Below are 55,597 nucleotides of genomic sequence, written 5' to 3' on the forward strand. Positions count from 1 at the left end.
CGGCCTACGTCAACCGGCTGGGGCTCGATGTGCGCGCGGACCGGCTGGCGACGCTGACCGGCGCGCTCGCCGGGATCGGGGCGCCGCTGCAGGCCTGGTACGGCGTGCGGGTCTTCACGGACACGGCGGCGGACGACACGGAGATCCCGGCGGACGTCGAGACCCTGCTGTCCGCCGAGGAGCGGGCGGGGCGGACCGACCCCTACCGGCAGGTGGCGGCGCTGCTGCATCTGTGCGGAGTGCGCGGCTGAGCCTGCGTTGTTCCCGTCGCTCCCGTTGTTCACTCGTTCGAGTGAGAGGCGGACGGGGTGGACCCGGCCGGCGGTCGGGGTGACCGGGCCGCGGCCACCCCGACGCGACGGTAGGGCCGGTTACGACTCGTTCGCGTGCAGGCTCATCGGGCCGTAGATCTCGGTGGAGTCCTCGAAGAGCCGCACCTGGTCCGCGCCGCCTTCGACGAGGTCCTTCCAGATCTCCCCGATCCACGACTCGGCGTCCCCCTGGGTGGTGAACTCCTCGGGCTGCACCGCGGGTTCGACCTCCGTCCCGTCCGCCTTCTCGAACCGCCACGTCCATGCCGCCATGTACGCCTCCCAGCTGTGACCACGTGCAGAGCAGAAGCCGGATCAAGGTCCGGCTTCTGCGGTCAGCCTAGTCGGGTGCGCAAGACCAGGTCAGACACGCGAAAATCAGCTTCGTGGAAGTCACTCTGCTCGGTACCGGCGCCCCCGCGGGGCTGCCCCGCCCCGACTGTTCGTGCGCCGTGTGCGCGGTCTCGCTCGGGGTGCATGCGCGGGCGGCGACCGCGTTGCTCGTCGACGGGGCCCTGTTGCTCGATCTGACGCCGGGTGCGGCGTTCGCGGCCGCGCGGGCCGGGCACTCGCTGGGCGGGGTCGGGCAGGTGCTGCTGACGCATCCGCACGACGGGCCGCCGGTGGAGGTGCCGGCCGGGCTGCCGCAGCCCGGCCGGGTGCCGGACGGGCGGGAGTTGGCGCTGCTGACGGGACATCGGGTGCGGGCGGTGGCGATGGACGCGCCGGGCACCGGGTACGCGGTGACCGGGCCGGACGGGCAGCGGCTGCTGTATCTGCCGCCCGGGGGCGCGCCGGCCGGCCTGGAGGAGGGGCCGGGGCCCGTCGAGCGGTACGACATGGTCCTCGCGGATCTCGTGGGGCGGCCGGATGCGCTGGCCAAGCTGCGGGCGGTCGGAGCGGTCGGACCGACGACCGACGTGGTCGCCGTCCATCTGGGCCACGACGTGCCGCCGGGCGCGGAGCTGCGGCGACGGCTCGCGGCGGCGGGCGCGCGGGCGGTGCCGGACGGGTCGACGCTGACGGTGGGGGTGTACGAGGACGTCCCGGACGTGCCGCGCCGGACGCTGGTGCTGGGCGGCGCCCGGTCGGGGAAGTCGGTGGAGGCCGAGCGGCGGCTGGAGTCCTTCCCGGACGTGCTGTACGTGGCCACCGGGGGGACGCGGGGCGGCGACACCGAGTGGGCGTCCCGGGTGGCCGCGCACCGGGAGCGTCGGCCGGGGTCGTGGCGCACGACGGAGACCTGTGACCTGGCGCCGCTGCTGGCGCAGGACGGGGCGCCGCTGCTGATCGACTGTCTGTCGCTGTGGCTGACGGACGTCATGGACTCGGTCGGGGCGTGGGACGACGCGGTGTGGGCGGACGGCGGGGAGCGGGCGCTGCGCTCACGGGTGGCGGAGTTGGCGGCGGCGGTGCGTTCGGCGCGGCGGACCGTCGTACTGGTGTCCAACGAGGTGGGGTCGGGGATCGTGCCGGCCACCGCGTCGGGGCGGCGGTACCGGGACGAGCTGGGGCGGCTGAACGCGGCGGTCGCGGCCGAGTGCGAGCAGGTCGTGCTGGTGGTGGCGGGGCAGGCGCTGGTGCTCCGCGGCTGAGCGGCCGCCCGCCCGGCGACTTCAGCGGGCGCTTTCCGTCGCGGGCGGGCACTTTCCGTCGCGGGGGGGCCGTCAGCCGCGGCGCGCGATGATCCGGTACGCGTTCGAGAAGCGGGTGCGGCGCAGGACGGGGGCCAGCAGGTGGTCGAGTGCCGCGGCCAGGGCGGTGAGCGGCCCGGCCGCCGGGCGCAGACGGCTCCGCTCGGCGTAGAGCGAGACGGCCGCGGCCAGGTCGTGGGGGGTGTGGGCGGCCCTGCGATCCGTCACGACGATCTCGCAGCCCTGGGCCTGGAGTTCGGCCCGGAGGTTGGCCGGCGGGATCAGGTGCAGGTGGCGGGGCTGGTCGTAGGAGTGCCACCACTTGCCGAGGACGGCCGCGGAGGCGCTGGCGGGGTCGGGGAGCTCCAGCAGGAGGTGGCCGCCCGGCCGCAGGGCGGTCAGCGCCGCCGCGAGTTCCGCTCTCGGGTCCCGGGTGTGCTCCAGGTGGTGGAGCATGCTGACGACGTCGTAGCGGCCGCGCAGCCGGGAGAGGACCTCCGGGGCCGTCAACCGGCCGACATGGGCCTCGTCGAGCCGGCCGGCCGCGTGCGCCCGCTCCACCCTGGAGGTCGGGTCGAGCCCGTCGAACGCCGTGTAGGCGAACAGTTCCTTCGCCGCCTCGGGGAAGGGCGCGTCGCCCGTTCCGACGTCCAGCCAGCTCTCCGGTTCGGGGAAGGGCAGCATCGCCCGGGCCGTCGCCCTGAGCTGCCTGCGGGCGACGGCCCGTCGTTCCCCGTCCGCCGGGTAGAGCTCCAGCCCTTCGACGGTCAGGCGCGGGTTCTGGAAGGCGTGTGCGCAGTCCAGGCACTCGTCGACCACGAACGTGCCCGGCCTGCGGTGGCGCAGATCGGGTGCGCGCAGCCGGGTGCGCAGCCGCTTCGAGCCGCACCAGGGGCAGTCGTCGCGGCGCGGCTCGTGGACGGGCCTGGGGGGCATGAGCGGCTCCGGGGAGGACGGGGAGGGGCACGAAGGGCGAAGAGGGAGAGTGGTCGACAATTTGCGGCAAACTGGAACGTATGGGATCCCGATCTTGGGTGCAATGACGTCACGCGTGTGTGGTGGCGACGGGGCGCGGAACTGTTCGATCGGTGCCGGTACTGTTCGGCGAATGAGCTCGCTTAATCTCGACGACTTCACCGATCTGATCGAGCGCCCGGACGGCGGTGTCCGCCGTGACGCGGAGGCCCGCCGGGAACGTCAGATCGTGCCGCCCGGATCGCTGGGGCGCCTGGACGACCTGGGTGAGTGGCTGGCGGCGGCGCAGGGCTCGTCGCCCGTGCGACCGGTCGAGCGACCGCGGGTGGTGCTGTTCGCCGGCGACCACGGCATCGCCGAGCTCGGCGTCTCAACCCGACCCGCGGGCAGTGCCGCGGAGTTGGTGCGCGAGGTCCTGGAGGGCGGCCGTCCGGTCTCCGTGCTCGCCCGCCGTCTCGACGTGCCCGTGCGGGTCGTGGACATGGCCCTGGACTGCGATCCGGAGGCCTTCCCCGAGGACGTCGTGCGGCATCGGGTGCGGCGCGGCAGCGGCCGGATCGACATCGAGGACGCGCTGACCGTGGAGGAGGCGGAGGCCGCCTTCAGGGCGGGCATGGCCGTCGCCGACGAGGAGGCCGACTCCGGTACGGATCTGGTGGTGCTCGGCGATGTGAGCGTCGGCGGGACGACGGCCGCGGGGGTGCTGGTGGCCGCGCTGTGCGGGACCGACGCGTCCGTGGTGACCGGACGGGGCGGCGAGGCGATCGACGACCTGGCGTGGATGCGCAAGTGCGCCGCGATCCGGGACGCGCTGCGGCGGGCCCGGCCGGTGCTCGGCGAGCAGTTGCAACTGCTGGCGACCGTGGGCGGGGCGGACCTCGCGGCCATGACGGGCTTTCTGCTCCAGTGCGCGGTACGGAAGTTGCCGGTCGTGCTGGACGGGGTCGTGGTGGCCGCCTGTGCGCTCGTCGCGCAGCGGATCGCGTTCCGGGCGCCGGACTGGTGGCTGGCCGCGCACAAGAGTGGTGAACCGGGACAGGCCAAGGCACTCGATCGGATGGCTCTGGAGCCGCTCCTCGACCAGGGCGTGAAGGTCGGCGAGGGCGCCGGCGCGCTGCTCGCCCTGCCGCTGGTCCAGGCCGCGGCCGCACTCGCCGCGGAACTTCCCGAGAGGGAGGCTGCCGCCGAGGAGCCGGAGAAGGAGGAGGAGAAGGAGGAGGAGAAGGACGACGAGGAGTAGTCCGCGCGAGAGCGGGGGGTACTGGGCGGCGTTACGGGGAGGGAAAGGTATGGGCCCATATGATCAAACCTTATGGGATATGCCCGATTCGCCGTCTGGTATCTGCGAGCCGTCGCCTTCGTCAACCTCCTCAGCGCGGTGTGGGTGTCCCTGGGACAAGACGTGCGGCGGCACAACCAGGAGGATCTGTTCACGCCGTATCTGCTGACCGCCGGCTTCGCCTCCGGCGTGTTCACCGTGTTCCTGGCGATCACCATGCGGCGTCGCAAGCGCGCCGCCTGGATCCTGAACCTCGGGCTCGGCGGGGCGTTCCTCGCACTGCTCGGCTTCGCCATGGTGTTCCCGGAGATCCGGCGGTACCCGCAGAACTGGGTCTCGCTGGCGCTGACAGCCGCCTTCGTGGGGGCGCTGGTGCTCGGGCGGCGGGAGTTCTACGCCAAGGGTGACCGGGCCAATCCGAGGCTCGCGGCGGCCGTCGGGGTCGGTGGGCTGCTGGGCGCCTCGCTGCTGGCCGCCCTGCTGGTGACGGTCACCAACCGGGCGTCCGGGCCCTCCACGTTCCTCGATCGCTGGCGGTACGGCACGCTGCGGCTGGTCTCCGTCGCCGCCGACGAGGGACGCGTCGCCGGGATCGTCACGCCGACCTGGGTCGACGTCGCCGTCAACGTGCTGAGCACGGCGCTCGTCCTCGCCGTCCTGTACGCCGCGTTCCGCTCCCGGCGGGCCGTCGACCCGCTCACCGACGACGACGAGAAACGGCTGCGGGAGCTCCTCGACCGGCACGGCGAACGGGACTCGCTCGGCTACTTCGCGCTGCGGCGGGAGAAGAGCGTCTGCTGGTCGCCGACCGGGAAGGCCGCCGTCGCCTACCGCGTCGTCGGCGGGGTGTCGCTGGCGTCCGGGGATCCGCTCGGGGATCCGGAGGCCTGGCCGGGGGCGATCGGGCCGTGGCTCGCCGAGGCGCGGGCGCACGGCTGGATCCCGGCGGTGATGGGCGCGAGCGAGGAGGCCGGGACCGTGTACGCCCGGCACGGGCTGGACGCGCTGGAACTCGGGGACGAGGCGATCGTCGAGGTCGCCGAGTTCACCCTGGAAGGACGCGCCATGCGGACCGTCCGGCAGGCCCACAACCGGGTCCGGCGGGCGGGGTACACGGTGTGCGTCCGACGCCACGAGGACGTCTCCGCCGACGAGATGGCGTACCTGCTGCGGCGCGCCGACGACTGGCGCGACGGGGCCGCCGAGCGGGGGTTCAGCATGGCGCTGGGCCGGCTCGGGGACCCGCAGGACGGGCGCTGCGTGCTGCTGGAGTGCCACGACGCGGACGGTGAGCTGCGGGCGCTGCTCTCCTTCGTGCCGTGGGGCCCGCGCGGGCTCTCGCTGGACCTGATGCGGCGCGACCGGGACTGCGACAACGGTCTGATGGAGTTCATGGTCATCGAGCTGCTGCTGCGCGCCCGGGACGAGCGGGAGGCGATCACGCAGGTCTCGCTGAACTTCGCCGTGTTCCGCTCGGTCTTCGAGCGGGGCGCGCGGCTCGGCGCCGGGCCGGTGCTGAGGCTGTGGCGGTCGCTGCTCAGCTTCTTCTCCCGCTGGTGGCAGATCGAGTCGCTGTACCGCGCCAACGCCAAGTACCGGCCCATCTGGGAGCCCCGGTTCCTGCTCTTCGAGAAGAGCGCGGACCTGCCCCGCATCGGCATCGCGTCGGCGCGGGCGGAGGGGTTCCTGCCGTGAGGCGGATCGCCCGCCGGGCCCGCGCCGAGTGGGGGCCGCTGTACGAGGCCGTACGCGACCCCCTGGCGGAGCGGCGGTGGCGGGCGGTCCCCATGACGCTCGGGGCGGTGTGTCTGACGGCGGTGACGCAGATCGTGCAGAACCGGTCGTGGGGCTATCAGCCCGTCCAGGATCTCGGCGCGGTACGGGCCGAGGACCCCTTGTGGCTCGCCCTGCTGCGCACTCCTCTGTCGCTGTTCGTCCCCGCGCTGGACCTGCCGGTCTGGGGCGCTCTCGCGCAGATCCTGCTGGTGTTCGGGATCGCGGAGCTCTGCCTGGGCCGGTGGCGCACGCTCGTCATCGCCTACGCCGCCACCCTCGCGGGCACGCTGTACGCGCGCGTGGGCATCGCCCTGGGCCGGCTGCCCGCCTCCGACGGCCTGGTGGTGGACACCGGCCCGTCGGCGGCGGTGGTCGGCCTCGCGGTCTTCCTGTGCCTGCGGTACCGCGCCTACGCGACGGCGGCGGCGGTGATCGTCGCGATAGTGGTGGAGGTCCTGCTGAAGAACAACCTGGCGGGCAAGGAGCACTTGGCGGCGATCGCGGCGGTGCTGGCCCTGTGCGCGGTGGCGGGGCGGGCGCGGGCGGTCGGGGGGCAGGCGCATCCGCAACCGCTGAGACGGCGGTGAGGCGGCGGTGAGGCGGCCTCGGGGCGCTGTCGGAGCGCCATTGGGGTGCCATTGGGGTGCCGTCGGGGCGCCCTCACTTCCGCTCGGCGGACGCCTCGGACTCGGCGAGCTCCGCGGTCGTCTTCCCGCCCAGCCAGTCCCCGACCACCCGGCGCGGTCCCGCCCATCGTCGATCGTGCCGGTAGGCCCGCAGCAGCGCCCTCGCACGCGCGCGTGGCCGCCTCCGGTAGAAGCGCCGGGCCCAGGGCGAGTCGGGCCGGGCCAGCCGCACCAGGCCCACGAGGCCGAGGAACGGGATGAACACGCTGAAGACGGCCATCTGGGCCTTGCCCTTGCTCAGCACGGCCAGCGAGAACAGGAAGTTGACCACGACCGTCGAGATGACGCTGCCCCGGTCCTGGAGCTCGTCCTGGCTCATGTCGTTGACGCCGAACGGCGAGAAGCCCACCAGCAGCAGTCCGACCAGCGCCGCCGTCAGGACCACGGCCTCCACGCTCTTGCGGCCCGCCTCCGTCCAGTACACGTCGTCGAGGTGCAGGATCAGCGCGAACTCGTCCAGGACAAGGCCGGTGCCGATGCCGAAGACCACCGCGAAGGCGTTCGCCCCGAAGCCGTGCCGGCCGCTCGCCACCGCGCCGAAGCCGCCCGCGACGGTCAGGACGACGCCCGGGACCACATGGTGGATGTGCACCCCGCCGGCGCTGCTGATGTTGCCGAAGGGCCCCTTGCCCGCGCGGATGAGCCGGGTGATGACCCGGGTGATCAGGAAGGTGAGCACGAACGCGGTCAGCGCGACGAGCAGCGGGACCTTGCCCGGTTCGACGATGTTGCGCTGCAGCCAGTCGCCCATGTCGACAGTCTTCCGGGGCCGGGGGTGGGCTGCCTGGCGGACGGGGCGTCCGGGCTACTCTGCCGCGGTGTCAACGACCTCGCCTCTCGACGGCCTCCGCTTCGCCTTCGGCACCCTGACCGTGTTCCCGGTCCGGGTGACCCGCTGGGACCGTCCGGCCGCGCGCGGGGGCATGCTGGCCGCCCCTCTGGTGGGGCTGGTCGTCGGCGGCTGCGCGGCCGGGCTGGGGCTGCTGATGCTCCGCCTGGGCGCGAGCCCGCTGCTCGCCGCCGTCGCCTCGGCCGCCGTGCCCGCCGTCCTCACCCGCGGTCTGCACCTCGACGGGCTGGCGGACACCGCGGACGGTCTGGGCAGCGGCAAGCCCGCCGAGGACGCCCTGCGGATCATGAAGCAGTCGGACATCGGGCCGTTCGGCGTGCTCACGCTCGTTCTCGTGCTGCTGGTGCAGGTGGCGGCGCTGACGCAGCTCTACGCCGAGTCCTGGGCGCTGGGCGCGGTCGCCGTCGTCGTCTCGGCGGCCGCCGCCCGCCTCGCGCTGACCCTGGCGGCCCGCGTCGGGGTGCCGGCCGCGCGGCCGGAGGGGCTGGGGGCGGCGGTGGCCGGCGTGGTCCCGGTGCGGGGCGCGGTGCTCGTCGCGGCCGCGGTCGTCCTGGCGGCGGCGGGCGCGGGAGCGTACTTCGGCCCGTACGACGTCGGCGTCGGCGCCACTGCCGTGATCGGGCCGGTCGAGGCGGGGCCGGTCCTCGAGCCGTACGACGCCGTCCGTCCGGCTCTCGCGGTCCTGGCCGCGCTCGCCGCCGCCGAACTGCTCCTGCGGCACTGCGCCCGCCGCTTCGGCGGCGTCACCGGCGATGTGTTCGGGGGCCTCGCGGAGACGGCGGCGACCACCGCCCTCGTGGCGCTGGCCCTGCTCGGCTGACGCCTGCCCTAACAGGCCTCGCGCCAGACGCCGAGTTCGTACTTCTTCAGCAGCGAACTCAGGCGCAGACGGCGGGAGTCGGCGCAGAACTCGCTCGTGGGCAGTTCGTACTCGACGTGGAAGACGGCCTTGCCCGCCTCGATGAAGGGCGTCAGGTCCGCGCACTCGTCGTACTGGGCGCACTGTTCGTTGACCGCGAAGTCGAAGTCGTCGACGAGTTCGGGGATCTGGTCGAGGTCGTTCTTCAGGCCGACCGACATGCCCCGGTCGTGGGCGAGGTCGGCGATGAGCCGGTTGTAGCGGAGCTGGTCGGCGGCCTTGACGGGGAAGCCGGTGGTGTTCTTGTAGCCGTCCATGTTGTCCGGTTCGACCGCGTCGAAACCCTTGTCGCGGCACATGTCGAGGCGGGCCGCCATGAGGGGTTCGAGGATGTCGACCTGGCGGATGTCGAGCCAGTGCTCGCCCTCCCAGCCGTTGCCCTTGCCGATCACCGACTCGGGGAAGTCGTCGGCGTCGGGCCGCCAGTCCTCCCAGGCTCCGGTGGACAGGTAACAGATGACCTTGCGGCCGTCCTTGTGCAGGCCGGCGACCGTGGCCTCGGTCTGGTCGAAGCCGTCGATGTCGTAGACCGGCACGTCGACGGAGGTGTCCAGGCGTCCGCTGAGCTGCCACTGCCAGCCGATGCCGGGGGCCGGTTGCCACAGACTCGTCCCGCCCGAATCTCCGGTTCGGCCCGCTTCGTCGTCCGGCTTGTCGTCAGGTGCGGCGGTGCAGCCCGCGAGCAGCAGGGCGAGGAGGGGCAGCAGCAGGGTCGGGCGTCTCACCGGAGTGACTCCAGGGGGTGCGGCAACGGACTCCAGCATGATCGCCCATGGCGGAACCCGGCGAGTGTGACCCAGTTCATGGAGTGCGAGGATCCAGAAGTGGCTACGACGCCACCGACAGGTGAACACTCGCGTGCATGGGCGAACGCACACGCACGCGTACGCTCATTCCGGGATTCGCCAAGCCGGTTCGCCGCGCCGGTGAGGCAGACCCCCGGATGCGACCGCACCCACGACCCGGATCTAGGGTCGGCTGTCGGGCCCGGTCGACCCACACCTCCGGCCACAGCAACTCCACATCGGAAGCGAGATTTCACCACCGTGACTGCTCTCACTCTCAGCACCGCCGCGGCGCCCGGCCTCCGGGCCGACGCGATCGTGATCGGTGTCGCCAAGGGCGCGAAGGGCCCGATCGTTGCCCCAGGCGCCGAAGCCGTCGACCAGGCCTACGACGGCCGACTCGCCGCAGTCCTGGAAACCCTGGGCGCCGCCGGCGCCGAGGGCGAGCTGACGAAGCTGCCCGCCCCGGCCGGTTTCAAGGCGCCGCTCGTGCTCGCGGTGGGCCTCGGAGCCGAGCCCGAGAAGGACTCCTCCTTCGACGGCGAGGCGCTGCGCAGGGCGGCCGGTGTGGCCGCGCGCGCCCTCACCGGCGCCAAGAAGGCCGCCTTCGCCCTGCCGGTGACCGACGCCGCCGACATCGGCGCGATCGGCGAGGGCGTGGTGCTCGGCGCGTACGCCTTCGACGCCTACAAGCAGAACGGCAACGATGCCAAGGCCAAGAGCGGCAAGGCGCCGCTCGCCGAGGCCGCCCTGCTCGGCGGCAAGCCGCGCGACGCCGCCCACAAGGCCGCGGTGCTGCGTGCCGCCGCCGTCGGCGAGGAGCTCAACCGCGCCCGCGACCTGATCAACATGCCGCCGAACGACCTCAACCCCGAGGCGTTCGCCGCGCTGGCCCAGACCGCGGCCAAGGAGCACGGCATCAAGGTGCAGGTGCTCGACGAGAAGGCGCTCGCCAAGGGCGGCTACGGCGGCATCCTGGGCGTCGGCTCCGGCTCGGCGTCCGCCCCGCGCCTGGTGAAGCTGTCGTACACGTCCGCCAAGGCGACGAAGCACCTCGCCCTGGTCGGCAAGGGCATCACCTACGACTCGGGCGGCATCTCGCTGAAGCCGGCCGGGCACAACGAGACGATGAAGTGCGACATGAGCGGCGCGGCGGCGGTCTTCGCCGCGGTCGTCGCCGCCGCACGGCTCGGGCTCGAGGTGAACGTCACCGGGTGGCTGGCGCTGGCCGAGAACATGCCGTCGGGCTCCGCCACACGTCCGGGCGACGTGCTGCGCATGTACAGCGGCAAGACGGTCGAGGTCCTCAACACCGACGCCGAGGGCCGGCTGGTCCTGGCGGACGCGCTGTGGGCGGCCTCCCAGGAGAAGCCGGACGCGATCGTGGACGTCGCGACCCTGACCGGCGCGATGATGCTGGCGCTGGGCAGCCGGACCTTCGGGATCATGGCGAACGACGACGCGTTCCGCACCGCGCTGCACGAGGCCGCCGAGGAGGTCGGCGAGCCCGCGTGGCCGATGCCGCTGCCGGAGCACCTGCGCAAGGGCATGGACTCGACCGTCGCGGACATCGCGAACATGGGCGAGCGGATGGGCGGCGGGCTGGTGGCCGGGCTCTTCCTGCGCGAGTTCGTCGGCGAGGGCGTCACCTGGGCGCATCTGGACATCGCCGGGCCCGCGTTCAACGAGGGCGGCCCCTTCGGGTACACGCCCAAGGGCGGCACGGGTACGGCGGTGCGGACGCTGGTGCGCCTTGCTGAGCTGACCGCCGCGGGCGATCTCGGTTAGTCGCGGTGGGTGCGGGGACTGTGCGCCTGGTCACTCGGGTCCATCCGTCCGTGTGGCGGGTGCGGGCCGTGTGTGGCCGGTCGCGCAGTTCCCCGCGCCCCTGGGGCACGTCCCCTCACGTCCGTCACAAGTGAGCGTGGGGTGTCTCACACCCCGGCCCGGCGTCTCGTTCGTCTTCTGCAAGTGCGAAGATGGGGCTCGGCAGGACAGGGCCCCCACCACAGGGCCGAAGAAAGAGCGGCCGGACACCAGCCGCCGCCCGGTCAGCGACGACCGGCGTACGGCGCACATGCATGGAGGACGTGACGTGGCGAACGACGCCAGCACCGTTTTCGACCTAGTGATCCTCGGCGGTGGTAGTGGCGGTTACGCCGCGGCGCTGCGCGGGGCCCAGCTGGGGCTTGACGTCGCCCTGATCGAGAAGGACAAGGTCGGCGGCACCTGCCTGCACCGGGGTTGCATCCCCACCAAGGCCCTGCTGCACGCGGGCGAGATCGCCGACCAGGCCCGCGAGAGCGAGCAGTTCGGCGTCAAGGCCACCTTCGAGGGCATCGACGTCCCCGCCGTCCACAAGTACAAGGACGGCGTCATCTCCGGCCTGTACAAGGGTCTGCAGGGGCTCATCGCGTCCCGCAAGGTGACGTACATCGAGGGTGAGGGCCGACTGTCCTCCCCCACCTCCGTCGACGTGAACGGCCGGCGCGTGCAGGGCCGTCATGTCCTGCTGGCGACCGGCTCCGTGCCGAAGTCGCTGCCGGGGCTGGAGATCGACGGCAACCGGATCATCTCCTCCGACCACGCCCTCGTGCTGGACCGGGTGCCGAAGTCCGCGATCATCCTGGGCGGCGGCGTCATCGGCGTCGAGTTCGCCTCGGCGTGGAAGTCCTTCGGCTCCGACGTCACGGTCATCGAGGGCCTGAAGCACCTCGTGCCGGTCGAGGACGAGAACTCCTCCAAGCTTCTTGAGCGCGCGTTCCGCAAGCGCGGCATCAAGTTCAACCTGGGCACCTTCTTCTCGAAGGCCGAGTACACCGCCGACGGCGTCAAGGTCACCCTGGCCGACGGCAAGGAGTTCGAGGCCGAGGTCCTGCTGGTCGCGGTGGGCCGCGGGCCCGTCTCCGCCGGTCTGGGCTACGAGGAGCAGGGCGTCACGACGGACCGCGGCTATGTCCCGGTCGACGAGTACATGCGGACGAACGTCCCGACCATCTCGGCCGTCGGCGACCTGGTCCCGACGCTCCAGCTCGCGCACGTCGGCTTCGCCGAGGGCATGCTGGTAGCGGAGCGCCTGGCCGGTCTGAAGGTCGTCCCGATCGACTACGACGGCGTCCCCCGGGTGACGTACTGCCACCCCGAGGTCGCCTCCGTGGGCATCACCGAGGCCAAGGCCAAGGAGATCTACGGCGCGGACAAGGTCGTCGCTCTGAAGTACAACCTCGCGGGCAACGGCAAGAGCAAGATCCTGAACACCGCGGGCGAGATCAAGCTCGTCCAGGTGAAGGACGGCGCCGTGGTCGGCGTCCACATGGTCGGCGACCGCATGGGCGAGCAGGTCGGCGAAGCCCAGCTGATCTACAACTGGGAGGCGCTGCCCGCCGAGGTCGCGCAGCTCATCCACGCCCACCCGACGCAGAACGAGGCGCTCGGCGAGGCCCACTTGGCCCTGGCGGGCAAGCCGCTGCACTCGCACGACTGACCCTCGGTCGACGAAGCGACGACTCAGACTTCCGCAATTCGTTAGGAGCAACCGAAACCATGGCGGTTTCCGTAACCCTTCCGGCGCTCGGCGAGAGCGTCACCGAGGGCACTGTCACCCGCTGGCTGAAGGCCGAGGGTGAGCGCGTAGAGGCCGACGAGCCGCTGCTCGAGGTGTCGACCGACAAGGTCGACACCGAGATCCCCTCCCCCGCCGCCGGCATCCTGGCCTCCATCAAGGTCGCCGAGGACGAGACGGTCGAGGTCGGCGCCGAGCTGGCCGTCATCGACGACGGCACCGGGGCCCCCGCTGCCGCCCCCGCCCCGGTCGCCGAGCCCGTCGCGGCTCCGACCCCGGCTCCCGTGGCCGCAGCGCCCGCCGCGCCTGCCCCGGCCCCCGCCGCTCCCGCTCCGGCCGCCGCCCCCGCGGGCGCCGCGTCCGGCACGGACGTGGTCCTGCCCGCGCTCGGCGAGTCCGTCACCGAGGGCACCGTCACCCGCTGGCTGAAGTCGGTCGGCGACAGCGTCGAGGCCGACGAGCCGCTGCTCGAGGTCTCCACGGACAAGGTCGACACCGAGATCCCGGCGCCCACCTCCGGTGTGCTGCTCGAGATCACGGTCGCCGAGGACGAGACCGCCGAGGTCGGCGCCAAGCTCGCCGTCATCGGCGCCCCGGGCGCGGCGCCCGCCGCCGCCCCGGCCCCCGCCGCCCCGGCTCCGGCGCCCGTCGCCGCCGCCCCGGCGCCCGCTCCGGTCGCGCCCGCCGCCCCGGCCCCGGTCGCCCCGGCTCCGGCTCCGGTCGCTCCGGCGCCCGCCCCGGTCGCCCCGGCCCCCGCGCCGGTCGCTCCGGCTCCGGTCGCCCCGGCCGCTCCGGTCGCGCCCGCCGCGCAGGACACCGACGAGGGTGCGTACGTCACCCCGCTGGTGCGCAAGCTCGCCGCGGAGAACGGCGTCGACCTGGGCTCCGTCAAGGGCACCGGCGTCGGCGGTCGGATCCGCAAGCAGGACGTCCTCGCCGCCGCCGAGGCCGCGAAGGCCGCCGCGGCTGCCCCGGCTCCGGTCGCCGCCGCGCCGGCCGCCGCGAAGAAGACCCCGAAGCTCGAGGTCTCCCCGCTGCGTGGCCAGACCGTCAAGATGCCCCGCATCCGCAAGGTCATCGGCGACAACATGGTCAAGGCGCTGCACGAGCAGGCGCAGCTGTCCTCGGTCGTCGAGGTCGACATCACCCGGCTGATGAGGCTCCGCGCGCAGGCGAAGGACTCCTTCGCGGCCCGTGAGGGCGTCAAGCTCTCCCCGATGCCGTTCTTCGTGAAGGCGGCGGCCCAGGCGCTGAAGGCCCACCCGGCCGTCAACGCCCGGATCAACGTGGACGAGGGCACGATCACCTACTTCGACACCGAGAGCATCGGTATCGCGGTGGACTCGGAGAAGGGCCTGATGACCCCGGTCATCAAGCACGCGGGCGACCTGAACATCGCCGGCATCGCCAAGGCCACGGCCGACCTGGCGGGCAAGGTCCGCGCCAACAAGATCACCCCGGACGAGCTGTCCGGCGCGACCTTCACCATCAGCAACACCGGTTCGCGCGGCGCGCTCTTCGACACGATCATCGTGCCGCCGAACCAGGTCGCGATCCTCGGCATCGGCGCCACGGTCAAGCGTCCGGCCGTCATCGAGACGGAGGAGGGCACGGTCATCGGCGTCCGCGACATGACGTACCTGACCCTGTCCTACGACCACCGTCTGGTCGACGGCGCCGACGCGGCCCGTTACCTGACCTCGGTCAAGGCCATCCTGGAAGCCGGCGAGTTCGAGGTCGAACTCGGCCTGTGATCCCAGGGTCCAGCAAGCAGGTGCCCCCGTCCGGAGCGTTCCGGACGGGGGCGCTTGTTTTTCAGGCCTGGGGCGCAGCCTCCGGGGGCGCGGGGAACTGCGCGACCAGCCACACTCGGCGTCGCGCCGCCCCACGGTCGGACACAGCAGGTTCCAAGGCGCCCCGTCCGGTCATGTAAGTCTCGTCTCACCTGCGTAAAAGCGTCCCCGCGCGCCCGTCGGGAAAGCGCTCGCGGCCGTATTGTCTAAACGTCGAACGCCCCGGGGCCCATGGGCGGCCCCTCTTTAAGGAGCCCTCATGACCGCGCCCGTCGTGCACTCGCTGCGCGAGCAGATCCGCGAGCACATCGTGGAGGGGATCGTCAGCGGGCGCTGGAAGCCGGGCGAGCGGATCGTGGAGCGACGGATCGCCACCGAGCTGGAGGTCAGCCAGACGCCGGTGCGCGAGGCGCTGCGCGAGCTGGAGTCGCTGCGGTTGATCGAGTCCGCGCCGAACAAGGGCGTGCGGGTGCGGAACCTGACCGCGGCCGACCTGGAGGAGAGCTACCCCGTCCGGGCCGGTCTGGAGGCGATCGCGGCGGAGCTGGCCGCCCAGGCGCTCGCCGAGGACTGCTCGGCCCTGGAGCCGCATGTCGCGGCGCTGTACGAGGCGGACCGCGCGGCGGACGGCACGGCCCAGGTGCGGCACACGGTGGGCTTCCACCGGGAGCTGGTGCGGGCGGCCGGCAACTCGGTGCTGCTGCACACCTGGGAGGGGCTCGGCATCGAGGTGTTCACGGCGCTGTCGATCCGCTGGCTGGGGACGCAGCAGCAGTCGTACGCCGAGGAGCACGAGGAGCTGGTGGAGGCGTTCAAGCGGCGCGATCCCCAGATCGCCGAGCTGGTGAAGGCCCATGTGCTGGGGTGCGCGCCGAGGGCGTGACGCAGTCGTGTACTCCCCGGGCACTCCACCGGGCACTCCACCGAGCACGCCCCCGCTCACCTGCGAAAACAGCCAAAATATGCGGCACCCGGTGCCCGCCCGAAAGGCACCCCGTGCCTACTTTCTCGTAATCGAGAAGTTTTGCCCTGGAACCCTTTGATCGATCATCGATCAGGGAGTTATTGTCGCCGACGGGCCGCACGGCGGAGCCGCATAACGGCGCCGTCCCGAAGCCCTACGCCCTGTCCTGCCAAAGACCAAGGGCAACCCCGAACCCTTACCCGTGAGGGAACCCCCTTCGACTGAGGAAGGCGGCGACATGACCGACCCCAACGCCATCCAGCCGAGCGCGCTCGACCAGCTCCCCGACCGGGACCCGGAGGAGACCGCCGAATGGCAGGCCTCGCTGGACGCGGTCGCCAAGGCGGCCGGGCCGCACCGCGCGGCATACCTGATGCGCCGCACGCTGGAGCGTGCCGAGGGCAACGGCATCGCGCTGCCCAAGCTGCTCGAGACGGACTACGTCAACACCATCCCGACCGCCGCCGAGCCCGCCGAGCCCGGTGACGCGGAGCTGGAGCGGAAGATCACCGCGTGGAACCGCTGGAACGCGGCCGCGATGGTGACCCGCGGCAGCAAACACGGCGTCGGCGGCCACATCGCCACCTTCGCCTCGGCCGCCTGGCTCTACGAGACCGGCTTCAACCACTTCTTCAAGGGCAAGGAGGCCGACGGCTCGGGCGACCAGCTCTACATCCAGGGCCACGCCTCCCCCGGCATCTACGCCCGCGCCTTCCTCGACGGCCGGCTGACCGAACAGCACCTCGACAACTTCCGTCAGGAGGCGGGCGGCAACGGCCTCCCGTCGTACCCGCACCCCCGCCGCCTGCCCTGGCTGTGGGAGTTCCCGACGGTGTCGATGGGCCTCGGCCCGCTGTCGGCCATCTACCAGGCGCGCTTCAACCGCTATCTCACCAACCGCGCCATCAAGGACGTCTCGGCGTCCCACGTCTGGGCGTTCCTCGGCGACGGCGAGATGGACGAGCCCGAGTCGACGGCGGCACTGGCGCTCGCCTCCCGCGAGGGCCTGGACAACCTGACCTTCGTCATCAACTGCAACCTGCAGCGCCTCGACGGCCCGGTCCGCGCGAACTTCAAGATCGTGCAGGAGCTGGAGGCCCAGTTCCGCGGGGCCGGCTGGAACGTCGTCAAGACGCTGTGGGGCGGTGCGTGGGACGAGCTGTTCGCGCTCGACGTCACCGGCGCGCTGGTACGACGGCTGCGCGAGGTGCCCGACGCACAGGTGCAGACGTACCAGACGCGTGACGCGGCCTACATCCGCCAGGACTTCTTCGGCAAGGACCCGGCGCTCGTCGAGATGGCGAAGCTGCTGAGCGACGACAAGATCCTGGAGTGTTTCCACCTCTCGCGCGGCGGTCACGAGGCGCGCAAGGTGTACGCCGCCTACAAGGCCGCGGTCGAGTTCAAGGGCGCGCCGACGGTCATCCTGGCCCAGACGGTCAAGGGTCACACCCTCGGCCAGGGCTTCGCGTCGAAGAACGCCAACCACCAGATGAAGAAGCTCTCGGTGGACGAGTTCAAGGCGATGCGGGACCTGCTCGAGCTGCCGATCAAGGACAGCGACTTCGTCGACGGCGTGGTGCCTTACGGCCACCCCGGCGCCGACTCCGCCGAGGTCCGCTACCTGCAGGAGCGCCGCGCCGCGCTGGGCGGCCCGGCCCCGGCCCGCCGTACGCACGCGCTCGCCCCGCTGCCCGCCCCGGCCGAGAAGGCGTTCGCCTCCTTCGACAAGGGCTCGGGCGCGCAGAACGTGGCGACGACCATGGCCTTCGTCCGGCTCGTCAAGGACCTGGTCCGCGACAAGGAGACGGGCAAGCGCTGGGTGCCGATCGTCCCGGACGAGGCGCGCACCTTCGGCATGGAGAGCCTGTTCCCGTCCCTCGGGATCTACTCCCCCAAGGGCCAGACGTACGAGCCGGTCGACCGCGACCAGCTGATGTACTACAAGGAGGCCAAGAACGGCCAGATCCTCAACGAGGGGATCACCGAGGCCGGTTCGATGGCCGACTTCATCGCCGCTTCCACCGCGTACTCCACGCACGGCGAGGCGATGATCCCGTTCTACATCTTCTACTCGATGTTCGGCTGGCAGCGCACGGCCGACCAGATGTGGCAGCTCGGCGACCAGCTCGGGCGCGGCTTCCTCGTCGGTGCGACGGCCGGCCGGACGACCCTGACGGGCGAGGGCCTCCAGCACGCCGACGGCCACTCCCCGGTCATCGCCGCGACCAACCCCGCCGCCCTGTCGTACGACCCCGCGTTCGCCTACGAGGTCGCGGCCATCGTCAAGGACGGTCTGCGCCGGATGTACGGCGAGGCGGCCCCGGGTGAGGACCCGAACGTCTTCTACTACCTGACCGTCTACAACGAGCCGATCCCGCAGCCCGCGAAGCCGTCGGTGGCCGGTGTCGACGAGGGCATCGTCAAGGGCCTGTACCGCTTCAACACGGCGGAGTCGGCGGGCGTGAACGTGGCGGCGGCCAATGCCCCGCGCATCCAGCTGCTCGGCTCGGGCACGGCGATCCACTGGGCCCTCGACGCGCAGCGGCTGCTCGCCGAGGAGTGGGGCGTCGCCGCCGACGTGTGGTCGGCGACGTCGTGGACGGAGCTGCGGCGCGACGCGCTGGAGGCCGACGCGGCCCTGCTGCGGGGCGAGGAGCGGGTGCCGTACGTCCGGCAGGCGCTGCAGGGCGCCGAGGGCCCGGTCCTCGCGGTCACCGACTACATGCGCCAGGTCCCGGACCAGATCGCGCAGTGGGTCGAGCAGGACTGGTCCTCGCTGGGCGCGGACGGCTTCGGCCTCTCCGACACCCGCGCGGCGGCCCGCCGCCACTTCGGCGTCGACGCGCAGTCGATCGTCGTCGCGGCCCTCGCCCAGCTGGCCCGCCGCGGCGAGGTCAAGGCGACGGCGGTCAAGGAGGCCCGGGAGAAGTACGGGCTGTAGGCCCGGCCCGGTAATCCGGCGCTGAAGGGGGGACGGTCGCGACCGTCCCCCCTTCACCGTCTTCCGGCCGTATCTTCACCTTCTTCCGGCCGTACCTTCACCGTCTTCCGGCCGTACGAAAGCTGCGGCCAGGCTGTGACCAGTCGCCACGCGGCCGCACCCGGCCACCCGGCAATATGAGCGCATGCGTGCTGCCCGTCTCATCAAAATGGTGTTGCTGCTCCAGAACCGGCCGACCATGACCGGCGCAGAACTGGCTCGGGAGTTGGAGGTGTCGGAGCGTACGGTCACGCGGGACGCCCAGGCGCTGTCGGAGGCGGGCGTGCCGGTGTACGCCGAGCGGGGGCGGGCCGGCGGGTACCGGCTCGTCGGCGGGTACCGGACGCGGCTGACCGGGCTGGCGCGCGGGGAGGCCGAGGCGCTGTTCCTGAGCGGGGTGCCGGGGGCGCTGCGCGAGATGGGCCTGGAGGACATCGCCTCGGCCGCGCGGCTGAAGCTGTCGGCGGCCCTGCTGCCCTCCCTGCGGGACGCCCCGCGCGCGGCCTCGCAGCGGTTCCACCTGGACGCGCCCGCCTGGTTCCGCGAGCCGGAGGCGCCGGCGCTGCTGACGGTGATCGCGGACGCGGTGTGGGACGACCGGTGCGTCCGGGCGCGCTATCGGCGCGGGGAGGACGAGGTCGAGCGGGAGTTGGAGCCGTACGGGCTCGTGCTCAAGGCGGGGGTCTGGTACCTGTGCGCCCGGGTCCGGGAGGCCGGGACGTTCCGTACGTATCGCATCGACCGGTTCGTGGCCGTCGAGGCGGCCGACCATCTGAAGGATCGTTTCAGCCGGGACATGGACTTCGATCTGCCCGGGTTCTGGGCCGAGCAGGCGGAGCGGTTCGCCCGGTCCATCCTGCGGGCCGAGACGGTGGTGCGGCTCTCGGAGGCCGGCGTGCGCGCGCTGCCCCACGCCGTGGACCCGGTGGCCGCGCGGGACGCCCTGGCGGCGGCCGGACAGCCGGACGAGCACGGGCGGACGACCGTCACCCTGCGGGTCGAGTCCGAGGAGGTGGCGTACACGCAGCTCACGGCGCTGGGGCCGGAGGCGGAGGTGCTGTCCCCGGCCACGCTCAGGGAGCGGTTCGCCGCGGACGCGGTACGGCTGACGGCGCTGTACGGTTCCCGGGAGGGATGACGTTCCCGACGGCATCCCGACGGCTTCCCGGCGACATCCCGGCCACATTCCCGTCGAACGCCCTGGAATACCCGCCACTCCGGGTGCGTCGCGCACCCTGAGGCACGATGCTGGACGCGTGATGGACGAGACGGAGTTCTGGGAGCTGGTGGACGCCTCCCGCGAGGCGGCCGAGGGTGACCCCGAGGAGCAGGCCGACCTGCTCGTGGAGCGGCTGGTCCGGCTGGACCCGGAGTCCGTGCTCGACTTCGCCCGGCACTTCGAGTCCCGCTACAACCGCGCGTACCGCTGGGACCTGTGGGGCGCCGCCTGGCTGCTCCTGGACGGGGCGAGCGACGACGCGTTCGACTTCTTCCGGTGCTGGCTGATCGGACAGGGCCGGGAGGTCTTCGAGGGCGCCCTGCACGCCGACCCGGACTCGCTCGCCGACCTGCTGGACGACTTCGACGAGGAGATCGACGGGGACGGCGAGGAACTCGGTTACGCGGCCGACGAGGCCTATGAGCAGCTCACCGGGACCGTCGCCCCGGACCTGGGCATTCCGCCCCCGCCGTCCGAACCCGAGGGCTCGCCCGTCGACTTCGAGAACGAGGGGGCGCTGGCCGAGCGGTATCCCCGGTTGTGGCAGCGCTTCAAGGAATAGATCCGGCCGCGGTCAGACGGCGAGCTTGCGGCGGGTGGTGTCCGTCGGGATGTAGGCCTGCGTCTGGTCGACCCGCACCGCGTGGTGCAGGGGCGCCTTGTTGGCCTGCTCCAGGGCGGACGCGGTGGCCGCGGCCGGGCCCAGGACGACCGCCGCGACGGCGCAGAGCACGGTCCAGGGGCTGCGTGCGGCCTTCGTCCAGCCCGCGCCCTGCTCGGTGGTCCGGGTGGTCTCCGCGGACCGCGTACGACTGCTGTTCATGATCCCCGCCTCTGGTCTGCTGCTTCGCTTCGCTTGTGTTGTGCATGACCGTAGGACGCGGGAATGGGAGAACTCTGAACGCTGCCTAAGGCGTTCCTGTGAGTGCCTGGGCGGCCGTTCTGCCCTGGAGACGGGCGGCGGTCTCCCGGATCTCGGGGAGGCGCGCGGTGAGCGCGGCGCCGGGGCAACTGGTCATGAAGCCGTCCCGGTGGCCGGCCAGGACGGGGAGGGTGGCGGCGGTGCCGGAGGCGTACCGGCTGCGGCCGTTGCTGGAGACGAGCCGGACGGTGGTGCGCGGGTCGATGTCGGACAGGCCGAGTTTCCAGGCGGTCAGGGCGGCGATGGCGTCGACCACCGGCTGCGGCACCGGGACCCCGTGGGTGAACGTGCCGAGTGCGGCGACGCCGGTGGTGCGGTGGTTGAAGCCCTGGGTGTGGGCGCCGGTGACCGGGCGGCCGACACCGCCCGCGCGGCCCTCGTAGATCGTGCCGCAGCGGTCGACGAGGAAGTTGTAGCCGATGTCGTCCCAGTCCCGGGCGCCGGTCTGGCCCGTGTACAGGTCGCGGATGATGCGGGGCGCGTCGGCGCAGGCGTAGCCGTTGGGCGAGTCGGTGTGGTGGACGAAGACGGCGACGACCTTGTCGTCGTAGCGCGGGGGCGGCTGCTCGCGCCGGGCGCGCGCGTCCAGCCAGGCGGTGCGGGGCACGACGGGCGGCCGGGCCGCCTGGTGCGCGACGGCGGGACGGGCGATCGCGCGCGGGGCGGGAGCGGCCGTGACGGCGTCCTCGACACCGTTCGCGCACAGCCCCAGGGAGGCGACGGCGGCCAGCCCCGGCAGACAGCCCAGCAGCACGAGGAGCGGGCCCGGCGTCCGCGCCGGAAGCCGGCCTCGCGTTCCCCGCGGACCGCGGGAGGCCGCTCGGAGGGCGCACATGCACCCACTCTCGGCCGGTTCTGCTCCGCCCGCGATGTGTGGTGTGCCACCTGGTGGAACCATCCTCCCGGTCCATGGCGTTTTTCGAGGTACGCGCGTGCGTGGCCGGTTCTGGCCGCACTCGCGCGCGTGATCGATGGGTAGCTGATCACTGGGCCCTTCCCGCACGTACTAGGGGATCTGAGAGAAAGGGGGCCGTGTGGACCTGCTCGACATCCTGCTGGCGCTGGTGATCCTGGCCTACGCCGGTTCCGGCTACCGGCGTGGGCTGGTGGCCGGCTGTGTCTCGCTGGCCGGGTTCGTGGGCGGCGCGGTGATCGGTGTGTGGGTCCTGCCCTGGCTGATGGATCTGGTGACGCCGGGGACCACGGCGGCCACCGTGACCGCCATCCTCACGGTCCTGGCGCCGGCGGTGATCGGGCACGAGCTGGCGGGGCGGCTGGCGCTGCGGCTGCGCAGGGAGCTGGACCGCGGGCCGCTCAGGGTGGCGGACGGCATCGGCGGGGCGGCGGCGAACGCGGTGGCGGTGCTGATCGTGGCGTGGGTGGCGGCGAGCGTGCTGGGCGCGTCCTCGTCGCCGGTGGTCACCTCGTCGATACGGGACTCCCGGCTGCTGGGGGCCGTGCAGGACGCGATGCCGGACACCACGCCCACCTGGTTCTCACGGGCCACGTCGGCGCTGACCCAGGCGGGCTTCCCGCAGGTCTTCAACCCCTTCGAGAGCGAGTCCACGGCGGAGGTCGCCAAGCCCACCGGCGACAGCGTCACGGCCAGCGCGACCAGCGCGGCCAAGCTGAGCACGGTGAAGATCGAGGGCGTCTCGGGCGACCAGGGCCGTGAGGGCAGCGGATTCGTGTACGCGAGCGAGCATGTGATGACGAACGCGCACGTGGTGGCGGGCATCGACGACCCGACCGTCCGGATCGGCGGGGTGGGCGAGTCGTACGACGCGCGCGTGGTGCTCTTCGACCCCGAAAAGGACGTGGCCGTGCTGTACGTGCCGGAGCTGAAGGCGCCGGTCCTGAGCTTCGACGACGAGGCCTCGCGCGGGGACTCCGCGGTCGTCGCCGGGTATCCGCAGGACGGCGACCTGAACCTCCAGGCGGCCACGGTCGCCAACCGGGTGAAGGCGACCGGCCGCAACATCTACAACGACGAGATCGTCACCCGCGAGATCTACTCGATCCGCTCCACCGTGCGCCCCGGCAACTCCGGCGGCCCGCTGCTCACCACCGACGGCCGGGTCTACGGCGTGGTCTTCGCCCGCTCCACCTCCGACGACGAGACGGGGTACGTGCTGACGGCGGCCGAGGTGGCCGGCGACGCCGAGCGGGCGGCGAAGGCGACGCAGGCCGTGGACACGGGAGACCTGGTCAGCTCGTGAACCGCGTGAGCCCTGCGGAGTACCTCCGGAGAGCTACAGCGGCCGGCCCATGAAGACGTCGTCCACGTACTCGCCGCCCAGCAGGAACTCCTCCGGGAGGATCCCCTCCACGGTGAAGCCCTCCGCCTCGTAGAGCGCCCGGGCGGGGGTGTTGTGGCCGAGGACGCGCAGGGTGAGGCGGCGGGCGCCGCGGCGGCGGGCCTCCGCGACGGCCGCGCGGACCAGCGCGCGCCCCACGCCCCGGCCGCGCGCCTCCTCGGCCACGGCGAGGCCCTGGATCTGCCGGACGTGCGCATTGCAGGCGAGCGGGGTGGGGAAGCCGAGGCGGATGTAGCCCACGACCCGGGCGCCGCTCCCGGCGTCGGTCTCGGTGCCGCTCCCGGCGTCGGTCTCGGCCTCGGCGACCAAGTGGTCCTCGGGGGCGTGGCGTTCGTCGAAGAAGGGGGCGTAGGGCGGCTGTGGCCGCGGCATGACCGCGTGCAGGTACGACCAGGTCAGCCGGTCGACGAGGGCGAGCGCCTCGCCGTCGGCGGGCAGCGCGGTGCGTATGCGTAGCGTGGATGGCTCGGGCATGGCCGTCACCCTATGGCGCGGACGCGACCGTCTGACCGGGGTTTTATCCGGACGACGGGCAGGATGACCGCATGGAACGTACGCGAATCGCGGTGGCCGGCGCGTCCGGCCTGATCGGCAGCGCCCTGGTGCGGTCTCTGACGGCCGACGGACACACGGTGGTCCGCCTGGTGCGGCACCCGCCCCGGAGCGCGGACGAGGTGCGCTGGGACCCCGAGAAGGGGCAGGTGGACACGGCCGGGCTGGCCGGGTGCGGCGCCGTGGTCAATCTGGCGGGGGCAGGGGTCGGCGACCGGCGCTGGAGCGACGCGTACAAGCGGCGGATCCACGACAGTCGGGTGCACGGCACGACCGCGCTGGCGAAGGCCGTCGCCTCGCTCGACGAACGGCCGCGGGTGTTCGTGAACGGCAGCGCGATCGGCCGGTACGGCGAGACGGGCGAGCGGGTCGTGGACGAGAGCGCGCCCGCCGGGAGCGGTTTCCTGCCGGAGCTGTGCGTGGAGTGGGAGCAGGCGGCGGCGCCGGCCCAGGACGCGGGCGTGCGGACGGTCTTCACCCGGACCGGGCTGGTCGTGGCGCGCGGCGGCGGGGCCTGGGGCAAGCTGTTCCCGCTGTTCAAGGCCGGACTCGGGGGGCGGATGGGCGACGGCCGGCAGTACTGGTCGTATGTCTCGCTGCACGACGAGGTGGCGGCGATCCGGTTTCTCCTCGACCGCGACGACCTGTCGGGGGCGTTCAACCTGACCGCGCCCGAGCCGCTGACGAACCGTGAGATCACCGCGGCCATGGGACGGGTGCTGCACCGGCCGACGCTGTTCGCCGTGCCGGCGCCGGTGCTGCGGGCGGTGCTCGGCGAGATGGCCGGGGATGTGCTGGGCAGTGCGCGGGTGGTGCCGAAGCGGCTGCTGGAGTCCGGGTTCACCTTCGCGTTTCCCGGGATCGAGGATGCGATCCGGGCAGCCTGATCCTCCGCGTGACCGTATGCGACCGCCGTGCGACCGTGCCCTGTTCATGCGCGACTGTTCCTGACCGATCACGGCCCTACCCTCGATCCGAACTCGGGCATCCGGGACGGCCGTTGGGGGCATGACGTCTCCACCGGCCGCGCAACCTCGAGGAGGGGCACGTGCTAGAGCCCGCGTACCAGGCAGACGTCGTCGTGGTGGGAGCCGGAGTCGCCGGACTCTCCGCCGCGCACCGGCTGACCAGCGCAGGAGTAACGACCGCCGTCCTGGAGGCCGCCCCTTACGTCGGCGGCCGCATGGCGACGGAGAAGATCGACGGGTTCCGGCTCGACCGCATCGGACAGCTGCTGTCCACGGCGTATCCCGAACTGGCCCTGACACCGGGGCTGGACGCGTTCGTCATGCGTCCGTTCGCGCCGGGGGTCCTGCTGCACAGCGACGGACGACATCACCGCGCGGGCGCGCAGGCGGGCGCGGGGAGCGCAAGGGGCGCACTGCACGCCGTACGCGCTCTGGCGAGCACTCCCCGGCCTGGCGGGCTGCCCAGGCCGCGCGCCGGCGGCTCCCTGCCCGTACCGGGCCGTCCGACGGCCCCGCCCCGGGTCCGGGCGGGCGCGCCGCTGGGCACCGCCGTGGACCAGGCCCGGCTGGGCGCCGCGCTCACCCGGCTCGCGACCACCCCGGCCGAACGGCTGCTGCGGCGCCCGGAGTTGCCGGCCGCCGAGGCCCTCGCGGCCCGCGGTCTGCCGGCCCGCACGGTCGACGGGTTCCTGCGACCGCTGCTCGCCGCGCTGCTCTGCGACCCGGACCTCACCACGTCCAGCCGGTGCGCGGACCTCGCGCTGCGCGCCTTCGCGTCGGGCCGGCTGTCGTTGCCGGAGGGCGGGGCGGAGGTGCTGCCCGAGCTGCTCGCGCGAACGCTGCCGCCGGGCACCGTGCACACCGGGGTGCGGGTCACCTCGGTCTCCACGACCTCGGTGACCACCGCGGGGCACGGCGAGTTCCGCTGCCGTGCCGTCCTGGTGGCCACCGACGCGCGCACCGCGGCGGAGCTGCTGCCCGGGCTGCGGGTGCCCGACTTCCACCCGGTGACGGTCGTCCACCACACGACGGACGAGCCGCCGCAGACCGGCGCCTCGCTGCTGCTGGACGCCGACCGGGGAGGGCCGGTCGCGCACACGGCGGTGGTCAGCGAGGTCGATCCGAGCCGGGCGCCCGCGGGCCGCGCGCTGATCTCGTCCACGGTGCTGGGCACCCCGCCGCCAGGCGTGGACACGGCCGTGCGGATGCATCTGTCCCGGCTGTACGGCACATCGACCGCGCGGTGGGAGACGCTGGCCGTGCATCACACCGCCGAGGCCGTGCCCGCGATGCGGGCGCCGCATGATCTGCGGCGCCCGGTGCGGTTGCTGGCGGGCCTGTACGTGTGCGGCGACCACCGGGACACGAGCACGGTGCAAGGCGCTCTGCACTCGGCGCGTCGCGCTGCCGCGGCGATCGTCTCCGACCTGCGCGCCGCGGGTTCGCTGAACTCGGCCGAGCCGTTGCCGACGGCCCGTCAGCAGCAGGCAGCCGCGTGACCCACCCGCTGGGGGCTCTGCCCCCAGACCCCCGGGCCTATGCCCACCCACCGCCCGTCTCGGTAAGTCAAAAGGCGACGGCCAGGTATTTCAGCCCGTCCGGCGTTTGAGGACGAGGCCCCTTCAGGGCCGACAGCGGGGGTCTGGGGGCGGCAGCCCCCAGGGGGCCACGGTCAGCCCAGGGCTGCGACCTTGTCGCGGTACGTGCGGGCCGGGGCCGCGTCGCGGTACGGCTCCAGCCTGCGTTCGAAGTCCCTGACGTACTCCAGGGCCCGGACCGACCGCATCTCCGCCGCCTGGCCCGCCGCCTCGGCGGCGAGCTGGCAGGCCTGGTCGAGCTCGCCGAGGCCGAGGCGGGCCGAGGCGAGGACGACGCGGCAGAACAGGCGGCTGCGGGCGTGCGCGGCGGGGCGCAGCTGCAGGGAGCGTTCCGCGTGCTGGGCGGCCGCGCGGAACTGCTGGAGGTCGCGGTGGCAGTGCCCGAACTCGTCGGCGAGCTGCGCCTCGTCGAAGAAGCGCGCCCAGTGCGGGACCTCGTCACCGGCCTTGGCGGCCTCCAGCGCGCGTTCGGCCCGGACGAGCGCGGCGGTGGAGGCCCGCACCTCGCCGAGCACCCCGTGCCCGCGCGCCTCCGCCGAGTGCAGCAGCGCCTGCACGACGGGCGGGGCGCCCGTGCCGACGCCCTGCTGGGCCACCCGCGCGAGCTGCACCGCCTCGCGGCCGTGGCCGAGATAGACGGCCTGGCGGCTCATGGTGACGAGGACGAAAGAGCCGTACGCCCGGTCCGCGGCCGCCTGGGAGAGGCGCAGGGCCTGGACGAAGTAGCGCTGGGCCAGGCCGTGCGCGGCGATGTCGAAGGACGTCCAGCCGGCGAGGCGGGTCAGATCGGCGGCCGCGCCGAAGAGGCGGCGGCCGGTCTGTTCGCCGTAGGCGCCGCGCAGCATCGGCTCGCACTCGTGCTCCAGATAGCGCACGAGGGCCTGGCGGGCATGGCCGCCGCCGTACCGGTCGTCGAGGGTGCGGAAGAGCTCGCCGACCGAGCGCAGCGCGGAGATGTCGCCGCCGGTGACCCGCTGGCCGGGGCCGCGCTCGCTGCCCTGGCCGCGCTGCCGGGGCACGGCCGCGAGCCCCGGCGTCACCTGGGCGGGCGCCGTCGCGGGCTGGGGCGACGACGGCTGCTGGGGTACGGCGGGCCTGGCGGCCGGGCGGGCCTGGACGGGCACCCGGGCGGGCGGTTCGCTGCGGGCGACCTTCTCGTCGGCCCGTCCGATCAGCCAGTCGCGGCTCGGCACGACGAGCCCGGCCGGGGTGAAGGCGATCTTGCGGAGCTCGGCGTGGCTGCCGGAGTCCTTGCGCCAGAGCCCGCCGACGATGTCGATGGCCTCCTCGGGGGTGCCGGCGAACTCCAGGCCCGCGTAGACGGGGGCGCAGGCGTCCAGGCCGAGGTCCTGGGCGGTGAGGCGACGGCCCAGGCGTCGGGTGAAGACCTCGGCGATCAGGGCGGGGGTGGTGCCCCGGGGCTGCTGCCCGCGCAGCCACCGGGTGACGGACGTCTTGTCGTATCTGAGATCCAGCCCGTGCTCGAGGCCGAGCTGATCGACGCGACGGGCCAGTCCCGCGTTGGAGAAGCCCGCTTCTGCGATGAGCGCGGCGAGCTGGCGGTTGGGATTGCGCTGCGCGGGTCGTTCCGTCATCTGCGGTGCGGTCTCCTGCCTTCCGGGCGTCTGACGTGCCCGGTTGAAGTGCCCTGGTGGGTGTGAGCAGCCCTTTTGGCCTCGTGAACGGCGCGAATGTAGCGGAGCGTAGCCACTCGGTCGCACATCTCCACGTTCATTCATCCGATCGTGTGAGGATTGGCCGTGCGGCTGACGCGGAACGCGCGGACGTACAGTGGCTTGGGCGTTCGACGCGCCTGACGACTTTCCAGGGAGGCGCTTGCCGTGAGCGAGCTGCGGTTCGTCCGGATGGGGTTCGGCGAGGACGCCGTCGAGTACCAGGAGGCGTGGGACGAGCAACGCCGTGTGCACGCGGCCCGGTTCGCCGAAGAGGCCCCGGACACCGTGCTGCTCCTGGAACACCCGCCGGTCTACACGGCGGGCCGGCGCACGGCCGACGACGAGCGCCCCCTGGACGGCACCCCGGTCGTGGACGTGGACCGCGGTGGCAAGATCACCTGGCACGGCCCCGGCCAGCTGGTGGGCTACCCGATCCTCAAGCTGCCGCGCCCGGTGGACGTCGTCGCCCATGTGCGACGGCTGGAGGACGCCCTGATCCGCACCTGCGCGGAATTCGGCCTGGAGACCTCCCGGGTCGAGGGCCGCAGCGGGGTGTGGGTGCTCGGCGATCCGGTGGAGCGACGCCCGTCGCTCGGCGGCCTGGCGCTGGACTTCGACCCCCGGCTCACCGACGAGGAGTTCGACCCGCGGCTGAACGGTCCGCAGTACGCGCCGTCCAACGCCGGTCAGCGACGTGAGGACCGGAAGATCGCGGCGATCGGCATCCGGGTCGCCAAGGGCGTCACGATGCACGGCTTCGCGCTCAACGTGAACCCGGACAACAAGTGGTTCGACCGGATCATCCCGTGCGGGATCCGGGACGCGGGCGTCGCCTCGCTGGCGGGCGAGCTGGGCCGGGACATGACCATCGCCGAGGTGCTGCCCGTGGTGGAACGGCACCTGACGGACGTCCTCGAGAACGCGGAGCTCCAGCCGCGGGCGATCGAGAAGACACCGGCCTGAGCAGCCTGCCCGGCGCAGGCAGGCACCCGCGCCGGGTTTCAAATCGACGGGCGTACCCTTAAGGACGCCGAAGAATCAATCGCTAGGGAGCCGGTCGTGTCCGCAGTCGCCCCCGACGGACGCAAGATGCTGCGCCTGGAGGTCCGCAACGCCCAGACCCCCATCGAGCGCAAGCCCGAGTGGATCAAGACCCGGGCGAAAATGGGTCCCGAGTACACCGCGATGCAGAAGCTCGTGAAGAGCGAGGGACTGCACACCGTCTGCCAGGAAGCCGGCTGTCCCAACATCTACGAGTGCTGGGAGGACCGTGAGGCGACCTTCCTCATCGGCGGCGACCAGTGCACCCGGCGCTGCGACTTCTGCCAGATCGACACCGGCAAGCCCGAGGCGCTGGACCGCGACGAGCCGCGCCGGGTCGGCGAGTCCGTCGTCACGATGGACCTGAACTACGCCACCATCACCGGCGTGGCGCGGGACGACCTGGCGGACGGCGGGGCGTGGCTGTACGCCGAGACCGTCCGGCAGATCCACCTCCAGACCGCCGAGCGGGAGGCGGGGCGCACGAAGGTGGAGCTGCTGGCTCCCGACTTCAACGCCGTCCCGGAGCAGCTCGCGGAGGTCTTCTCCTCGCGGCCCGAGGTCTTCGCGCACAACGTCGAGACCGTCCCGCGGATCTTCAAGCGGATCCGGCCCGGCTTCCGTTACGAGCGTTCGCTGGACGTCATCACGGCCGCCCGCGACTACGGTCTGGTCACCAAGTCGAACCTGATCCTCGGCATGGGCGAGACGCGTGAGGAGGTCAGCGAGGCGCTTCGGCAGCTGCACGAGGCGGGCTGTGAGCTGGTCACCATCACGCAGTACCTGCGGCCCTCCGTGCGCCACCACCCCGTGGAGCGCTGGGTCAAGCCGCACGAGTTCGTCGAACTCAAGGAGGAGGCCGAGCAGATCGGCTTCTCCGGCGTGATGTCGGGTCCGCTGGTACGGTCCTCCTACCGCGCCGGACGCCTGTATCAGATGGCCGTCGAGAAGCGCGGTTCGTTCATCGCCACCCAGGCCGTCTGACACAACGTCACCCGCCTTGCGCCGTACGGCCGCAAGCCGAGTGTGTGAATTCGCGCACAAGTTACTACTCGCCAGTAGTGACCGAAAAGACGCGGCCCTGACCGTCCTCGCAGATGAGGACGTCCGTCAGGGCCGCGTCAGCGTTTCGGCCCCCCGCGCCAAGGCTTCATTCGCGTTTGACCGGTCGGTCACGCACTGGTAACACCAATCAGTAACGCTCGTATCACACCACGTAGACCCATGCCGAAGCCCTACGAGGGGGACGTTCACCATGCAGGCCGCGCCCGTTCGCGCCACCGCGATCCCGACCTTCACCGACGCACTGCGTGCCGTCGAGTCGCTGCTCATGAGCAGCGGCCAGCGCACCGCCCGTCGCAACGCCTGGACCTCCGTGCTGGAGGACCGCCGTCGCGCCAAGGACCGTGTCGAGGCGCAGCGCGTCCTCGAAGAGGTCACCTCCGCCCGTTCCTGACCCACCCGCCCCTCCGCACCCCGTACGCGTTCCCGCACCTCCCCTCCTGCCGTCGAAGGCGCTTCCGAGGCCACGTAGACTTCGTGGCATGGCGAGAAGTGACAGCGCGGCGGACGCCGCTAACCCCGGGCGACTGAAGCAGATCGCCCTGACGTACAAGATGACCCGCAAGGCCGACAAGACGATCGGCCTCGTGCTCGCGGGTGTCTTTCTCCTCACCTTCGGCGTCTTTCTCGCGATCGGTTTCCTGATCGATCACCCGGTCTACCTGGGCATCCTGGGCTTCCTGCTCGCCTTCCTCGCGACGGCGATCGTGTTCGGACGCCGGGCCGAGCGGGCCGCCTTCGGTCAGATGGAGGGCCAGCCCGGCGCGGCCGCGGCCGTCCTCGACAACATCGGCCGCGGGTGGACGACCACCCCCGCCGTGGCGATGAACCGCAGCCAGGACGTGGTGCACCGGGCCGTCGGCAAGGCCGGCATCGTTCTGGTCGCCGAGGGCAACCCGAACCGGGTGAAGTCCCTGCTGGCCGCCGAGAAGAAGAAGATGAACCGCATCGTCGCGGACGTCCCGGTGCATGACGTGATCGTCGGCACGGGCGAGGGCCAGGTCCCGCTGAAGAAGCTGCGCACCACCATGCTGAAGTTCCCGCGGGTGCTGGCCGGCCCCCAGGTGACGGCCACCAACGACCGGCTGCGCGCCATGGGCGACCTGATGAGCAACATGCCGCTGCCCAAGGGGCCGATGCCGAAGGGCATGCGCCTGCCGAAGGGCGGCAGCCCGAAGTCCCGCTGATCTCATACGGCCTTATGGCCTTACGGCCTTACAGCGATGGGGCGCCCGGATCACTCCGGGCGCCCCATCGTCGTCTTCGTGTGTGCTTCGGCTTCGTGTGTGCTTCGTTCTCAGATCCGTACTTCCACCGTGCGGGCGAGCCGGTCGTGCAGGCCTCGGCCGTCGCGGTCCCAGATCAGGGCCGGGAGGGCCAGGCAGAGCAGGACCGTGCGCAGCACGGAGCGCAGCGGGTTGACGGTGCCGGTCTCGGCGGAGACCACGCGCAGGCCGAAGAGGCGCTTGCCCGGGGTGGAGCCGACCGTGCCGACCGTCAGGACGCCCAGCACGAGGAAGACGAGCAGGGCCCAGTTGCTGGTGGCGGGCCGGTAGCCGTCCGTGATCAAGCTGTATGCGATCAGAACGCTGAGGCCCCAGTCCACGGCCAGGGCGCCGAGCCGGCGGCCCGGGCGGGCGATCGAGCCCGGTCCCTCCTCCGGCAGACCGAGCTGCTCGCCCCGGTATCCGAAGTCGGCACCGGCTTCTTCCATGGCCGAACGGGGTCCGGAGAGCCATGATCCGAGTGCTTGCCTGTTGTCCACCCGTCCACGGTACTGCGCACCCATATGACCGGTGACGGGCGGGGGTGGCGACCTGGTGTGTCCGGGCTACGGTGGACGATGGGCCGGTTAACTTGTGCGAAACAAATGGGTCACGCCCGAGAAATCACCCGTCCCTAGGGTCGACGACAGCGTGTGCCACCGCACTGGCCGCACGAACGAACTACCACCCCGGCTCGACGGTCGGGAGTAGGAGGAGCTGGATGTTCCAGAACGCCGACGAGGCCAAGAAGTTCATCGCGGACAAGGACGTCAAGTTCGTCGACGTCCGATTCTGCGACCTGCCGGGCGTCATGCAGCACTTCACGCTGCCCGTCGAGGCGTTCGACCCGGACGAGGAGCTCGCGTTCGACGGTTCGTCGATCCGCGGTTTCCAGGCCATCCACGAGTCCGACATGGCCCTGCGCGCCGACCTGTCGACGGCCCGTGTCGACCCGTTCCGCCGGGACAAGACGCTCAACATCAACTTCTTCATCCACGACCCGATCACGGGCGAGCAGTACTCCCGTGACCCGCGCAACGTGGCGAAGAAGGCCGAGGCGTACCTGGCGTCGACCGGTATCGCCGACACCGCGTACTTCGGCCCCGAGGCCGAGTTCTACGTGTTCGACAGCGTGCGCTTCCAGACCTCCGCGAACGAGTCCTTCTACCACATCGACTCCGAGGCCGGCGCCTGGAACACCGGTGCCGTCGAGAACAACCGCGGTTACAAGGTCCGCTACAAGGGCGGCTACTTCCCGACCCCGCCGGTCGACCACTTCGCCGACCTGCGTGCGGAGATCTCCCTGGAGCTGGCCGCGTCCGGCCTCCAGGTCGAGCGCCAGCACCACGAGGTGGGCACCGCCGGCCAGGCGGAGATCAACTACAAGTTCAACACGCTGCTCGCCGCGGCCGACGACCTCCAGCTCTTCAAGTACATCGTGAAGAACGTGGCCTGGCGCAACGGCAAGACCGCGACCTTCATGCCGAAGCCGATCTTCGGCGACAACGGCTCGGGCATGCACGTCCACCAGTCTCTGTGGTCCGGCGGCTCCCCGCTGTTCTACGACGAGGCCGGGTACGCGGGCCTGTCGGACATGGCCCGCTACTACATCGGCGGCATCCTCAAGCACGCCCCGTCGCTGCTGGCCTTCACCAACCCGACGGTGAACTCCTACCACCGTCTGGTCCCGGGCTTCGAGGCGCCGGTGAACCTGGTCTACTCGCAGCGCAACCGCTCCGCGGCCATGCGTATCCCGATCACGGGCTCCAACCCGAAGGCCAAGCGCGTCGAGTTCCGCGCGCCCGACTCCTCCGGCAACCCGTACCTGGCGTTCTCCGCCCTGCTGCTCGCGGGCCTGGACGGCATCAAGAACAAGATCGAGCCGGCCGAGCCGATCGACAAGGACCTCTACGAGCTGGCCCCCGAGGAGCACGCGGGCGTCGCCCAGGTCCCGACCTCCCTCCCGGCCGTCCTGGACCGCCTCGAGTCGGACCACGAGTTCCTGCTCGCCGGCGACGTCTTCACGTCCGACCTGATCGAGACGTGGATCGACTACAAGCGCGCGAACGAGATCGCCCCGCTGCAGCTGCGCCCGCACCCGCACGAGTTCGAGCTGTACTTCGACGTGTGATATCGCCCCAGGTCAGAGCGGGTTTCCGTTCTCCTGGGCCGTGTGTGGGCCGTCGGCCGTGCTCTTCCCACTCCGGGAGGGGCACGGCCGACGGCCTTTTGCGCTCGGGTCGCGGAAGTGGTGGCGCAGTCCGCCTCGGCCGGACCTTCCCTACGGCACGCCGGCCGCCCACCGATCTCATTCGCAAAGCACGCCTGGCCTTATCGATATAAACAGTCACACCGCGCAGTCCCCGGAAGTTCCGCTGCAATTCGGCCCACACTGCAAAGGGTGGCGAGTATGCCTACGCTGGATCAGGAGGGTGAAGTTCTCATCGGAAGGACCGAGGCCATGACTCTGAGTTCAGCGCGTTCGCGTGCCGGAGCCCTTGCAGTAGGCACCCTGCTGCTCACTGCCTTAGGTTTGGCAGCCGCTCCCGGAGCTGACGCTTCGACTTCGACGACGGTTCAAGGGAAACCCGGGCACATGTCCTATGCAACCTGCCCGGCGGGCACGCACCTGATCGGCGGAGGATACTCTGCGGCCAACCAGGACGCCATTAACGCAGGGGCGGCTTCGGGATATGCAATTTGGGCAAATCACTCGGTGACCGACCCCGAAGTCTACCCGGAAGACACTTGGTTTGTCGGGGCCCAATTCGAGGTCGTGGCATTTGCTCTTTGTGAAACCAACGAGTGAGCCCCCTGACTCAGAGAGGGCCCGTCGGGCATCGCCGCAGGTGCTCACCGACCCGGCCCTTTCACTTCTTCGACGCGTGATCGAACCCTGAGCCGTCCGGTGCCCCCGCTTCCGTTTTTCGGAGCGGGGGCGTCGTCGTATGGTTTCTGGCACTGCTGTTCGAGAGACATGACGGGGGAAACGGGGATGCCCGAACAGGACGACGCCGAGCGGGAGTTCGACATCAAGTGGGCGGACGCCGCGGTGCACAAGGAGCCCTCGGCGCGGGCCCGGATGCTGGCCGCCCGCTGGAAGGAGAACCCACCCGAGCCGGTCCCGTTCCGCGGCGACCCGCGCCCGGTGGCCCGGGTCCGCTCGTCATGGCTGTCGACGACACTCGTGCTGGGAGGCGTGGCCGCGGTGATCCTACTGCTGGGGTACATGCGCTTCCGGGCGCCTTACTAGGGGGCGGCAGCCCCGCCGGAGGCGGGCGTGTCGGGGCTCGGGGTGGCGGTGCCTCAGGCGGGGATGCCGGGCTTCGTGGGGGCTCGTGGGGGCTCGTGGGGAGCTTTTGCTGCGTCTAGGGTCGTTACGGACCCGTTCATGGGGCTGGGGCGGTGCACACTTGCAGTGGGGCGAGTGCCTGACTGCGGGGTGATGCAGATGCAGAGCCGTTTCCGGAGCGATCGGCGGCTGACCGTGCGGATGACGGTCACGTTGTTCCTCCTCGGGCTGTTGTACGTGGCGTTCGTCGCCGCGTTGATCGTGTTGCTGAAATCGTGGGTGCTGGTCGTCGTGCTGATCGCGGCGATGTTCGTCGCGCAGTTCTGGTTCTCCGACCGGATCGCGATGTTCGCGATGCGCGGGCGGGTCGTGGAGCGCGAGGAGTATCCCGAGCTGCATGCGGTGGTCGACCGGCTGTGTGCGATCGCGGACATGCCCAAGCCGGTGGTCGCCGTCTCCGACCTGGGCATGCCGAACGCGTTCGCGACCGGACGCAGTCCCGAGCATGCGGTGGTGTGCGTGACGACGGGGCTGCTGGGGCGGCTGGAGCCGGCCGAGCTGGAGGGCGTGCTCGCGCACGAGCTGTCGCATGTCGCGCACAAGGACGTGGCCGTGATCACGATCGCCTCGTTCCTGGGCGTCATCGCGGGGCTGATCGTGCGGTTCGCGTTCTACTCGCAGCTGTTCGGCGGCGGGCGCAGGGACCAGAACACCGCGGTCGTCTTCGCCGCCGTGATGGGTGTCTCGGCGGCCGTCTACGCGATCAGCTTCCTCCTCATCCGGGCCCTGTCCCGGTACCGGGAGCTGGCGGCGGACCGGGCCGCGGCGCAGCTGACGGGCCGTCCCTCGGCGCTGGCCTCCGCGCTGACGAAGGTCTCCGGCGACATCGCCCGGATCCCCACCAAGGACCTGCGGACCGCGCAGGCCTTCAACGCCTTCTTCTTCACCCCCGCCACCGGCAAGGAGCCCGGCATCGAGCAGTACTTCTCCACCCACCCGAGCCTGGAGCAGCGGCTCGACCAGCTGGGGCGGATCTCCGCCGAACTGGGCGAGGCGGCCACGCCCGGGAAGGCGGGCTGAGCGACATGGGGCTGCTGGACATCCTGCTCGGCCGGACGAAGCCGGTCGTGCCCGATCTCGATCAGCTGTTCGCGCTGCCTTCGGCGGCGGTGACGCTGGAGGCGGCGGCCGGGTTCACCCCGACCGGGCAGGGTGCCGTGTGTTTCGCGACCGTCGAGGGCTCGGCCTTCGAACAGACGCACCGTGAGGTCCAGGCGCTCCTCGACGCGGACACCGAGCGCACCGGTCCCCCGGTGCGGCTCCAGCGGGACGAGTTCGGCTACTCCTGGCTGGTCTCGGAACGCGCGCCCGATCAGCTGTCGCTGCTGGTCAACGATCTGCACGCGGTCAACAGCGCGATGGAGGTCAACGGCTTCGGGCCGCAGCTGCTGTGCTCCCTCGCCGGGTTCGAGGACGCGGACCACAGACGGCTGGCGCTCGTGTACCTCTACAAGCGCGGCTCGTTCTATCCGTTCGCGCCGCTGCCCGGTGCCGGGCAGCGGCGCGACAACGCGTTGGAGTTGCAGGTGAAGGCCGCTCTCGGGAACGACCTGCGGCTGGAACAGGACCTGAGCCGCTGGTTCCCGGTGTGGGGAGCTCCGGGTCTGTAGGGCTCCCCGGCCCGTAGGCCCGGTGCGGCTACTTGCTGCGCTCGCGCTCCTGGCGGCGGTACTCCAGGGGACGCTCGCGACGGTAGCGACGCTCCCACTTGGCCTGCGTGTCACGGCGCTCGCGGTAGGCCTTGTACGAGGTCGGCGCGGGTCCCGCGCCCTGGGCGGGCCCGGGGGCGGACGGCGGCGACGACGTCGAGGACGCGTCGAGTCCGTAGCGCACGTACAGGAAGAGCACGGCGACGGCGGCGAGCCAGTAGAGCGGGTTTCCGAATCCCAGGACCACCAGGACGACGGTCCCGGAGAGAACGACGGTGCCCATGGCGTACCTCCTTCCTGGGCAGGGACGGGTGACTGTGCGTAGCGGTGGGGGTGGGTTGACGCCTCCAGAGTACGGAACCCGTCACTCAACGTGCATCTCCTTTTCGGCTTGCCGCGTCGTGCCGCGTCGTGCCGTCGGCCCGGGAGTTCGCGGTGCACGGCCGCTGCCGCGTCCTCGCCTTCGGCTTCTCCGGGCACGACGAAAGCAGCGGCGCGCTACGGGAGTTGAGCCTGCGCCGGCGTTGACGGAGGCGGATGCCGACGGAGGCGGATGCCGACAAAGGCGGGTTCGGAGCCCCGCCGGTCAGACGTCCGGCGCCGCCGTCACCACCCCTGCCGCGACCGCTCTGCCCAGGGTCGCGTGGTCGGCGGCGGTCCGGTCGGCGTAGGCCAGGGCGAAGTCGGCGACGGCGCGTTCGAAGGTGTCGGCGCCGCCGAGGTAGCCGGCGATGGCGAACCGGTCGCCGGACCGGGCGTGGGCGCGGGCCAGGGCGGTGCCGCAGAGCCGGGCGTAGGCGAGGAGGTCGGCCGGGGACATGCCGGCGACGTCGGCGGAGCCCTTGGTGTCGCGCAGCTGGCGCCAGTAGAAGGCGCGCCCCTGCGGCCCGGTCATCCAGCCGAGGAAGACGTCGCCGGCGGCCTGCAGCAGCCGCTGCCCGGCGACGACCCGGTGGCCGGGATGGGCGTAGGGGCCGTTCGGCAGATGCTCCTCCAGGACGGACGCGCGGGCCTCCTTGATCTGCAGGAACAGCGGGTCGTCGGTGTCGCGTCCGGCGAGCAGCACGATGAAGCAGCGGGTGCCTACGCTGCCGACGCCGACGACCTTGCGGGCGACGTCGACGAACCGGTAGCGGTCCAGCAGCACACGGCGCTCCTCGGCGAGGGTGGAGCGGTAGTCGCAGAAGATCTTGCGCAGGGCCGCGCTGTCGGAGACGCCGGCGGGTTCGAGCAGCGGTGGGTCGTGGACGATGCGGGGACGACCGTCGACGACCTCGGTGAGCTTGCCGAGGGCCTGGAGGCTGGTGCGGCGACGGGCCCGGGTGAGGCTGGCCCCGGCCTGTGCGCGGCGCCGGGCGGAGCGCAGCAGGGGCAGGAGCCGCTCGGCGTCGATGCGCTCGTGCCAGACGGCGAGTTCGCCGAGCCGGGACAGCCGCCGCATGGCGGTGCGGTAGGCGGCGACGGTCTCCAGGGCGGCGCGGTGCACCCGGGGCTCGGGGTGGCCGTTCTCGCGGGCGGCCACGGCCACGGAGGCGGCAAGCCGTTTGACGTCCCACTCGAAGGGGCCGGGGAAGGTCTCGTCGAAGTCGTTGAGGTCGAAGAGCAGGGCCCGCTCCGGGGAGGCGTACACCCCGAAGTTCAGCAGGTGGGCGTCGCCGCACAGCTGCACGGTCAGCCCGGTGTGCGGCTGCGACGCCAGATCGGCGGCCATGACGGCGGCCGCACCGCGCAGGAAGGCGAACGGCGAGGCGGTCATCCTCCCGTACCGGATCGGCAGCAGCTCGGGCAGCCGGTCCCGGCCCTGCCGTTCCAGGACGGCGACCGGGTCGGGTCGGTCGACGGGCGGGAGCCAGCCGGCCTGGGCGGACCGGGGGACGCGTCTGCGGGCGTGCTTGCCGCGCCCGGCCCGTTCGGCGGGGGTGGTCATCCGCGTCGCCTCCGCACCACGTCCGCCTCCCGTTCCACGGCACTCCCGGCACTCCCGGTTTTCCCTGCGCTCCCTGCGATCCCTGCTTTCCTGCGTTCCCAGCACTTCTGCGTTCCGAGCACTCCTGCGTTCCCAGCACTCCCTGCGTTCCCTGCGGCCTCCTGTTCGCAGTGAAGGCCCGGACGGGGACGGCCGCATGTCGGGTACGGCAAACAGGTGAGGTCCGGGGCCCGATTGTCAGTGGTGTCGGGGAGGATGCGGACGGCGACGAGGTGACGACGGGTGGAGGCCTGAATGGGTGACGGACTGCGATACGTCGGTGTGGCGGAGCGGCGGGCCAGGCTGGCGCTGCGGCACCGGCTGGCGCCGCAGGCGCGGGCCGCGACGCCCGAGGAGGTGGCCGACTCGCTCCTCGCCCTGCACGGCTCGGACCCGGCGGCGGTGTATCTGGCGATCGGCGCCCGGCTCGCCGACCCGGCGGTGACCGTCCCGGAGACCGACCGGGCGCTGTACACGGACCGGACCCTCGTCCGTATGCACGGGATGCGGCACACCGTCTTCGTGTTCCCGACGGCGTCGACGGCCGTCGTGCACGCCTCGACCGGCCTCACGGTCGCGGCGCGGGAGCGGGCCACGCTGGTGAAGGACATGGCGAAGGCCGGCGCCCCGGACGCGGCCTGGCTGAAGGAGGTCGAGGAGTCGGCGCTGGCCGCGCTGGGCCGGCTCGGCCAGGCGACGGCCGCCGAGCTGTCCCGCGAGGAGCCGCGGCTGCGGGAGCAGTTCGTGTACGCGGCCGGAAAGCCCTACGAGGGCGTCCACACCGTGGTGACCCGGCTGCTGAGGGTGCTGGGGGTGGAGGGCAAGGTGGTCCGAGGGCGCCCGCTGGGCTCGTGGACGTCGAGCCAGTTCCGCTGGGCGCTCGCCCCCGAGCACCCCGAACTGCCCGCGGCGGACGCCCAGTCGGATCTGCTGCGGCACTGGCTGCGGGCGTGCGGCCCGGCCACGGAGGCCGACCTGAAGTGGTGGACGGGCTGGCGGGTGACGGACGTCCGGCGGGCGCTGACCGCGATCGGGGCGCGGGCGGTGACGCTGGACGAGGGCACGGGATACGTCGTCGACGGCGATGTGGATCCCGTGCCCGGCCCCGAGGAACCGTGGGCGGCCCTGCTGCCCGCCCTCGACCCGACGGCGATGGGCTGGCAGGGCCGGGACTGGTATCTGGCCCCGGAACTGCGCCCCGCCCTGTTCGACTACAGCGGGAACGTCGGGCCGACGGTGTGGTGGGACGGCCGGGTGGTGGGCAGCTGGGCCCAGCGCGCCGACGGGGAGATCGTGTGGCGGATCCTGGACGAGGAGGGGATCGGCGGCGAGGCGAGAACGGCGATCGGGGCGGCGGCGGAGCGGCTGGGGGCGTGGGTCGGAGCGACCCGGGTGACGCCGAGGTTCCGCACACCGGTGGAGAAGGAGCTGACGAGCTGAGCTCGGGGGCGAACGGGGGGGGGAGGAGAAGCGAGGGGCGAAGTGCGGGGCGAACGCCCCGACGCCGGGCGCCGTCGCATACGAACGGCGCCCGGCGCCACGGCTCAACGCGAGTAACGCAGCAGCGCCCGCACCATGTGGCACGTCGTGTCCGACGGCGGATGGACGCCGATCAGCTCCGCCGTGCTGCGGATCTTCTCGTTGCGGGCCTGGTTCGGCATATACACGCCCAGGTCGAGCAGCGCGATGGCAAGGCGCATGGCCTTGAGTCGACGGTTGTGCATGACGTACCAGTCGCGCGGCCGCCCGGGCGGCAACGGCCGCTTCTGGACGGGCACATAGGGCAGATCGAGCTGGACGGAACGCTTCGCGGTGGACTGGGTCGCGGACGGCTTCGGCTTCAGTGCGGCAGCGGGCACAGGCATCCTCCTGTCGCGGTCAGGGCCCGACCCGGAACCTCCGGCGGACCCTCGAACACTGCTTCTATTCTACTGCCCACCACTGACAATCGCCCCTGATCACAAGGGCTTTCGGGCCGGTTTGGAGCTACCGTGACGGGCATGGAAATCTGGATCAACCCCTCCTGCTCCAAGTGCCGCAGCGCCCTCACGCTCCTCGACGCCGAGGGGGCCGACTACACCGTCCGCCGCTACCTGGAGGACGTGCCCGGCCGGGACGAGATCAGGGACGTCCTCGACCGCCTCGGGCTGGAGCCCTGGGACATCACCCGCACCACGGAGGCGGTCGCCAAGGAGCTCGGCCTCAAGGAGTGGGCGCGGGACGCCGGTTCGCGCGAGCGCTGGATCGGCGCGCTCGCCGAGCACCCCAGGCTCATCCAGCGCCCGATCATCACCGCGGACGACGGCACGGCGGTGGTGGCCCGCACCGACGAGGCCGTACGGGACGCCGTGACGCGCGTCACACCAAACGGCTCCCGAAACCCCTGAGTAACCTCGTTCGGGATCTCGTACATACCGGCGTACGTTCCCCTACGTCCCAGGAGGCGCGCATGTCGCGCAGGAGAACAGTCGGTACGAAGAAGAAGATCGCGCTGCTCGTCAGCGCGGCGGCGGTGGCGGGCGGTGGCGCGTTCGTGATGGCGAACACCTCGAACGCCTCCCAGCCGGCGCAGAACGCGAACACGCTGTCCGCGGCGAACTCGACGGTCTGTCAGGGGCTCGCCACCGCGCTCGGCAACAACCAGAAGTTCATCGACGGCCAACGCGCTGCTCCGGACGCGCAGTCGCAGGCCCGGATCGCCAACCGTGAGGCGGTCATCGCGCAGATCAAGGTGCAGCAGCAGGCGTCGGGGTGCGTCGTTGGGGAGTCGGCTCAGGACTCCCAGTCGACGCAGCCCTCGCAGGCCGCATCAGCACCCGCCGCCTCGGCGCCCTCGGCCCCGGCCGCCTCGGCTCCGGCCGGGAACGCCGGCAACGGCGGCGCGGCCTCCGGCCAACAGGTCTGCAACGGCTCCACGGTCACCCTCTCCGGCGAGGCCGGCGCGCCGGCCGCCTCCAGCAACCAGTTCCCGGTGGGGACCAAGCTGAAGGTGACCAACCTGGACAACAACAAGTCCACGACGGTCGAGGTGACCGGTCCCTCCGGCAGTTGCGCACTGCTGAACAACGCCGCTTTCGAACTGGTCCGTGAGCCCGGCAAGTTCCTGATCCGCCGGGCCCTGATCGAGAAGGTGGGGTGAGGCTCGGCTGCCGAGAACCCACGTACGTGTCACTGGTCCTGTCGCTCGCGGCCACGAGCGGCAGGACCGCCGTACGTCCGGCCCTGCACCGCTTTTCCGGGCTCACACCGTGAGCCGCGCCACAGAACCACCAGGTAACACGGGGTTCACATTCGAGCAATGATCGGGAAATCGCCTGTTGACAAGCTTCCGGGCAAACAGGCGGCGCCCCAGTGCCGCAGCGCCGCAGCACCCGCAAGTGCGTCAGACACACCCCGAAGGAAGTGGCCCGTGACCTTCAAGGCTGAGTACATCTGGATCGACGGCACCCAGCCGACCGCCAAGCTCCGCTCCAAGACCAAGATCATCGCGGGCGAGCCCGCCGGTCTGGACGCGCTGCCGATCTGGGGCTTCGACGGGTCCTCCACGAACCAGGCCGAGGGCCACTCCTCGGACCGTGTCCTCAAGCCGGTCTTCACCTGCCCCGACCCGATCCGCGGCGGCGACGACATCCTCGTCCTGTGCGAGGTCCTCGACATCGACATGACCCCGCACGAGTCCAACACCCGTGCCGCGCTGGTCGAGGTCGAGGCGAAGTTCGGCGCCCAGGAGCCGATCTTCGGCATCGAGCAGGAGTACACGTTCTTCCAGGACGGCTACCCGCTCGGCTTCCCCAAGGGCGGCTTCCCGGCCCCGCAGGGCGGCTACTACTGCGGCGTCGGCGCCGACGAGATCTTCGGCCGTGAGGTCGTCGAGGCGCACCTCGACAACTGCCTCGCCGCCGGTCTCGCCATCTCCGGCATCAACGCCGAGGTCATGCCCGGCCAGTGGGAGTTCCAGGTCGGACCGGTCTCCCCGCTGGAGGTCTCCGACCACCTGTGGGTGGCCCGCTGGCTGCTCTACCGCACCGCCGAGGACTTCGGCATCTCCGCCACCCTCGACCCCAAGCCGGTCAAGGGCGACTGGAACGGCGCCGGCGCGCACACCAACTTCTCCACCAAGGCGATGCGCGAGGGCTACGACGCGATCATCACCGCGGCCGAGTCGCTCGGTGAGGGCTCCAAGCCGCTCGACCACGTCAAGAACTACGGCGCGGGCATCGACGACCGTCTGACGGGCCTGCACGAGACCGCCCCGTGGAACGAGTACTCCTACGGTGTCTCCAACCGCGGCGCCTCGGTCCGTATCCCGTGGCAGGTCGAGAAGGACGGCAAGGGCTACATCGAGGACCGCCGCCCGAACGCCAACGTCGACCCGTACCTGGTGACCCGCCTGATCGTGGACACCTGCTGCTCGGCGCTGGAGAAGGCCGGCCAGGTCTGATCCGTCGGATCCGATCCGTGCAACCAGCTTGCGTGCAAGGGGCGCCCGCCTTTCCGGTGGGCGCCCCTTGCGCATATCGTGCGCCCTCATGGGGATGGAGAGCGGCTCGACAGGATCGGTACGCCCGTACGGCCTGGCGGAGGACGTGCCCGGGGTGCTGCGGGGGCTGGAGTCCACGGACGAGGCGGTGCGCGAGGAGGCGATGAGCTGGCTGCACTCCCTCCTGTGCTACCGGGACAACGTACGCACCTCACCGGTGGTGCCGGAGCTGATCCGGCTCGCCCTGCACGGTCCCGGCCACCGGGCCGAGTTGCTCGAGCTGCTCGCGAACCTCGCGAACTGGGCCGGGCCGACGGACGAACAGGAACGGTGCCGGCGGGACACGGCGCGGTCGCTGCCGTCCCTGCTGCATCTGACGCAGGACCCCGACCCCGCCGTCCGCGAGGCGGTGGTGCTGCTGATCGCCGCCTGCGGACAGCAGGACGCCCCGGCCCCCACGCCCCTGCTGCGGGACCGGCTGGCGGCGGAGACCGACCCGCGGGTGCGCGCCCGGATCGTGACGGCGCTCGGCCTGCTGGAGCCGGGCGACGACGACTGGCGGCGCCCGCTGCTCACCGACCCCGAGCCCCGGGTCGTGCTCGCCGCCGCCGAGGACCTGCTGCGCACGACCGAACCGCCGCTGCCGGACGCGCTGGTCGACGCCTGCGCGCGGGCGTACAGCGCGCAGCCGCCGGAAGAGCGGGAAGAGTCCGAGACGGAGGGCCATCTGTGGCCGGAGTCCCACCGGACGTTCAAGGACCGGCTCCTGGAGGAGCCCGAGGCCGCGCTGCGGGCCCTCTCCCGTGGCATACCGCTCGCCTTCGAGATCACCGAGCGCTGGCGGGACCGCGAGACCGACGTGCTGCCCTGGGCCCTGCACGAGGCGGTCGGCGAGAGCTGGGATCTGTACCGGCTGGCCCAGTTGACCTGCTCCCTGCCGTCGGAGCTGCACGCGCGTGTGGCCGAGCGGGTGCTGCCGTTGCTCGCGGACGCCGACCCCGCGGAGCGGGCGAAGGCGATCACCGTGCTGGCACGCGCGCGGGTGCCGGTCGCGATCGAGGAGGCGGTGCGGCTGGCCGAGGAGACGCCGGGCGCCTACGACACCTTCCGCACCGTGCGCGCGGTGGCCGAGGAGTTCGGGGCCGAGGCGCTGCCCGTGGGGCGAGCGGTGGCCCGGCAACTGGGCAACGCCCATTCCGAACTGGTCAAGGTGCTCCTTCTGTTCCCCGAGGTGGCCGAGGACGCCGTCGGACAGCTCTCGGAGATGCTGACGCGCACCGGCACCGGCTATCCGCCGGCCGCGGTCGCCGTGCTCGCCGGGCTCGGGCCCGCCGCGGGCGACGTGGCCGAACGGGCGCTGCGCGACTGTGTGGCGGCGGGCGCCCACTCCTCGGTCTCGGCGGAGGCCGCGGTGGCGCTCCACGCCGTCGCCGGCGACCCCGAGCCGGCGCTGTCCCTCCTCCGGCGGGAGATGAGCGCCTCGGCCTCGGCCTGGACGGCGATCCTCGCGGGCCGGCTCGGCCCCGCCGCCGCACCGCTGCTGCCGTTCATCGAGCCGCTCCTCGCGCCGAGCCCCTATTCGGGCACCCGGGCCGAGGCCGCGCTGGCCGTCTGGCGCATCGCGGGCCGGACGGAGGACACCGTGGAGCCGCTGGCCCGCAAGGCGGTCGCGTGGGACAGGTTCTACCCCGGCCCGCCGCACCCGGTGCTGACGCTCACCGAGATGGGCCTCCTCCCCCGCTTCGCCGTGGCCCCGCTGCGCGAGGGCGCCGAGTCACCGCGCCGGATCATCGCCGACCACATGTACGGCGACGGACCGCACCCGGACGACGAGATGCGCGCCGCCGTCCGCACACTGCTGGCGACCGCCGCGGTCGTCGACTGACCCCGGCCTCGCGTCCCGGTCCGATGTCATGGATCCGTCCAAGCTGTGAGAGGAGGCTCCTGCAACGGGCCGGTGTCTGCTTCAATGGGGCCATGGCCAGCTTCCAGAAGTACACCGCGACAGGTCGCCATGACCTCGAGCCCTTCTGGCCCTCCCGTCAGCACCACGACTTCGACCGGGTGTGTTGCCGCGCGATGAACGCGCCGGCCCTCTAAAGCCGTACACCCCGGCCTTCGGCCAGCGCGCACGACGTACGTCCCTCGATGACGAACCCCTCGCGCGAAAGAGCTGACCTCTCATGGCGAACACCCGTTCTCTCTCCTCCGCTCCCTCCCTCACCGCACCCGCCACGACCGCCCCTGCCGGCTCGCCCCGGCACCGGCTGCGCGCCGTGGACCGGGACGAGGTGGTCGACGTCGCGGACCTCCTGCCGCCGGGCGCGACCTGGCTGCCCGCTCCCCAGCACACCCTGCCCAGGCTGCCGGGGCAGCCGCCGATGATCGGCTACCTGGTGCTCGTGCCGGCCGACCAGCAGCCGCCGTTCCTGCCGGTGGCGGTGCCGGACCAGCCGACGGCCGACCGGGCCGAGACGGCCGGCGAACCGCTTGTGCGGATCGACTCCGCGCAGCGCACCGCCGCGGTGGACGGGCAGCAACTCGACCTCACCTACCTGGAGTTCGAGCTGCTCGCCCATCTGGTGGCGTACCCGAACCGGGTGCACACCCGCGACCAGCTCGTCACCACGGTGTGGGGCTACGGGCATGTGGGCGACGGGCGCACGGTCGACGTCCACATCGCCCGGCTGCGCCGCAAGCTGGGCGCCCGGCACCGCCAGTCGATCCAGACGGTGCGCCGGGTCGGCTACAAGTACACCCCGCCGACCGGCCGCTGACCCGGCCCGTCTGCCGACGGCAGAGCGCGGTTCCCTCCCGCGTCCGGACGGGGCACAGTCACCGGTATGAGACTTCTGGTGCTGGGTGGTACGGAGTTCGTGGGACGGGCCGTCGTCGAGGCGGCCCTCGGGCGCGGCTGGGAAGTGACGGTCCTGAACCGGGGACGGCACACGCCCGTCCCCGGCACACGGTCGCTGTCCGGCGACCGCACCGCGCCCGGGGGCCTCGACGCGTTGGCGGGGAGCGGCGACGACTGGGACGCGGTCGTCGACACCTGGTCGGCGGCGCCGCGCGTCGTGCACGAGGCGGCGCGGCTGCTGCGGGGCCGCGCCGGCCGGTATGTGTACGTGTCGAGCCGCTCGGTGTACACCTGGGCCCCGCCCGCCGGGTACGCCGAGGACGCGCCCGTCGTCGAGGGGGCCGAGCCCGACGCCGGGCAGAGCGACTACGCCCGGGACAAGCTCGGCGGCGAGCTGGCCGCCGTGGACGCCTTCGGCGCGGACGCCTCCGTCCTCGTCCGGGCCGGGCTGATCCTGGGCCCCTACGAGAACGTGGGCCGGCTGCCGTGGTGGCTGACCCGGATCGCGCGCGGCGGCCCGGTCCTCGCGCCGGGCCCGCACGACCTGCCCCTGCAGTACGTCGACGTCCGCGATCTCGCCGAGTGGATCCTCGGGGCGGTCGAGCGGGAGCTGGGCGGGCCGTACAACCTGACCGGCCCGCAGGGACACGCGACGATGGGCGAGTTGCTGGAGGCGTGCGTGCGGGCCACGGGCTCGGCCGCCGAACTGCGATGGACCGCACCCGAGATCATCCTCGACGCGGGCATCGAGCCGTGGACCGAGCTGCCGGTGTGGGTGCCGCCGGGCAGCGACATGCATGACGCCCTGCACGCGTCCGACGTCTCGCGGGCGGTGGCGACGGGGCTGTCCTGCCGCCGTGTCGAGGAGACCGCGGCCGACACCTGGAGCTGGCTCCGGTCGATCGGCGGCACGGCGCCCCAGCGTCCGGACCGCACCCTCAAGGGCCTGGACCCGGAGGTCGAGGCGAAGGTGCTGGCCGGGTCGGGGGGTGTACCTGGCACCACCTCCTGACCGGGGGCTTCGGGCCAGTGACCGCCGGTCCGCGGCTCGGCCAGACTGACGGCATGAACACCGACACGAAGAGCGGCGAGGGCGGTTCGAGGGCACGGGGGATGGTGCTGGCCGCCGTGCGGGGGCTCGCGCTGGCCGTGGTGTCGCTGCCGCTGAGCATCCTGGGCCTGTGCCTCTCCCTCGTCTCCATGGCCCTGATACCCATCGGGGTCGGGGCCCTCACCACGCCCTATGTGGTGAAGGGGGTGCGTGCCTACGCCGACCGGCGGCGGGCGCTCGCCGAGCGGTGGGGCGGGGTGCGCATCCCGTCGGCGTACCGGCCGGCCCCCGAGACCCTCAACCCGTTCCGGCGCACCTACGCGCTGCTGCGCGACCCGGCGACCTGGCGGGATCTGCTGTGGCTCCTGGTGGACCTGCCGGCCGGCTTCGCGACCGCCCTGCTGCCTGCCGTCCTGGTCTTCTGTCCGCTGGAGGGGCTGGCGCTGCCGGTCGGGCTGTGGCGGGTGTACCTCGAGGCGGAGGAGGGCTCGTACTGGTACCTCTTCGTGCCGGTCAGCGACCAGACGTCCGCTTTCGGCGCCGGGGCCCTGGGCGCGGTCCTGCTCTTCGTCGCCCATCGCTACACCGTGCGCGTCTTCCAGGTCCACTTCCTCCTCACCCGGGCGATGCTGACCCCGAGTCAGACCGAACTGGCCGAGCGGGTCAGGGTGTTGACGCAGACCCGGCGGGACGCGGTGGACAGCTCGGCCGCCGAACTGCGGCGCATCGAGCGGGATCTGCACGACGGCGCCCAGGCCCGGCTGGTGGCCATGGGCATGGACCTCGGCACGGTCGAGATGCTGCTGGACAAGGACCCGGAGAAAGCCAAGGCGTTGCTGGCGCAGGCCCGTCGGTCGTCCGCCGAGGCGCTCTCCGAACTGCGCGACCTGGTGCGGGGCATCCATCCGCCGGTGCTGGCCGAGCGCGGACTGGGCGACGCCGTAAGGGCGTTGGCGCTGCGGCTGCCGGTCGCCACCGAGGTGACCGTGGAGCTCGGCGCGGGCCGCGCGGAGGCTCCCGTGGAGTCGGCGGCCTACTTCGCGGTGAGCGAGGTGCTGACCAACGCGGTCAAGCACTCGGGCGCCGACCGGATCTGGGTCGACCTCCATCACGGCGAGGGCCGGTTGCAGATCTCCGTCACCGACAACGGACAGGGCGGGGCGAGCATCGGCGCCGGTTCGGGCCTGACCGGGGTGGAGCGGCGACTGGGTACATTCGACGGCGTCCTGGCCGTCAGCTCTCCCGCCGGCGGTCCCACCATGGTGACCATGGAGATCCCTTGCGTGTTGTCCTAGCCGAGGACCTCTTCCTGCTGCGCGACGGTCTCGTCCGGCTGCTGGAGGCCTACGACTTCGAGATCGCCGCGGCGGTCGAGACCGGGCCCGAACTGGCCCGGGCGCTCGCCGAACTGGAGCCGGACGTCGCCGTGGTCGACGTCCGGCTCCCGCCCACGCACACGGACGAAGGGCTGCAGTGCGCGCTCGACGCCCGCCGTGCGAAGCCCGGGCTGCCGGTGCTCGTCCTCTCCCAGCATGTCGAACAGCTGTACGCGCGCGAGCTGCTCGCCGACGGCAGCGGCGGGATCGGCTATCTGCTGAAGGACCGGGTGTTCGACGCGGACCAGTTCGTGGACGCCGTACGGCGGGTCGCGGCGGGCGGCACGGCGATGGACCCACAGGTGATCCAGCAGCTGTTGGCCCGGCGGTCGGGCGACGGACAGGGGCCGGTGGACCGGCTCACTCCGCGCGAACGGGAGGTTCTGGAGCTGATGGCGCAGGGCCGGTCGAACGCGGCGATCGCCGCCAAACTGGTCGTCACCGAGCGGGCGGTCGCCAAACACACCGCGAACATTTTCGTGAAGCTGGGTTTGGAGGTCGCCGGCGACGACAACCGCAGGGTGCTGGCGGTGTTGGCCTATCTGGACCGAGATCGGTGAGCACCCCAACTGCAGTGCCATGTGGGGGTGTTGTGGTTGTTTTGTCGTACGGAGCTCTCATCAATTTCTGAGGACGCTGAACACCTCTGGGACGGCGTGCGTAAGTGAGGGGGCAGCTTCACTCCTGTCGGGCGCCTCGATGCTGCCCCGCAAGGAAGTCAGAGGAGTTCCATGGGACGCAACATACGTAAACGCCGTTCGTCGATGGCCACGAAGGCCGTGGCAGCATCGGCGGCCCTAGCGCTCGGTGGGGGCGGGCTGATCTGGGCGAACTTCTACGCTTCGGCGCACGAGTCGAACAGCTCGGGCCAGAACCAGACGAAGGCCGCCAACGCAGCCGCACAGGTGGCCACCATCTCCTGCCCGGATGTGGGGCAGAAGCTGACGAACGTGCCCAAGGGGGCGAAGCAAGGCGTCGCGACCGAGCTGGCCAACCTCGACAAGCAGATCACCGAGGCGTACACCCGGCTCGCATCGACCCGCCAGGCCCAGGCAGGCGACGCCAGCTTCGTCCAGAACGCGATCACCGGCCCCCTGAAGGAGAAGCGGGCCGCGACGATCGACCGGATCCGGATCAACATCACCCGCTCCGGTGGCCAGTTCAACAGCGCGTTGAGCCAGCTCGCGGCATGCACCACGCAGGCGGCGAACAACACCAACGCCGGCCAGGGCCAGGGCAACGGCCAGCAGAACAACGGCCAGAACAACAACGGCCAGAACAACAACGGCAACCAGAACAACGGTGGCCAGAACAACGGCAACGCCGGTCAGAACAACGGCGGCCAGCAGAACAACGGCAACGCCGGCCAGGCGCAGAACGGCCAGGGCGGCAACGGACCCGTGGCCGCGGACTTCGTGGACATCACGAAGGTCCAGGGCAACGCTGCGCTGGGCGTGGGCCAGAACGGTCTCGCCGCGAACGGCAACAGCGGTTCGAAGGGCACCTTCACCTCGAGCTGCGGCACCAACGGGAACGACAACCACAACACGGACAACGTGATCGTCGCCCCCGGTGTCACCAACGGCGCCCACCACCTGCACGACTACGTGGGCAACCAGAACAACGACGCCTTCGCGAGCGACCAGGAACTGGCCGGCGCCGGCACCAGCTGCCAGAACCAGGGTGACAAGTCCTCGTACTTCTGGCCGGTGCTGCGTGTCCAGGACGGCACGCAGGACTTCGACCAGAACAACGACGGCGGTGGCAAGGAAGGCAACGTCGGCAAGATCCTGCAGGCCTCCCAGGCGCAGATCAAGTTCGTCGGCAACAAGAAGGGCAACGTCGTCGCGATGCCGACGGCCCTGCGCATCATCACCGGTGACGCGAAGGCCTTCGTCAACGGCAACGCCAACGCCAACGTGAACTGGAGCTGCACCGGCTTCGAGAACAAGGTGCAGCTGAAGGACCAGTACCCGATCTGCCCGCAGGGCAGCCAGGTGGTCCGCACGTCGAACTTCCAGAGCTGCTGGGACGGCCAGAACATCGACTCGGCCAACCACCGCACGCACGTGTCGTTCGTCCAGGCCGACGGCACCTGCGCCAACGGTTTCAAGGCGATCCCCCAGCTCCAGGTCCGGCTCGTCTACAACGTCCCGGCCCCGAAGCTGCAGAACGGGACGGTCGTGAACCCCTACGCGGTGGACTCCTTCCCGGAGAACCTGCACAAGCCGATCACCGACCACAACGACTTCATCAACTTCTTCTCCACGAACCTGATGAACAAGATGGTCAACTGCATCAACACCGGCAAGAAGTGCAAGTGATCGACTGAGTAGGACCGACTGAGAAAGCCGGCGGTGAGGATTCCTCACCGCCGGCTCTTTCGTGTGTGTGGAGTTGTGTGAAGTTGTGGTCGTGCGCAGTTGTGGTGGTGCGGAGCTCGGTCAGTGACCGGAGTGGGTCGCGCCGTCGGTGGGCTCGCCCGAGACGTGCGCGGAGTGGTCGGTGCCCTCCTCGATGTCACCGCCGAGCGTCTTGCGCAAGGTGTCGACGGTGCTGGTCTCCTCGCCCACGGCCACCCACTTGCGGCCGACCAGGTAGTGGCCGCCGTAGTCCTTGGCCCCGTTGATCCACTCGCGCTGACCGCGGTCGGTCGCGAAGGTCACCAGGATGAACTTGCCGGCGGTCACCTTGCAGATGGCCTGACGGAGTTCGTCGGCGTCGGTCTGCATGTCGGGCGTGCACTTCACCTTGGCGGCCAGTTGTTCCAGGCTGCCGGTCGCGGTCACCGGCACGGTCGCGGCGGCCTTCGTGGCCCCGCCGGAACCGCAGCCCGTCAGCACCAGCGCCGCCGCGGCGGCGGCCGCCGCGAGCATCGGTCGGGTCACCTTCATCTGTTCCTCCCTGCAAGAGCCTCGTCCTGGATACGGCTCCCACGCGCGGTGCACTCAAAATACCGGTGTCCCGGCGGGCGCACCCGTGCGAGAGTGAGCCGGTGAACGAGGACTGGGAAGATCGTGTGACCGCCGCCTGGGCGACCTTCGACGACTACCCGGAGGAGGCGGCGGCGGACTTCCGGGCCGTGGTCGACGCGCTCGTCGCCGAACTCCCCGAGGGCAGTCCGCTCGGCCCGTTCGAGCAGGCCTGCGCCTGGGACTCGACCGGCCACTCGGATCGGGCGGCCCCGCTCTACCGGGAGGCGCTCGCGCGCGGTCTCGGCGAGGTGAGCGGCTACAAGGGCAGACGCGCCAAGATCCAACTCTCCAGCTCGCTGCGCAACATCGGGCGGGCGGAGGAGGGCGTCGAGCTGCTGACCCCCGAACTGGACCGCCCGTCCGACGAGTTGGACGACGCCGTACGCGCATGTCTGGCCCTGTGTCTGTCGAGCCTGGGCCGCGACCGCGAGGGCCTGTCCCTCGTCCTCGGCGCACTCGCCCCCCATCTGCCGCGCTATCAGCGCTCGATGGCCAACTACGCGCGAGCGCTCGTGCCGGACGGACCGAAGGGCTGACCGCACGGCAGGGACGGTACGGCGGTGACGGCGGTGACGGCGGTGGCGTCGGTGACCATCCACCGTTTCGCTCGTTTGCCTGGACGTGCAGTCACAGGATGTCGCCCCGCGCCCCTCAGCCGGATCCTCCGCCGACCGGATCGTCGACGTCGAGCAGGCCGAGGCCGCGCTCGTCGAGCACTACCCGCGTCTCGTCCGGCTCGCCTATCTGGTGCTGCCACCCGGCCTCGGCCGTGGTCGGCGCGTCCTGACCGCACACGCGCTCGCCCAGCGCGCCCTGCCCCGCGGCCGCGCCTCCGCGCCCGTCATCCCGGCCCAGTCCACCGGCCGTGACGGCGATCCCGGGTACGCCTACGTCCGCCTCCAGGTGGTCCGTACGGCGCTGGAGGCGGGGCTGCCGCTGAGGCTGCGGGCCTGGCCCAAGCGCGCCCAGCTGCCGCCGCCGCTCCCCCAGGTGTGGGGCCTGCGGCTCTTCCCCCGCTCCGGCGGCGCGGACGAACTCGCCCTCGACCAGCGGCTCGCCGCCCTCTCGGGCCCGGCCCGGGCCGCCTGTGTCCTGCGCGGTCTGGAGAAGCTCCCCGACGGCGATGTGCGCGAGGTGCTGACCGCCTCGGGCGTCGAGGACGTGGCGGCGGCCCTGCGCGAGGCCGGTGAGATCCCGGCCGCGCAGTACGCGCTGCTCGACTCCCCCGAGTTCGACGCCTGCTCGCTGCAGGCCCGGCCCACCGATCTGATGCGCCGCCGCCAGCACACCAGGGCCGCGCTGGCCGCCGTGGCCGCGCTCGCCGTGTGCGGCGTCCTGATCGCGCTGCCCGGCGGCGGCTGGGGACCCGACGGCGCGGCCGCCCCGGCGTACGCGCAGAACCCGGCCGCCGAGGCCGCCCTCGACCCCGGGCGGCTGGTGAAGCTCTCCCCAGCCGCCTGGAAGACCTCCGCCCGCACCGACTTCTCGGTCTGGCCCGCGCGCGGGCCGCTCACCCGCGACACCGCCCTGCTGCGCCGCGCGCTCGCCGTCTGGGCCCGCCCCGGCGAGAGCGTCCGCGTCTCCGCCACCCCGGACACCCCCACCGGCGGCCCCGCCGGACCGCCGCAGCTGCTCTACGCGGGCGAGGTCGACGCCGCCCGCGTGGTGATCCTCTACGACGGTCTGCGCATCGCCCGCTACGCCGAACCGAAGGACGGCACGGCCGGGGCGGCCCTCGACTTCGCGCGGGTCGACGGCGCGACCCGCGCCGAGTCGGGCGCGCTGGTGCTCGGCCGGTCCGACGGCAACGTCCGCTATCTGACGGCCCCCTGGGTGACGAAGGCCGGCGAGCGGGACCTGTCGAAGCCGGGCGCCGGGGTGCTGGAGCTGGCCCTGACCGACGGGATCACCTCGCCCCTGTCCAGCCCGGCCACCCAGACCGGCACCTGCACGAGCTGGAACGTCCTCCAGCTCACGGACGCCTCGGGCAGCCGGCTGCTCCTCAGCGACCTCGGCGAACTCGTCCCGGCCCGCCTCACCGCGGGCCGCCCGACCTCGCCGGCCGAGGCCACGGGCGCGGAGGCGCTGCGGACCTGGGCGCCGTTCGCCTGCTCGCTGGCCGACGCGCGCGGACAGGGTGTACGGACGGTCAACGCCTGGGGCTACACCCGGCAGCAGCTGCCCGACGCGAGCGGCTCGGCGGCCTGGGTGTGCACCCGGGCCGAGACCTGGCGGGGCGACGGCAACCGGGTGCTGGCCCAGTTCCACACGCCGGGCGGGCCGTTCGGGGCGGCCGTGGCGAAGGCCGGGGACGTACCGGCGTGCGGGGCGCGCGATCCGCATGTGCTGGCCGGGGTGCTGTGGAAGTCGAAGGGCGGCGACTGGTACCTCCTCGCGGCCGGCGACAAGGAGACGGCGTCCATCCGGGCGACGGGCGGGGTGACCGGCTCCGGGCAGGGCAATCTGCTGACGGTGCCGGCGAAGCAGGGCGCACAGGCCGGCCTGGAGGGCGAGCTGACGGACGGGCGCTCGATCAGCGGCCTGCGCTGATCCCGCGGGGTCCGCTTCTTCATCGCGAACGACCCGACCCTCGTCGACGGCCGCGGCTCCTTCAGGCGGTCGCCTGTCTCGCCTCCTCCCCCACCGCGTCGGCCGCGGACCTGGCGTCGGACCTGGCCGCAGATCCGGCCGTGGATCCGGCCGTGGATCCGGCCGTGGATCCGGCCGTGGATCCGGCCGCGGATCCGGCCGCGGCGAAGAGGGAGTTGTGCGGGGGCCGCGCAACCGATTCCCGCTCGTCGAGGCGCCCGGCCATGTCTTCGTCGCCGGAGGCCTCGGCATCACGCCGATCCTGCCCATGCTGCGGGCCCTGCCCGAAGACGCCGATCTGCGGCTGGTTTCCGCCGGTCGCACGCGGGCCTCGATGCCGTTCCTGGAGGAGCTCGCGAAGCTCGGCCGGGACCGGGTGACGGTGGTCGAGGGGCGGCCGGATCTCGACGCCGCGCTCGCGGATCTGCCCACGGGGACGGCCGTCTACGCGTGCGGTCCGGACGGGCTCATGGCGGCGGTCCGGGAACGCGCGCCGCAGGTCCGGCTGGAACGGTTCGCGGCGCGTGCCGTTCGCGACGGCGACCGGTTCGAGCTCGAACTCCGGCGCAGCGGGCGGGTGTTGACGGTTCCGGCCGACTCGACCGTGCCGGCCGCCGTGCGCGCCGAGCTGCCGAACACCGTCTGCTCGTGCGAGCAGGGCTTCTGCGGAACCTGCAGGCAGCGGGTGTTGGAGGGCGAGGTCGAGCACCGGGACGAACTGCTCACCGACGCGGAGCGCGAGGACTCGATGCTGATCTGTGTGTCGCGGGCGCGAAGTGGGCGACTGGTGCTGGACATGTGATCGACTCCGCCTTCGATCGGGGTGAACACCTGCTCCGGTCCGGTCCGTTGGAGTCCGGATCCGATCGGTAAGGTGTTCGTATGACTACCGGGGTTCGTCGCAGAATGGGAGTCGAGGAGCGTCGGCAGCAGTTGATCGGCGTCGCCCTCGAACTGTTCGCCCAACGCTCGCCCGACGAGGTCTCGATCGACGAGATAGCCGCGGCCGCGGGTATCTCGCGCCCCCTCGTCTATCACTACTTCCCCGGCAAACTCAGCCTGTACGAGGCCGCGTTGAAGCGGGCGTCGGAGGATCTCGCGGGTCGGTTCGTCGAGCCGCGCGAGGGTCCGCTGGGCGCCCGGCTGCTGCGTGTGATGCACCGGTTCTTCGACTTCGTCGACGCGCACGGCCCGGGCTTCTCCGCGCTCATGCGCGGCGGCCCGGCGGTCGGCTCGTCGACCACCAACGCGCTCGTCGACTCCGTACGTCAGGTCGCCTACGAACAGATCCTGTCGCATCTGGATATCACCGATCCACCGCCGCGGCTGGAACTGATCGTCCGGTCCTGGATCTCGCTCGCCGAGTCGACCGCGCTGATCTGGCTGGACGGACGGCGCATCCCGCGCGAGGAGCTGGAGCTCCAGCTCGTGCACGACTTCGCCGCGCTGACGGCCGTCAGCGCGGCCTACGACGACGAGCTGCGCACCCTGCTGCGGCCCATGCTGGGCGGCGAGCCGGCCGACGGACCCTTCGGCAACCTGGTCACCCGGCTCATCGCACTGGCCTCCTGAAGCCGTCGCCTCCTGGAAAGCTCAGCTCTCGTACTTGCGGTAGGACGGGTCGAGGTCGCGGACCTCGGCGGAGGCGTGCAGCACGAACCCGTCCGCCGCCACATGCTCGCGCAGATGCTCCAGCACGGCCTCGGTCAGCTTGGTCTTCGTCTCGTCGGTGCGGCCGGCGAGCAGTCCCAGCGTGACATGGACGACCGCGTGCCCCAGTTCCTCGGGGTCGTCGTAGCCGAACGCGGTGAACTCGGCCGGCCGGAACAGGGTCTTGCACGCCTCCGGCTTGGCGGCCGCGATCTCGACCACCGAGGTGTGCAGGGCCCGCGCGAATCCGGCCCGGTCGAAGGCGGACGCCATCGTGCTCGAGTAGTCGACGGTGATCTGCGGCATGGGCACTCCTGTTCTAGGTCTCAGGGCTCACCCTAGCCGCCGCGTCCCCCTCCAGCCGCAGTGCCAGCATCGCGATGTCGTCGTCCCGGTCGTGGTCGAAGCAGGTGAGGAGCGTGTCGCACAGGGCGTCCAGGCCCGGCATCGCGCCGATGGCCGCCGCGCGGAGGTGCTCCATCGAGACCGCGAGATCGACGCCCCGGGTCTCGAT

53 protein-coding genes and 1 pseudogene (2 of these 54 cut by a window edge) are annotated in these 55,597 nt (G+C 71.9%); 39 read left to right on the top strand and 15 right to left on the bottom strand.

Features of this window, described 5'->3' with window-relative positions:
• Positions 1-251: the end of a class I SAM-dependent methyltransferase gene (locus ACWD4O_RS06990; protein WP_451278160.1), read on the top strand. It extends 451 nt beyond the left edge of the window; only the last 251 of its 702 coding nucleotides appear in the window; its start codon lies off the left edge, out of view; it ends in the stop codon at positions 249-251.
• Positions 252-371: 120 nt separating this feature from the next.
• On the opposite strand, the gene ACWD4O_RS06995 is transcribed toward ACWD4O_RS06990, so the two are convergent.
• On the bottom strand, positions 372-584 hold the full coding sequence (locus ACWD4O_RS06995; RefSeq protein ID WP_351912380.1) for a hypothetical protein: 213 nt from the start codon (positions 582-584) through the stop codon (positions 372-374).
• A 113-nt stretch (positions 585-697) separates the two neighbouring features.
• Here ACWD4O_RS06995 and ACWD4O_RS07000 point away from each other — a divergent pair, with 113 nt between their 5' ends.
• Positions 698-1,906, top strand: a complete 1,209-nt coding sequence (locus ACWD4O_RS07000; RefSeq protein ID WP_451278163.1) for a bifunctional adenosylcobinamide kinase/adenosylcobinamide-phosphate guanylyltransferase — start codon at positions 698-700, stop codon at positions 1,904-1,906.
• A gap of 72 nt (positions 1,907-1,978) precedes the next feature.
• Here ACWD4O_RS07000 and ACWD4O_RS07005 read toward each other — a convergent pair whose 3' ends face one another.
• Positions 1,979-2,881 (bottom strand): class I SAM-dependent methyltransferase, encoded by a 903-nt coding sequence (locus ACWD4O_RS07005; RefSeq protein ID WP_451278165.1) that lies wholly within the window; start codon positions 2,879-2,881, stop codon positions 1,979-1,981.
• Positions 2,882-3,053: 172 nt separating this feature from the next.
• Between ACWD4O_RS07005 and cobT the strand changes: the two genes are divergently transcribed.
• From cobT to ACWD4O_RS07020, 3 genes are all read left to right on the top strand, one after another.
• Positions 3,054-4,160, top strand: coding sequence for a nicotinate-nucleotide--dimethylbenzimidazole phosphoribosyltransferase (cobT, locus tag ACWD4O_RS07010; protein WP_451278167.1), 1,107 nt, complete (start codon positions 3,054-3,056; stop codon positions 4,158-4,160).
• Between the two features lie 72 nt (positions 4,161-4,232).
• Positions 4,233-5,894, top strand: coding sequence for a phosphatidylglycerol lysyltransferase domain-containing protein (locus ACWD4O_RS07015; RefSeq protein WP_451278169.1), 1,662 nt, complete (start codon positions 4,233-4,235; stop codon positions 5,892-5,894).
• Entirely contained in the window at positions 5,891-6,562 is a 672-nt protein-coding gene (locus ACWD4O_RS07020; protein WP_451278171.1) for a hypothetical protein, read from the top strand. The genes ACWD4O_RS07015 and ACWD4O_RS07020 overlap by 4 nt, the downstream gene beginning before the upstream one ends.
• A 73-nt stretch (positions 6,563-6,635) precedes the next feature.
• On the opposite strand, the gene ACWD4O_RS07025 is transcribed toward ACWD4O_RS07020, so the two are convergent.
• Positions 6,636-7,412 (bottom strand): hypothetical protein, encoded by a 777-nt coding sequence (locus tag ACWD4O_RS07025; protein WP_451278173.1) that lies wholly within the window; start codon positions 7,410-7,412, stop codon positions 6,636-6,638.
• 67 nt (positions 7,413-7,479) lie between these two features.
• On the opposite strand from ACWD4O_RS07025, the gene ACWD4O_RS07030 reads away from it, so the two are divergent.
• A complete protein-coding gene (locus ACWD4O_RS07030; protein ID WP_451278175.1) occupies positions 7,480-8,331 on the top strand; it encodes an adenosylcobinamide-GDP ribazoletransferase in 852 nt (283 codons plus the stop codon).
• Positions 8,332-8,339: 8 nt separating this feature from the next.
• On the opposite strand, the gene ACWD4O_RS07035 is transcribed toward ACWD4O_RS07030, so the two are convergent.
• Positions 8,340-9,155, bottom strand: coding sequence for an endo alpha-1,4 polygalactosaminidase (locus ACWD4O_RS07035; RefSeq protein WP_451278177.1), 816 nt, complete (start codon positions 9,153-9,155; stop codon positions 8,340-8,342).
• A 321-nt stretch (positions 9,156-9,476) separates the two neighbouring features.
• Between ACWD4O_RS07035 and ACWD4O_RS07040 the strand changes: the two genes are divergently transcribed.
• The 7 genes from ACWD4O_RS07040 to ACWD4O_RS07070 all read left to right on the top strand — a co-directional run bounded on the left by ACWD4O_RS07040 (position 9,477) and on the right by ACWD4O_RS07070 (position 20,298).
• Positions 9,477-11,003 (top strand): leucyl aminopeptidase, encoded by a 1,527-nt coding sequence (locus tag ACWD4O_RS07040; RefSeq protein ID WP_451278179.1) that lies wholly within the window; start codon positions 9,477-9,479, stop codon positions 11,001-11,003.
• 307 nt (positions 11,004-11,310) lie between these two features.
• The gene (gene lpdA, locus ACWD4O_RS07045) at positions 11,311-12,699 is read left to right on the top strand and encodes a dihydrolipoyl dehydrogenase (RefSeq protein ID WP_451278181.1); all 1,389 of its coding nucleotides are present in this window, start codon (positions 11,311-11,313) and stop codon (positions 12,697-12,699) included.
• 59 nt (positions 12,700-12,758) lie between these two features.
• Positions 12,759-14,531, top strand: coding sequence for a 2-oxoglutarate dehydrogenase, E2 component, dihydrolipoamide succinyltransferase (sucB, locus tag ACWD4O_RS07050; protein ID WP_451278183.1), 1,773 nt, complete (start codon positions 12,759-12,761; stop codon positions 14,529-14,531).
• A 298-nt stretch (positions 14,532-14,829) separates the two neighbouring features.
• Positions 14,830-15,453, top strand: a complete 624-nt coding sequence (locus ACWD4O_RS07055) for a GntR family transcriptional regulator (RefSeq protein WP_451278185.1) — start codon at positions 14,830-14,832, stop codon at positions 15,451-15,453.
• Between the two features lie 319 nt (positions 15,454-15,772).
• Positions 15,773-18,478: a pyruvate dehydrogenase (acetyl-transferring), homodimeric type gene (gene aceE, locus ACWD4O_RS07060; RefSeq protein WP_451278187.1), complete on the top strand. Its 2,706-nt coding sequence runs from the start codon at positions 15,773-15,775 to the stop codon at positions 18,476-18,478.
• A gap of 184 nt (positions 18,479-18,662) precedes the next feature.
• Complete coding sequence (locus ACWD4O_RS07065; RefSeq protein WP_451278189.1) at positions 18,663-19,655, top strand: helix-turn-helix transcriptional regulator; 993 nt, start codon at positions 18,663-18,665, stop codon at positions 19,653-19,655.
• Between the two features lie 121 nt (positions 19,656-19,776).
• Complete coding sequence (locus ACWD4O_RS07070; protein WP_451278520.1) at positions 19,777-20,298, top strand: DUF4240 domain-containing protein; 522 nt, start codon at positions 19,777-19,779, stop codon at positions 20,296-20,298.
• A gap of 12 nt (positions 20,299-20,310) precedes the next feature.
• On the opposite strand, the gene ACWD4O_RS07075 is transcribed toward ACWD4O_RS07070, so the two are convergent.
• Together ACWD4O_RS07075 and ACWD4O_RS07080 are read right to left on the bottom strand one after the other, a co-directional pair.
• Positions 20,311-20,559, bottom strand: coding sequence for a hypothetical protein (locus tag ACWD4O_RS07075; RefSeq protein WP_451278191.1), 249 nt, complete (start codon positions 20,557-20,559; stop codon positions 20,311-20,313).
• 85 nt (positions 20,560-20,644) lie between these two features.
• Positions 20,645-21,493, bottom strand: a complete 849-nt coding sequence (locus ACWD4O_RS07080) for a peptidoglycan recognition protein family protein (protein WP_451278193.1) — start codon at positions 21,491-21,493, stop codon at positions 20,645-20,647.
• 199 nt (positions 21,494-21,692) lie between these two features.
• On the opposite strand from ACWD4O_RS07080, the gene ACWD4O_RS07085 reads away from it, so the two are divergent.
• Positions 21,693-22,877, top strand: coding sequence for a MarP family serine protease (locus ACWD4O_RS07085; protein WP_451278195.1), 1,185 nt, complete (start codon positions 21,693-21,695; stop codon positions 22,875-22,877).
• Between the two features lie 33 nt (positions 22,878-22,910).
• Here the strand turns inward: ACWD4O_RS07085 and ACWD4O_RS07090 are convergent, their stop codons facing one another.
• Positions 22,911-23,450, bottom strand: a complete 540-nt coding sequence (locus ACWD4O_RS07090; protein WP_451278197.1) for an N-acetyltransferase family protein — start codon at positions 23,448-23,450, stop codon at positions 22,911-22,913.
• Between the two features lie 71 nt (positions 23,451-23,521).
• On the opposite strand from ACWD4O_RS07090, the gene ACWD4O_RS07095 reads away from it, so the two are divergent.
• Both ACWD4O_RS07095 and ACWD4O_RS07100 read left to right on the top strand, forming a co-directional pair.
• Positions 23,522-24,415 carry a TIGR01777 family oxidoreductase gene (locus ACWD4O_RS07095; RefSeq protein WP_451278199.1) on the top strand — a complete coding sequence of 298 codons (894 nt, stop codon included), beginning with the start codon at positions 23,522-23,524 and terminating at the stop codon, positions 24,413-24,415.
• 161 nt (positions 24,416-24,576) lie between these two features.
• On the top strand, positions 24,577-25,995 hold the full coding sequence (locus ACWD4O_RS07100; RefSeq protein ID WP_451278201.1) for an NAD(P)/FAD-dependent oxidoreductase: 1,419 nt from the start codon (positions 24,577-24,579) through the stop codon (positions 25,993-25,995).
• Positions 25,996-26,168: 173 nt separating this feature from the next.
• Here the strand turns inward: ACWD4O_RS07100 and ACWD4O_RS07105 are convergent, their stop codons facing one another.
• Positions 26,169-27,689, bottom strand: a complete 1,521-nt coding sequence (locus tag ACWD4O_RS07105; RefSeq protein WP_451278203.1) for a regulator — start codon at positions 27,687-27,689, stop codon at positions 26,169-26,171.
• A 246-nt stretch (positions 27,690-27,935) separates the two neighbouring features.
• Between ACWD4O_RS07105 and lipB the strand changes: the two genes are divergently transcribed.
• The 4 genes from lipB to ACWD4O_RS07125 all read left to right on the top strand — a co-directional run bounded on the left by lipB (position 27,936) and on the right by ACWD4O_RS07125 (position 31,060).
• The gene (gene lipB / locus ACWD4O_RS07110; protein WP_451278205.1) at positions 27,936-28,733 is read left to right on the top strand and encodes a lipoyl(octanoyl) transferase LipB; all 798 of its coding nucleotides are present in this window, start codon (positions 27,936-27,938) and stop codon (positions 28,731-28,733) included.
• A 96-nt stretch (positions 28,734-28,829) separates the two neighbouring features.
• Positions 28,830-29,795: a lipoyl synthase gene (lipA, locus tag ACWD4O_RS07115; RefSeq protein ID WP_451278207.1), complete on the top strand. Its 966-nt coding sequence runs from the start codon at positions 28,830-28,832 to the stop codon at positions 29,793-29,795.
• A 271-nt stretch (positions 29,796-30,066) separates the two neighbouring features.
• A complete protein-coding gene (locus ACWD4O_RS07120; RefSeq protein ID WP_351914868.1) occupies positions 30,067-30,267 on the top strand; it encodes an SCO2195 family GlnR-regulated protein in 201 nt (66 codons plus the stop codon).
• 88 nt (positions 30,268-30,355) lie between these two features.
• Positions 30,356-31,060 (top strand): DUF4191 domain-containing protein, encoded by a 705-nt coding sequence (locus ACWD4O_RS07125; protein ID WP_351914866.1) that lies wholly within the window; start codon positions 30,356-30,358, stop codon positions 31,058-31,060.
• A gap of 110 nt (positions 31,061-31,170) precedes the next feature.
• Here the strand turns inward: ACWD4O_RS07125 and ACWD4O_RS07130 are convergent, their stop codons facing one another.
• The gene (locus tag ACWD4O_RS07130) at positions 31,171-31,638 is read right to left on the bottom strand and encodes an RDD family protein (protein ID WP_351914864.1); all 468 of its coding nucleotides are present in this window, start codon (positions 31,636-31,638) and stop codon (positions 31,171-31,173) included.
• Positions 31,639-31,859: 221 nt separating this feature from the next.
• Between ACWD4O_RS07130 and glnA the strand changes: the two genes are divergently transcribed.
• The 5 genes from glnA (at position 31,860) to pspAB (ending at position 36,100) form a co-directional block, all read left to right on the top strand.
• Positions 31,860-33,269, top strand: a complete 1,410-nt coding sequence (gene glnA / locus ACWD4O_RS07135; RefSeq protein ID WP_451045818.1) for a type I glutamate--ammonia ligase — start codon at positions 31,860-31,862, stop codon at positions 33,267-33,269.
• Between the two features lie 465 nt (positions 33,270-33,734).
• The gene (locus ACWD4O_RS07140; protein WP_451278210.1) at positions 33,735-33,947 is read left to right on the top strand and encodes a hypothetical protein; all 213 of its coding nucleotides are present in this window, start codon (positions 33,735-33,737) and stop codon (positions 33,945-33,947) included.
• A gap of 186 nt (positions 33,948-34,133) precedes the next feature.
• Positions 34,134-34,391, top strand: a complete 258-nt coding sequence (locus tag ACWD4O_RS07145) for an SCO2583/SCO2584 N-terminal domain-containing protein (RefSeq protein WP_451278212.1) — start codon at positions 34,134-34,136, stop codon at positions 34,389-34,391.
• 198 nt (positions 34,392-34,589) lie between these two features.
• Positions 34,590-35,510: a zinc metalloprotease HtpX gene (gene htpX, locus ACWD4O_RS07150; RefSeq protein WP_451278214.1), complete on the top strand. Its 921-nt coding sequence runs from the start codon at positions 34,590-34,592 to the stop codon at positions 35,508-35,510.
• Positions 35,511-35,515: 5 nt separating this feature from the next.
• Positions 35,516-36,100, top strand: a complete 585-nt coding sequence (gene pspAB / locus ACWD4O_RS07155) for a PspA-associated protein PspAB (RefSeq protein WP_451278216.1) — start codon at positions 35,516-35,518, stop codon at positions 36,098-36,100.
• Positions 36,101-36,128: 28 nt separating this feature from the next.
• Here pspAB and ACWD4O_RS07160 read toward each other — a convergent pair whose 3' ends face one another.
• Together ACWD4O_RS07160 and ACWD4O_RS07165 are read right to left on the bottom strand one after the other, a co-directional pair.
• Positions 36,129-36,422, bottom strand: coding sequence for a hypothetical protein (locus ACWD4O_RS07160; RefSeq protein WP_451278218.1), 294 nt, complete (start codon positions 36,420-36,422; stop codon positions 36,129-36,131).
• 303 nt (positions 36,423-36,725) lie between these two features.
• On the bottom strand, positions 36,726-38,066 hold the full coding sequence (locus ACWD4O_RS07165) for a DUF2252 domain-containing protein (RefSeq protein WP_451278220.1): 1,341 nt from the start codon (positions 38,064-38,066) through the stop codon (positions 36,726-36,728).
• 294 nt (positions 38,067-38,360) lie between these two features.
• Here ACWD4O_RS07165 and ACWD4O_RS07170 point away from each other — a divergent pair, with 294 nt between their 5' ends.
• Entirely contained in the window at positions 38,361-39,545 is a 1,185-nt protein-coding gene (locus ACWD4O_RS07170; protein ID WP_451278222.1) for a winged helix DNA-binding domain-containing protein, read from the top strand.
• A 104-nt stretch (positions 39,546-39,649) separates the two neighbouring features.
• On the opposite strand, the gene ACWD4O_RS07175 is transcribed toward ACWD4O_RS07170, so the two are convergent.
• Positions 39,650-39,964, bottom strand: coding sequence for a hypothetical protein (locus ACWD4O_RS07175; protein WP_351914842.1), 315 nt, complete (start codon positions 39,962-39,964; stop codon positions 39,650-39,652).
• 141 nt (positions 39,965-40,105) lie between these two features.
• Between ACWD4O_RS07175 and ACWD4O_RS07180 the strand changes: the two genes are divergently transcribed.
• The 9 genes from ACWD4O_RS07180 to ACWD4O_RS07220 all read left to right on the top strand — a co-directional run bounded on the left by ACWD4O_RS07180 (position 40,106) and on the right by ACWD4O_RS07220 (position 50,193).
• The gene (locus tag ACWD4O_RS07180) at positions 40,106-40,492 is read left to right on the top strand and encodes an arsenate reductase family protein (protein ID WP_451278224.1); all 387 of its coding nucleotides are present in this window, start codon (positions 40,106-40,108) and stop codon (positions 40,490-40,492) included.
• Between the two features lie 62 nt (positions 40,493-40,554).
• Positions 40,555-41,244 (top strand): RlpA-like double-psi beta-barrel domain-containing protein, encoded by a 690-nt coding sequence (locus ACWD4O_RS07185; protein WP_351914838.1) that lies wholly within the window; start codon positions 40,555-40,557, stop codon positions 41,242-41,244.
• A gap of 270 nt (positions 41,245-41,514) precedes the next feature.
• On the top strand, positions 41,515-42,546 hold the full coding sequence (gene glnII / locus ACWD4O_RS07190; RefSeq protein WP_451278226.1) for a glutamine synthetase: 1,032 nt from the start codon (positions 41,515-41,517) through the stop codon (positions 42,544-42,546).
• Positions 42,547-42,634: 88 nt separating this feature from the next.
• Positions 42,635-44,470 carry a HEAT repeat domain-containing protein gene (locus ACWD4O_RS07195; RefSeq protein ID WP_451278228.1) on the top strand — a complete coding sequence of 612 codons (1,836 nt, stop codon included), beginning with the start codon at positions 42,635-42,637 and terminating at the stop codon, positions 44,468-44,470.
• Positions 44,471-44,768: 298 nt separating this feature from the next.
• On the top strand, positions 44,769-45,362 hold the full coding sequence (locus ACWD4O_RS07200; protein ID WP_451278230.1) for a winged helix-turn-helix domain-containing protein: 594 nt from the start codon (positions 44,769-44,771) through the stop codon (positions 45,360-45,362).
• Between the two features lie 66 nt (positions 45,363-45,428).
• Positions 45,429-46,454: an SDR family oxidoreductase gene (locus ACWD4O_RS07205; protein WP_451278232.1), complete on the top strand. Its 1,026-nt coding sequence runs from the start codon at positions 45,429-45,431 to the stop codon at positions 46,452-46,454.
• 53 nt (positions 46,455-46,507) lie between these two features.
• Positions 46,508-47,788, top strand: coding sequence for a sensor histidine kinase (locus tag ACWD4O_RS07210; RefSeq protein ID WP_451278234.1), 1,281 nt, complete (start codon positions 46,508-46,510; stop codon positions 47,786-47,788).
• Entirely contained in the window at positions 47,773-48,429 is a 657-nt protein-coding gene (locus ACWD4O_RS07215) for a LuxR C-terminal-related transcriptional regulator (protein ID WP_451278236.1), read from the top strand. The genes ACWD4O_RS07210 and ACWD4O_RS07215 overlap by 16 nt, the downstream gene beginning before the upstream one ends.
• Before the next feature lie 171 nt (positions 48,430-48,600).
• Positions 48,601-50,193, top strand: a complete 1,593-nt coding sequence (locus ACWD4O_RS07220; protein ID WP_451278238.1) for a DUF1996 domain-containing protein — start codon at positions 48,601-48,603, stop codon at positions 50,191-50,193.
• 120 nt (positions 50,194-50,313) lie between these two features.
• Here the strand turns inward: ACWD4O_RS07220 and ACWD4O_RS07225 are convergent, their stop codons facing one another.
• The gene (locus tag ACWD4O_RS07225; protein ID WP_451278240.1) at positions 50,314-50,763 is read right to left on the bottom strand and encodes a hypothetical protein; all 450 of its coding nucleotides are present in this window, start codon (positions 50,761-50,763) and stop codon (positions 50,314-50,316) included.
• Positions 50,764-50,864: 101 nt separating this feature from the next.
• On the opposite strand from ACWD4O_RS07225, the gene ACWD4O_RS07230 reads away from it, so the two are divergent.
• From ACWD4O_RS07230 to ACWD4O_RS07245, 4 genes and pseudogenes are all read left to right on the top strand, one after another.
• Positions 50,865-51,380, top strand: a complete 516-nt coding sequence (locus ACWD4O_RS07230) for a tetratricopeptide repeat protein (protein ID WP_451278242.1) — start codon at positions 50,865-50,867, stop codon at positions 51,378-51,380.
• 85 nt (positions 51,381-51,465) lie between these two features.
• Positions 51,466-53,394 carry a hypothetical protein gene (locus ACWD4O_RS07235; protein ID WP_451278244.1) on the top strand — a complete coding sequence of 643 codons (1,929 nt, stop codon included), beginning with the start codon at positions 51,466-51,468 and terminating at the stop codon, positions 53,392-53,394.
• Between the two features lie 160 nt (positions 53,395-53,554).
• Positions 53,555-54,235, top strand: a pseudogene (locus tag ACWD4O_RS07240) (flavin reductase family protein); the annotation flags it as partial.
• Positions 54,236-54,315: 80 nt separating this feature from the next.
• Positions 54,316-55,005 carry a TetR/AcrR family transcriptional regulator gene (locus tag ACWD4O_RS07245; protein WP_451278246.1) on the top strand — a complete coding sequence of 230 codons (690 nt, stop codon included), beginning with the start codon at positions 54,316-54,318 and terminating at the stop codon, positions 55,003-55,005.
• Between the two features lie 21 nt (positions 55,006-55,026).
• Here the strand turns inward: ACWD4O_RS07245 and ACWD4O_RS07250 are convergent, their stop codons facing one another.
• Together ACWD4O_RS07250 and ACWD4O_RS07255 are read right to left on the bottom strand one after the other, a co-directional pair.
• Complete coding sequence (locus ACWD4O_RS07250) at positions 55,027-55,389, bottom strand: 5-carboxymethyl-2-hydroxymuconate Delta-isomerase (protein WP_451278248.1); 363 nt, start codon at positions 55,387-55,389, stop codon at positions 55,027-55,029.
• Between the two features lie 13 nt (positions 55,390-55,402).
• Positions 55,403-55,597: the final stretch of a SpoIIE family protein phosphatase gene (locus tag ACWD4O_RS07255; RefSeq protein WP_451278250.1), read on the bottom strand. Its footprint extends 1,458 nt past the window's final position; 195 of the gene's 1,653 nt are visible here — the last part of the coding sequence; its start codon lies beyond the right edge, outside the window; it ends in the stop codon at positions 55,403-55,405.

It is taken from the genome of Streptomyces sp. NPDC002623, from assembly GCF_053592635.1.

Excerpts from the sequence above, each read along its gene's own strand:
- ACWD4O_RS06995 (WP_351912380.1), bottom strand. The coding sequence starts at position 584 with ATGGCGGCATGGACGTGGCGGTTCGAGAAGGCGGACGGGACGGAGGTC.
- ACWD4O_RS07005 (WP_451278165.1), bottom strand. The coding sequence starts at position 2,881 with ATGCCCCCCAGGCCCGTCCACGAGCCGCGCCGCGACGACTGCCCCTGG.
- cobT (WP_451278167.1), top strand. The coding sequence starts at position 3,054 with ATGAGCTCGCTTAATCTCGACGACTTCACCGATCTGATCGAGCGCCCG.
- ACWD4O_RS07015 (WP_451278169.1), top strand. The coding sequence starts at position 4,233 with ATGGGATATGCCCGATTCGCCGTCTGGTATCTGCGAGCCGTCGCCTTC.
- ACWD4O_RS07025 (WP_451278173.1), bottom strand. The coding sequence starts at position 7,412 with ATGGGCGACTGGCTGCAGCGCAACATCGTCGAACCGGGCAAGGTCCCG.
- sucB (WP_451278183.1), top strand. The coding sequence starts at position 12,759 with ATGGCGGTTTCCGTAACCCTTCCGGCGCTCGGCGAGAGCGTCACCGAG.
- ACWD4O_RS07055 (WP_451278185.1), top strand. The coding sequence starts at position 14,830 with ATGACCGCGCCCGTCGTGCACTCGCTGCGCGAGCAGATCCGCGAGCAC.
- aceE (WP_451278187.1), top strand. The coding sequence starts at position 15,773 with ATGACCGACCCCAACGCCATCCAGCCGAGCGCGCTCGACCAGCTCCCC.
- ACWD4O_RS07065 (WP_451278189.1), top strand. The coding sequence starts at position 18,663 with ATGCGTGCTGCCCGTCTCATCAAAATGGTGTTGCTGCTCCAGAACCGG.
- ACWD4O_RS07070 (WP_451278520.1), top strand. The coding sequence starts at position 19,777 with ATGGACGAGACGGAGTTCTGGGAGCTGGTGGACGCCTCCCGCGAGGCG.
- ACWD4O_RS07075 (WP_451278191.1), bottom strand. The coding sequence starts at position 20,559 with ATGAACAGCAGTCGTACGCGGTCCGCGGAGACCACCCGGACCACCGAG.
- ACWD4O_RS07080 (WP_451278193.1), bottom strand. The coding sequence starts at position 21,493 with ATGTGCGCCCTCCGAGCGGCCTCCCGCGGTCCGCGGGGAACGCGAGGC.
- ACWD4O_RS07090 (WP_451278197.1), bottom strand. The coding sequence starts at position 23,450 with ATGCCCGAGCCATCCACGCTACGCATACGCACCGCGCTGCCCGCCGAC.
- ACWD4O_RS07095 (WP_451278199.1), top strand. The coding sequence starts at position 23,522 with ATGGAACGTACGCGAATCGCGGTGGCCGGCGCGTCCGGCCTGATCGGC.
- ACWD4O_RS07105 (WP_451278203.1), bottom strand. The coding sequence starts at position 27,689 with ATGACGGAACGACCCGCGCAGCGCAATCCCAACCGCCAGCTCGCCGCG.
- ACWD4O_RS07120 (WP_351914868.1), top strand. The coding sequence starts at position 30,067 with ATGCAGGCCGCGCCCGTTCGCGCCACCGCGATCCCGACCTTCACCGAC.
- ACWD4O_RS07125 (WP_351914866.1), top strand. The coding sequence starts at position 30,356 with ATGGCGAGAAGTGACAGCGCGGCGGACGCCGCTAACCCCGGGCGACTG.
- glnA (WP_451045818.1), top strand. The coding sequence starts at position 31,860 with ATGTTCCAGAACGCCGACGAGGCCAAGAAGTTCATCGCGGACAAGGAC.
- ACWD4O_RS07140 (WP_451278210.1), top strand. The coding sequence starts at position 33,735 with ATGTCCTATGCAACCTGCCCGGCGGGCACGCACCTGATCGGCGGAGGA.
- ACWD4O_RS07145 (WP_451278212.1), top strand. The coding sequence starts at position 34,134 with ATGCCCGAACAGGACGACGCCGAGCGGGAGTTCGACATCAAGTGGGCG.
- htpX (WP_451278214.1), top strand. The coding sequence starts at position 34,590 with ATGCAGAGCCGTTTCCGGAGCGATCGGCGGCTGACCGTGCGGATGACG.
- pspAB (WP_451278216.1), top strand. The coding sequence starts at position 35,516 with ATGGGGCTGCTGGACATCCTGCTCGGCCGGACGAAGCCGGTCGTGCCC.
- ACWD4O_RS07160 (WP_451278218.1), bottom strand. The coding sequence starts at position 36,422 with ATGGGCACCGTCGTTCTCTCCGGGACCGTCGTCCTGGTGGTCCTGGGA.
- ACWD4O_RS07165 (WP_451278220.1), bottom strand. The coding sequence starts at position 38,066 with ATGACCACCCCCGCCGAACGGGCCGGGCGCGGCAAGCACGCCCGCAGA.
- ACWD4O_RS07170 (WP_451278222.1), top strand. The coding sequence starts at position 38,361 with ATGGGTGACGGACTGCGATACGTCGGTGTGGCGGAGCGGCGGGCCAGG.
- ACWD4O_RS07180 (WP_451278224.1), top strand. The coding sequence starts at position 40,106 with ATGGAAATCTGGATCAACCCCTCCTGCTCCAAGTGCCGCAGCGCCCTC.
- ACWD4O_RS07185 (WP_351914838.1), top strand. The coding sequence starts at position 40,555 with ATGTCGCGCAGGAGAACAGTCGGTACGAAGAAGAAGATCGCGCTGCTC.
- ACWD4O_RS07195 (WP_451278228.1), top strand. The coding sequence starts at position 42,635 with ATGGGGATGGAGAGCGGCTCGACAGGATCGGTACGCCCGTACGGCCTG.
- ACWD4O_RS07200 (WP_451278230.1), top strand. The coding sequence starts at position 44,769 with ATGGCGAACACCCGTTCTCTCTCCTCCGCTCCCTCCCTCACCGCACCC.
- ACWD4O_RS07205 (WP_451278232.1), top strand. The coding sequence starts at position 45,429 with ATGAGACTTCTGGTGCTGGGTGGTACGGAGTTCGTGGGACGGGCCGTC.
- ACWD4O_RS07210 (WP_451278234.1), top strand. The coding sequence starts at position 46,508 with ATGAACACCGACACGAAGAGCGGCGAGGGCGGTTCGAGGGCACGGGGG.
- ACWD4O_RS07220 (WP_451278238.1), top strand. The coding sequence starts at position 48,601 with ATGGGACGCAACATACGTAAACGCCGTTCGTCGATGGCCACGAAGGCC.
- ACWD4O_RS07225 (WP_451278240.1), bottom strand. The coding sequence starts at position 50,763 with ATGAAGGTGACCCGACCGATGCTCGCGGCGGCCGCCGCCGCGGCGGCG.
- ACWD4O_RS07245 (WP_451278246.1), top strand. The coding sequence starts at position 54,316 with ATGACTACCGGGGTTCGTCGCAGAATGGGAGTCGAGGAGCGTCGGCAG.
- ACWD4O_RS07250 (WP_451278248.1), bottom strand. The coding sequence starts at position 55,389 with ATGCCGCAGATCACCGTCGACTACTCGAGCACGATGGCGTCCGCCTTC.